The organism is Cognatiyoonia sp. IB215446, assembly GCF_033963825.1.
In the GTDB taxonomy this organism is placed as follows: domain Bacteria; phylum Pseudomonadota; class Alphaproteobacteria; order Rhodobacterales; family Rhodobacteraceae; genus Yoonia.
Genome location: NZ_JAXBMD010000001.1, coordinates 1,283,791 through 1,339,055, shown reverse-complemented (window position 1 = coordinate 1,339,055; position 55,265 = coordinate 1,283,791). Strand labels below are relative to the sequence as shown.

Genomic DNA, 55,265 nt, shown 5'->3' with positions numbered 1-55,265 from the left:
CATCCCATCCGCGGTTTCCCTGACCGTCACATCATAATGGTTGCGGGCAAAGGTGAGGTTAGCGTCAGGCAAAACCCGCGTGATCAAAAGCTTCTTCAATGCAAACGCCCTCCGATTGGCACGGTATCGTCCGGCCCCACCAGCACGACTTCGCCATTTTCGTCCGGCATGCCTAGTACGAGCACCTCGGACATGAACTTGCCGATCTGACGGGGTGGAAAATTGACAACAGCGAGAACCTGCCTGCCCACAAGGTTTTCTGGCGAGTAATGCGCAGTAATCTGGGCGGAGGTTTTTTTCTCACCAATCTCTCCGCCAAAATCGATCCAGAGCTTGATGGCCGGTTTACGCGCCTCCGGATAGGGTTCAGCCCGCAAGACCTTACCCACGCGCACGTCCACCTTCAGAAAATCGTCAAACGAAATCTCACTCATCCGCCAACTCCCGCGACCGGGCCGCTGCCGCATCCACCGCGCGGCGCAAAAGCGGACGGAACCCAGTCTCTTCATCCATGAGCACACCCAAGGCCGCCTCGGTTGTACCGCCGGGAGAAGTCACATTAACGCGCAATTGCGCGGGAGTCTCGTCCACATCTTCCGCCAACTCTCCGGCACCGCCAACCGTTGCGGTGGCCAATTGCATTGCGAGGGCGGGCGACAAGCCCTGCGCGACGCCCGCGTCGGCCATCGCCTCGATCAGATGAAAGACATATGCCGGTCCCGACCCAGAGAGCGCAGTGACCGCATCCATCTGATCTTCGCTGTCCAGTCGCACAGTTTGACCGATGGACCAGAGCAGCGCCTCTGCCATGTCCATATGATCGGCGCGCGTCTGACTGTTCCCAATCAGCGCTGTGATCCCCCGGCCAATGGCCGCGGGCGTGTTGGGCATAGCGCGGATTATCGGGGTCGCACCGCCTAAAACTCGCTCAAAGGTCTTGATCGGCGTCCCCGCCGCGACTGAGATCACGAGTGTCTCGCCATTGCCCAAGGCCCGAACATCCGGCAGTGCCGTTTCCATCATCTGCGGTTTCACCGCGATGATCGCAATGGCCGGATGATCGGGCAGCTCACCGCCGATATGCACCCCCTGCTCTTTTAGCCAATCGGAGGGGTAAGGGTCGATGACCCAAACGGCCTCTGGCGGCAGACCGTTACGCAGCCAGCCAGCCAGCATCGCCGATCCCATCTTGCCGCAGCCCAGAAGCACCAGACCGCGCTCTGCGACCTCATTCATATCCATTGCACGTCCCTCGCCCGATGTTTACGCAAAGGTTAAGCAATGGAAGTGACAGAGAAAAGCCTTTTGGCCGTCGCGGGTTAAGCGCGCCCGTAGGCACCGCCAATTGCGGCCTGTACCGCCTCCTCCGCAGTTCGGTCCGACCAAGTCACCAATTGGATCGCCGGATAGTATTGTTCGCATGCGGAAACGGCGGCATTGATCATCGTATCCACCTGATCAGGCCCCGCCATCTGGTCACCGGTCAGCATCAGCCCGTAACGATAGACCATCAGCTTCTGCTCACCCCACCACGTGAAGGACCCGGCCCAGCAGCGATCATTGATCGTGTTGAGCGCCTCGAACAAGGCGGGCATCCGCTCTTCCGGCGGCTCCATTTCATAGGTACAGATCAGGCGCAGGGTCTCGTCGTAAGGCGACCATGCGAGCGTGATAGAATAGGTGCGCCACTGACCCTCAACCGCCATGGCGATCTGGTCGTCATGGATGCGGTCAAATTCCCACGCATGATGTTCGGCGATATGCTCCACCAGGTCGATCGGGTGCAGATCGTCAGCCTCAAGGTAATGTTCGGACAATGCCATATGCTCGGCCTCACTCTTTTTGGCGCAAGGGTCATGGCAGTGCCCAAGCGCTAGGTGCCTGCTCTAGGGGAGGTGTTGTTCACATTATTCCCCTACAACATATCGTGAGGCCTGTTTAAGCACCTGTAAAGCGATTTCTTGGCTAAAGGCGCTACGCCACAGAAGATTCATGTGGACAATTGTAACGCGACAGTAATTTTTGCGGTGTTTGACAGTTAAAGTTGCAGCAAGCGAATTTTTCGATGAGAGGCGGTTTTTACTCAAATACGCGGCAAACTCCACTTCTTCAAAGCAACGTTAAAGGTGTGTTTGAGCAAAGGATGTAGCCAAGAGCAAGAATAGTGAGGCGTTTGCCCAGCGCCGCGACCTCTAGGGTAGGGTCACATCAATCACCCACGCCATGTCATCCCTGTCAACATGGAAGAATAGCTGGCTTGTGCCGTAGCCCTGCTCACGATTTAAAATCTCGCGGAGCTCGGAAATTGACCCGATGTTCTCTCCGGTTGCGGCGTAAGTTCGCAGAGTATCACCAACCTGAAAGTATGATTGGGTGTCCGGTTCAATCCGCGACACACTGACTAAGCTTTCCTGAGTCGATTCTGTAAAATAGACACCAGGTAATTGTGTTAGCTGCTCAGCAACAGCCAGATGGCAAAGCGCAGCGACGGACAATACCGACAACGCCAATACCTTCGCTAGCTTCATGTCAATTCCTTTCAGACGGCGACTGTAAAGGCTCTGTTCTTAGACCTTATCGGGTGGTCGGCTACCATTCGCCCAGTCAGGTACCATATCTTTCATCGCGTCAGACACAACTGCAGCCGAAACCGCGCGTCGAATCCTCGCACTCTACATGGCCGGTCTCGGCCTGACACCGGTCATTAGCACGCACATAATAGCACGGCGACTATTGCCGGGGCTTAGACGCAGGTTGGGACATTCGCGACCGATTACATGACCATTGCGCAGGGTGGTATTGGTCTTTTGATGGGCGACCGATGATGAAGATCGTGCGGCTACGATACCCATTCACAGGGTGGGGGGCGCGCAGGCGGGAAATGCACTAAAACCTGCGGCAGAACTGTGGCGAACCTATCCAAAAGGACAGGCCATGAAACCTAGAAGTTGCCGCATTCCAGCGTGATAAACCTACGCATTAACAGTGAATAGCCTCTAAGTTACGAGTGACGACCCCGGTAACAGGTAGAATTGTCATTGAGTGAACTGTTTGACGGCAGCGCGGGGATGATTAGACCCCGCTGCCGTTCACGGGTTGCTTAACTTGCTGTACAAAGCTCTGCGATCGGTAGTCAGCCTTCTTAGCAAAGCGCTTTGAATAGTCTTTCTGAGCAAAAACTGCGGTACTCTGCTGATCACACGGCGAATATCGGCCACATTTTGCGTGCGTGCAGTGGCACTTTCGGTAACTAGCTGGCAATTATGACTTTCGCCCATCTATTCTTGGCAAATATCATCTGATCCCAGAATTCTGCAGCGCTGCAAGAACTGCTGCCCCTGATGACAGTGCGAGAGTGCTGGCCTTTGCGCCAAGCTCCATGTTTAGGTGCCGTCGGGCAGCAAAAAGGCTTCGATCAGGGCCTGACCGTTGGCACCATTGGTCAGAATGACGATGCCGTCACCTGCATCGCGAAAGAAACCGGCAAAGGCGTTATATTCATCATTGTTGCCGCCATGGCCCACCATCAGGTCCTGTCCAAAGTCAATTGTCATCCAGCCAAGCGACCAGGACACGGCGGGACCGGCACCCACGATATCGGAAAGCAGATCAGGCGCCGGTGACTGTGGGCGGATCATCTCGGCGTAAAGGTCAGGCGGAAGACCCTTGCCCGCACAGATATGGGCGAGGAACGCGGTGTAATCATCGATTGTGGTCGCCAACGAACTGGCGACCATGGCCTTATCATACAGGTTTGTCATTCCCCGCCCGCTTTCGGGGTCTTGCGCGCTTTGGTAGCCGCGCGACGGCAAGACGCTGCCCGGCAAGGGGCGCTGCAAGGTGGAGTTGGGCATGATCTCACCAAGTCGCGCGACAAAGAGGTCCCGCACGCTTTGGCCCGCTTGCGCCTCCACATAGGCCTGCAAAAGCTGAAACGCCTCGCCCGAGTAGGTGAACCGCTCACCGGGCATCGCTTCAAACGGAATGGTCGCTGTCCTTTGGTGAAAATCGGTACCCTCGTCCACCCAATTGGGCAACCCGGTGCGGTGGGTCAGGATCATGCGTGGTGTAAGCGCAGAATAGGCGTCTTTTTCGTCGATACGAGGGTAGTTAAAGTCGGCCGCAATCGGCGTGTCGAGATCAATGATGCCGTCTGCGACCAATGTCATCACGAGATAGGCAAAGACCGGCTTCGTCAGCGATGCCGCCTCAAAGGCGGTCTGCCGCGTCACGTCAGCACCGGTGGCGAGGTCGGCCTTGCCAAGCGTGATCGTCTCTTCCGCCGTGCAATCCTGCAATGTGGCCATCGCCAATCCGGGAATGTCAAAATCAGCCATCAATTGCGTAATCTGATCTGCGTCCAAAGCTCCAGCATTGGTTTCCTGCGCTTGCAGTGATGTCACGCTGACCCAGGCAGCCGCGATGATCGTGATCAACTTTTTGATTTTCAGCATGCGGTCCGTGGCACTTGGTGGGTTCAGCAATTTCTGGTGGGCGCGACTTGCCAAATGATGACGAAATACAGACAAATGTAATGATGTGGCATCAGAACAAATGGCGTGGTCCACATCGCACTTTCACAGTCCTATCACAATGAGCATTTCATGAACACTGACCTTCTGAAGCAACTCTGCGAAATGCCCGGCGTTCCGGGCCATGAACACCGGGTCCGCGCACTAATCGAACAGGAGATCGACGGCCTGTTTGACGAGGTGACAACCGACCCGATGGGCTCTCTCCTGTGTCGTCGTGATGCCAAAAAGAAGGGCGCGCCAAGGGTGATGCTGCTTTGCCATATGGACGAGATCGGGTTTCTGGTCAGCCATATCAGCAAGGAGGGGTTCATCTACCTGCAACCGGCAGGTGGGTTCGACCCACGCAACCTGTTCTCGCGTCGGGTGCTGGTCTGCACCGATGACGGCGATTTCAAGGGTGTGATGAACCCCGGCGGCAAACCGGTTCACATCCAGGCACCCGAAGACCGCAAGAAGGTCCCGCAAATCGGCGATTTCTTCGTCGATCTCGGCATGGGCGAGAAGACGCATGATGTCGTCAAGATCGGCGACTTCGTTGTGATGGACGAACCGTTCCTTGAGATGGGGGACAAGTTCGTCTCAAAGGCGCTGGATAACCGGATCGCGTGCTGGCTGGGGATTGAGGCCATCCGCAAGCTCAAAAAGAAGGGCCGTGGCGCGGAAATCCATGTGGCCTTTACCTGTCAGGAAGAGGTGGGGCTGCGCGGCGCTCGCACGGCCTCTTACGCGATCAAGCCGGATATCGGGCTTGGGATTGATGTGACACTCTCCTGCGACACACCTGGCGTGCCGGACAAGGACGCGACAACCCATCAGGGCCAGGGCTTTGGCCTGCATGTCCGCGATGGGTCATTCATTGCGGATAAAGCGCTTGTGGCCGATATCGAGGCGCTCGCCATTAAGAAAAAGATCCCCTATCAGCGCACAATGCTCGCCTCTGGCGGGCAGGACGGTGCGGCTGCACAGCAGGCCGCAGCAGGTGCGCGCGCGGTGGGGATTACCGTTGGCACCCGCTACATTCACACGGTAACGGAAATGATCGCCAAGGATGATCTGCAGGCCGCTTTGGATATCCTGGTGGCCTATCTGTCAGAGTTTTGACCGAGCCCCGCATCAGCGTCACATTGGTCGAAGCGCTGATTGCGGACCAGTTCCCGCATTGGGCGCATTTGCCCGTTCAGCCCGTCAACCCGCAAGGCTGGGACAACCGCACTTTCCGATTGGGCGAGGAAATGGCTGCGCGGCTGCCGAGTGCGGCGCGCTACGCCGCGCAAGCCGCGAAAGAGCAACGCTGGCTGCCGCATCTGGCAGCGCACCTGCCCTTGCAGGTGCCAGAGCCTCTCGCGGCGGGCAAACCGTCTGAGAGCTACCCTTTTCAGTGGTCCATCATGCGCTGGCTGCCGGGAGAGACGGTCGCGCAGACCGAAGCGGCGCTCCAGCAAAGCATTGCCGCCGACCTTGCGGATTTCCTGAATGCGCTCCGGCGGGTCCCGACCACGGATGCGCCGGGTGCGGGACTGCACAATTTCTACAGAAGCGGCGATCTGCGCATCTATGATCAGGAGGCGCGGCATTGTCTGGCGCAATTGGGTGAGGCGGTGGACGGCGCAGGTATCCTGCGCCTCTGGGACCGGGCCTGCCAAAGCGCATGGACCGCGGCCCCGGTTTGGGTGCATGGCGATGTGGCTCCGGGTAATTTGCTTTTGCGCAACGGGCGGCTTGGCGCGGTCATCGATTTCGGATGCTGCGGCATCGGCGACCCAGCCTGCGATCTGACAATTGCGTGGACGCTTTTCGACACACCCGCGCGAAAGATCTTTCGCGATGGCATTGGCCTTGATGCACAGACCTGGGCGCGGGCGATGGGCTGGGCAATCTGGAAAGCCCTTCTGCAAATGTGTCAGGGACAAACCATCGGGCAAAATACACTGACGGCCGTGATGGCTGAGACGTAATTCAGCAACGCAGCAAGATGGCCGCAGCGGGACCAGTACAATGCAGCGGTTGCGCCATGACAGCACCGCATTGAGACCCGGCCTGCATCACAGAAGCTGCGTCCAGAAAGCGCCCCAGCCCCCGGCGCGTGATGGCGGTGCGCAAAACGCCGGCCAGCCAGGACCGGGCTGGGCGATCAGCGCAAAAGACAAGGCAGACATGCCCACCGGGCCGACAGACCCGCACAAACTCGGCAATTGCCATCCGCGCATCACCGATGGTTTCGATCCCCCATGCGCATGTCACCAGATCAAATGATGCGTCCGGAAAGGGCAAATCCTCAATGCGGCCCTGAACGCGATCCGCTTCCAGAGCCCTGCACTGCGTCAGCATGTCAGGTGATGCATCCAGCAGCGTGAGATGCGCGCGCCCCTCCACCCCCGCAAGAAGCCGCCTTGCAACAGTGCCGGTGCCGCAGGCCGCATCCAGAATACGCATGCCGGGTCGCAGCAGGGCCGCGGCTGCACCCTCAAACGCACATTGCGCCTCGCCACCGGCATGGCGTAGCCAGCGGGCATGCGAACGATCATACGTCTCTGACAATCGATCATAACGCTGAACTGTTGCGATTTGGCTGGCTTGCAATATAGTCATGCTACTTGACTATCAGGAGGTCAACATTTGGTCAAGAAGGTTGACGAACTTGCACCTGACCACATTGGCTGGCGGCTCTGGAACGCCTCAAAGCAGTGGGAGACACGCTTTGCCAAAGCCATGATCGATGCGGGATTTTCCTGGTACGGTGACGCGCGCGCAGGTGTCATCCCCTATATCTCGGCCAACGGCACGAGGCAGGTTGATATCGTGAACCGCATGCAGATCAGCAAACAGGCGGTCCACCAATTGCTGTCCGAGCTTGAAATGGATGGCGTCATCCAGCGCATTCCCGACCCTGATGACGGGCGCGGCCGTATCGTTCAATTCACCGAACTGGGCGTGACAGCGCGAAAAGCTGCGCTCAAGATCAAAGAAACGTTAGAGAACGACCTGCGCTCGGAGCTGGGTGAGGTGCAATTCGATGCACTCTATGCATCACTCGGGGCGTTCTTGCCAAAAGAAGATCGTTGAGACGCCTTGATCGGCTCAGCCGCGCGTCTGTGACATCATGCCGTAAGCGAGGCGAGAACCCCGCATTGTAGAAGATGCGCCTGCGCGGTTGTGCGAGGTGCTATTTGCCCTCAAGCGCCGCAATCCGCGCCTTCAGCGCCTCGTTCTCTTCGCGCGCCTTCTGCGCCATGGCACGGACGGCGTCGAACTCCTCGCGCGTCACAAAATCACGATCCGCGAGCCAGCGGTCGATCATGGATTTCATGGCCGTATTCGCCTCTTCACGCGCGCCCTGGGCCACGCCCATTGCGTTGGTCATCAACTGGCTGAGGTCGTCAAAGACTTTGTTTTTGGTCTGCATCACATTCTCCAATCGCTTGGTACTTATATGGTTGCTGAAAGCCGCCCACACAACCCGGCTCGTTGGTTGACATCGTCGCAGAGTGCGACAAGGAATGGCGCCATGTATGCCGCCATCTCCTTCCCCAATATTGCGCCCGAGATTTTCGCGTTTGAGCTCTTCGGCTTCACCATCGCTCTGCGCTGGTACGCGATGGGTTACATTGTGGGGATCGCACTGGGCTGGATGATCATCAAGGCAGCGCTCAAACGCCCGGCCCTGTGGCGCAATGGGCCGCCGATGCAGATCAGCCAGATGGAGGATCTGCTGACCTATGTCGTGATCGGCGTGATCGGTGGCGGGCGGTTGGGGTATGTCTTGTTTTACAAACCGGGTGAATTCCTCGCTAACCCCATCGACATTCTGAAGATCTGGGAAGGTGGGCTATCCTTTCACGGCGGCTTCATCGGCGTGGTGCTGGGCGTATACTTATTCAGCAGACGCAACAATGTCCCCCTCCCCGATCTGGCGGATATCATCGCAGTCTCGGCCACGCCTGCGATTCTGCTGGTGCGCACCGCGAATTTCATCAATGCAGAGCTTTGGGGGCGGCCCACGGACGTGCCTTGGGGCGTGATCTTTCCGGGTGCCGGGGCGCAATCCTGCGCCACGGCAACTGAACCTTGCGTCCGCCACCCGTCCCAGCTCTACGAGGCGGGATTGGAGGGGCTGTTATTGGGTGCCGTCTTGCTGATTTTGGCGTTCCGCTTCGGCGCATTGAAGAAGCCATGGCTGCTGACGGCGATCTTCTTCATGGGCTACGGCATCGCCCGCTTTCTGGTCGAGTTTGTCCGGCAACCCGATGCGCAATTCGTCAGCCCCGGCAATGAGCTTGGCCTCGCTTTTCATTACGGCGGCTATGGGCTGACCATGGGCCAATTACTGACTTTGCCGATGATCCTGATCGGGCTGACGGTGATCCTCATGGCGCGGCGGCGATGACCGCGCTTGGCGCGCTGATGAAAGCGCGGATTGCGCAGACAGGCCCAATCACCATCGCCGATTACATGGGCGAATGCCTGATGCACCCCAAGCATGGCTATTACGCGACCCGCGATCCTTTGGGCGCTGCCGGGGACTTCATCACTGCCCCGGAAATCAGCCAGATGTTCGGGGAATTGATCGGCCTGGCGCTGGCCCAATGCTGGCAGGATCAGGGCGCGCCAGAGCGGATTATTCTGGCCGAGCTTGGCCCCGGTCGCGGCACGCTGATGGCGGATGCCCTGCGCGCGACGCGTGCTGTGCCAGGCTTTCACGAAAGCCTCGCGGTCCATTTCCTCGAAACCTCGCCCGTCTTGCGCAAGGCTCAGGCGCAGGCGGTGCCGGACGCCGCTTGGCATGACCGGATCGATACATTGCCACCCGGTCCACTTTTCCTGATCGCCAATGAATTCTTTGACGCGCTGCCGATCCGCCAGTTCATCCGCGACGGCGATGCTTGGCGCGAACGGATGGTGGGACTTGACGGCGATGCGTTACAAATCGGGCTCTCCACCCCTGCCCCGCTCACAATACTGGAACACCGGCTTGCCGACACCGAAGACGGCGATCTGGTTGAGCTTTGCCCCACTCTGCCGAGCGTGATCTCCACACTTTCTGGTCGCATTGAAGCGGAGGGCGGTGCCGCAATCATCATCGATTACGGAGATTGGCAATCGCTGGGAGATACGTGGCAAGCTCTCAGCGGCCATGACAAGACGGACCCGCTTGCAGCCCCCGGTCAGGCTGACCTGACCGCCCATGTGGATTTTGCCGAAATCGCCCGCCACACTAGCGCAACAAAACACAGCAGGCTCACTACCCAGGGCGTATTTCTGGAGCGCTTGGGCATCACACCCCGCGCGCAGGCATTGGCTAGATCACTGACCGGCGACGCGCTCCAAACCCATATCCAGGCACATCGGCGCTTGACCCACCCTGCCGAAATGGGTGAGCTATTCAAAGTGATGTCGATCTATCCCGCAACGGCCATGCCGCCACCTGGACTGGAGCCATGACGCTTGAAGTAATCACCGACCCCCTGCTTGACGGTACAACACACGGGTTTTTCACCCGAAAAGGGGGCGCTTCATCAGGTGTTTTTGCGGGGCTGAATTGCGGCTATGGCAGCTCGGACCAGCATGATGTCGTCGGCATCAACAGGGCGCGCGTCGCAGCATCGCTCAATGTAACTACAGATCGTTTGATGGGTGTGCATCAAACCCATTCATCAGATGTTATCGTCGTGGAGAGCCCGGCGGATGGCGGCGCCGAGGCAGATGCATTGGTAACGCGAACGCCCGGGCTTGCCTTGTCTATCCTAACCGCCGATTGCCAACCTGTTTTGCTGGCTGATCCAAAATCAGGTGTCATTGGCGCCGCCCATGCTGGCTGGAAGGGCGCGCTTTTCGGCGTGCTTGAAGCGACGGTCGCGGCGATGGAGACCCTTGGCGCAACTCGTACTCAGATCAAAGCGGTGATCGGTCCCTCCATCAGCCAGCCCAATTACGAAGTGGGCCCCGAATTCAGGGATCGGTTCCTGGACGCCAATGCCGACCACGACAGGTTCTTCGTTGCCGGGCAAAGCGGCCGGTTCCAATTTGATCTCCCGGCGTTTGGATTGGTGCAATTGCGTGCAAGCGGCATCAATCAAATGGCCTGGACGCGGCATTGCACCTACGCCGATCCAGACAGATTCTATAGCTACCGCCGATCCGTCCATCAAAAAGAGGCGGATTACGGTCGACTGATCTCTGCCATTTGTCTCAAAAATGGGCGGTAATGCGGCAACAGCGGGACAAGCCCGCATGGTGTTCATATAGCGTTAACCGCCTGTTCATAAACCAAATACCCCAGAACCCAAAAAAGTATATATAAAATAATAATTTACACGATTTCCGCCGCTTTTTTCACTTTGCGGCAGGCTTTTCCACGAACGGTCAAAGTATCGCCCGGATGCCTCGGCATATTCTTGCCAACGGCGCTGAGAAACTGGTGCCGAAGAAGAAACGAGGTATCAGATGAAAAGTCGCTGGCAAAAATCACTCGAAGCTGCTGTGGCCGCATATGACACACCCATGCCATGGGAGCGAGGCGATATACGGCAGGCCATGATCGCACGCCGCGAGGCACGCGCTGAAGAAGCGCGCGAGACCCAGGCCGCCGACGCGCGCCGGGCCTGAGCGCCCATCAGTTTGTACGTATGGGCGGCAAGGACCCGCCAATGCGCTTGTTGAAGAGTAACGCCGTCGCTGTGACGGGATTATAGCCTGCATGTCAGTTGCTGTGTGATGAGCGCGGTAAATGGTGCGACAGGTAGCTACAGGCCAGATCATGACGGTGTTTCCCCCCAGCACAGCAATGCAGGCCCGCTCCAAAGCCGGGATGCAATCCAATAGCAACCGTTACCCCAATGCGGGCCAGACGGCCCCTCACCCACATATGCGCACACGCAAATACGAAATTGCATATCTTTCGCCGGATAATCAGATCATCGAGTTTTCGCGGCGCGCGCCGGCTATGCCGTCTTTTGAAGACTCGTTTGGCGCGCTGGGTCATGGGGCAATCCTGCAGACGAATAATGGGCCAATGGCCATCGAAGATGTGTTGCCCGGCGACGATATCCGCCTGTCCAATGGCCGCTATGAAAAACTGCTCTGGTCCGGGTCGATGACGATCAGTCCCGTTGATCACGAGACCAACCCCGACCATGGCAGCCTGACACGGATTACCGCGGATGCCTTAGGGCTGAACCGGCCCTCGCCCGATCTTGTATTAGGCCCCACCGCACGGCTGCTTCATCGTGCGCCAGCGGTAAGGACGCTGACCGGCAAGGCGGCCGCTTTCATTCCCGCGCGTGACTTCTTTGACGGGACGAACTTCATCGCGCTACGTCCGGCCACCCCTGTCAAGGTCTATCAGATCGGTTTCGCTCGGCAATGCAGCCTGACTGTGAACGGGATCGAAATCGAAAGCCTGCACCCCGGCACCGCCTTCGCTTTGGGCCTGCGCGGCGATATGCTCGCGCAATATCTCGCGCTTTTCCCGCACAAGCGCAATCTGGACGATTTCGGCGAGATGAAAAACCCCCGCCTGCGTTTGCGCGATCTGGAGCTCTTGGGATAACATCCCAAAGGCAAGTTCGGGGAAAGATCTTACACTAAGGGTTTGACCCGTCTAAGCAGCAGACGAACAGAGATAAACGGAGTTGGTGTCGTTTTCACCCAATCCTGCTGCGGTCTTTGAATGCGGCGGCAAACAAGGCAAGTTCACTTAGCCATTACCGTCGAGCGGAGGTCGCGGGCGATCACCGCCCCCCCTGAAATCGGTTGATACCGTCCCTTTGAAACAGCGGGGGAAAAACGGATATGTATCGGTCGCGAAGTAAACATAACGTCCGCCAACCATCGCCCCGTTGCATTCGTCCAGGTCACCCGATCCCGCGATGAATTCGTAGTCCTGCACATAGGTACCGTCATACGCGCCACCGGGACCTGAGGGGCGGTCGCCACTCTTCAGTTGCCATGACGATTTCACCGCGGTGCCTAAGTAGTGGATTTCGAAGCCATCTGCCGCATAGCCGAAAAGCGTCCCGTCAAGCCCGTCGGTCACTGCAGAAGGAATACCGTGATAGTGGTACATCCCGTCACCGTCTACGTGCGCGTTTTGCGCGTCCATGACGAGCCCACCGACGCCCTCTACATTCCAACCCGAAGAAGGATCGCGCGAATAACCGCGCTCAGACTGCGCGTCATAGTATTCCGCCGTGCCCGGTCGCAATGGAATGCCGTTCACCGTGATGCCCGAGATACGGACCCGGCGAGTGATGTTGTCAGTCAGTTCAGGCGTTGCATCCATGCAGAACCTATGGTCTTGCGCTTGCACGGTAGCCCCTTCCCGCCATGTGCCAGTTTCGTGGTCCGGCATACCATCGGATGCGATGCAGCGCTGCCCCCCCTCGACGGTGATCGTTCCATGCGCATGGACCGCCTGGGCGGTCAAAAGTGTCACGGCGAGCGTGGTGATACATGTCTTCATGATAAACTCCGAATGCTTGGATAATCATCTAACGGTTGTAGTGACGATTTCCGTCGGGCGTGGTCTCAGCCCGAAGCGGCGCCTTGCAATGATCATGCAAAGAGCGATTTTGAAACACACCTTTTGACCAAGGCCGTAACAGAACGTCAGATCACTGAAGCGGCACACCGTCGGCAAGAACTGATGGCGATGATGCTTGTGCATCTCGAAACCACTCGGCGTTTGTCAGGCAGCCGCAATCCGCACTGATCGCGCCCAGAACCGCCATGACAGCAGCGCTCCAGCAAAGGCCAGCCCGACTACAAGGCCCAGCCACAGGCCTACCCCGCCCAGGCCGAGCGTGAACGCCAGTATATAGCTCACCGGCATGCCGATAATCCAATAGCTGATTGTCGCCATGACCATCGGCACAGCCGTGTCCTGTACGCCGCGCAGAAGGCCCAGCGCCATCACCTGCAGCCCGTCGACCAGTTGAAAGAGGGCCGCAACGATGACGAAACTCGCCCCGATCCGCACAAGCGCATCCCGGTCCGGGTCAGTGGGGTCGACAAAGAGGCCAACAAGGACGTCGGGGAAAACAAGGAAAAGGGCAGATGTCACCACCGCATAAAGCGCTGACATCGTCATCGCAGTTGCGCCGCCCTTACGCAGTGACATCTCATCGCGCCGGCCCAGCGCACGCCCGGCCCGCACAGTCGCGGCCTGACTGAACCCGATATGGACCATGAAGGCCATGCTCGCCAATTGGATCGCGATGCCGTGCGCCGCCAGTTCCAGCGCCCCAATCCAGCCCATCATGACGGCCGAGGCGCTGAACAGCCCCCCTTCGGCGAGCGAGGTCAGTCCAATGGGCCAGCCCAGACGATAGACGCTGGCGAGGATATCGCGATCGCTGCGCCAGAAATTCCGAAAGAGCTCAAACTGCGGCAACTTCCACAGCGTGTACCCAATCAGGATCGCCACCGTCACAAGGTTGACCGTCAGCGACGCAATCGCCGCGCCCTCAATCCCCAGTTCGGGCGCCCCCCAATTGCCGAAGATCAGCGCGTAATTGACGAAGACATTCACAACAGCCGCGCCAATCGTGGCCCAAAGGATGATCGCCGCGTGCTCCAGGGCAGCTAGAAACGACTTCATCGTCATCACAATCAGCGCCGGGATCATCTGCCAGATGACAATCTGCAGATAAAGATGCGCAAGTGCGGCCACATCCGGGTCCTGCCCAATGGCGATCAGGATATCCTCGGCCCAGAAAAACGGCAGCGTGACGGCGGCCCCATAAAACAGCGACAGCCACAGCCCCATGCGCGTCACACGGCGCACCTGCCGCTCGTCCCCCTCTTCGGCCGCAGCAGCAACCATGGGCGTCACGGCTTGCGCAAAACCCGCGCCGACGATGAACACGATAAAGAACATCGTGCTCGCAATGGTTGAAGCCGCCAGGGCAGTGACATCATACCACCCCAGCATGATCGTATCGGTAATATGGATGGCAAACATCGCCAGATTGCTGAGGATCAGCGGCGTCCCAAGCTTCCAGATCGCCCTGGTGTGGTCCTGATATGTTTGGGCGACATATTCCATACGCCAAGCCTTAGGATGGAAGTGACGCAGGGTCCATAGACATCACACATCCCCCCGTGGCAGTTTGGCAAAAATGGGGGACTTGGCGGATGTCGGAATTTGGATCCTTGCAGAACGATGCGGTGACGTTTTTCAACACGCTCGCCGACAATAACAAGCGCGAGTGGTGGCAAGAGCACAAGGCGACCTACGAGACGCAACTGAAGGCGCCCGCCCTGGCGCTTCTCGACCAACTCACCGCACCCTTGAGCAAACTGGCCGACGCCCCCATCAAATCCAAACTCTTCCGCCCGCATCGCGATGTCCGCTTTTCCAAGGACAAGACGCCCTACAACACCCATCTGCACATGATGTGGCAGATCGACAGCGATGCGCCGCAAAACCCGGTCTTTTTCTTCGGGATCGGGCGGACTTATACGACGGTGGGCGTGGGCATGATGGGGTTTGACAAGCCGGTCCTGACGAATTGGCGCAAGATGGTCGATCTGGACACCGACCGCATTCTGGGGATTGTCGAAAGCGTCACCGATCAGGGTTTCACCTTGCGCGAGCCGGACCTCAAACGCGTGCCGTCACCCTACGATCCGGACCACAAGGCGGGGCATCTGTTGCGCATGAAAGGCCTGACCGCCAGTCGTGAACTGGATAAGATCACCGACCTGAAGGGCCAGATCATGGACACCTTCACCGCCGCCTGGCCGATCAACGCGCTGCTGATCTCGATTGCTGAAGCGTAGGTTCTTTGCGGCAACAGGCTCCAGCCACCCTTGGTAATGCACCATCAAAGCACCGGTCAGCGGCGCGCTCAGCCGCACATCGAAATTGAACCGCCCGTCTTTCGCAAATTCGCGCGCTTCACTGACAGGCAGCAGAAAGCGCGGCAGGGGGACGGGACCCAGACGCCCAGACAGGACGGGAAAGTGCAGCGCGCCCTCCGCCACATGCAGCCCCAGCCGAAAGGTGAAAGGACCAAACCGCTCGGTCATATAGGTGCCCTTGATGCGCAGGTGTGACTGAAAGGTCTGCTCGCCAAAGCGCCGCTCCCACGTCTCGCCCGCCCCATCCGGGGTCATCAGAACCGACACAGCGATATCGTCCGTCGCAACGGGAAACCGAAAGAGCGCGGCCAGAAACCGCGCCCAAAGCGACGGGCCGCGCGTCACCCGTGCTCGCCCGGTCAAGCGCAGCGGCGCGGGTACCAGATGGCCCGCCTGCACGACATCTGGCAGATCGGCAAAGGCCCGCCCCAGAAAGCGTGGGAAGAGCGGAGTAATCTCTTCATCGACCACCTCCGTCGTCACGGCGAGGTCGTTCATCGCAGCCTCCACGGCCTCACGCGTCACCTCTCCAACGGCGGGTCGTGCGCCCTGACCCACGGACTTTGGATCGCGCAGAATAGCTCGTGCGGCGACCGCCGGGATAAACGGCCCCTCGCCCGCTTGCGCGACAAGCCGCCAAGTTCTGCGCCGCCAAAGCGCGCCGTCTCGCGCCGTGACCGCGACGGACATACCGCCAACATCGGTCCCGAACGGCTTGAGGCATGCAGCGATCCACAAGAGGAGGCTGACAAACCACGGTACGATGCCAAAGCCCAGACGCCCACGCAGCCACGAAATCACAGCCAACGCATGATTCATGACGGGCAATTCCATCCCCGCCCGGAACTTGACCGTTTGCGCGTCAAATGCCTCACCGAACAATCGTGTATCCGGCACCTCCATCAGCCAACCCTTGCGGATCAGACCCTGGCCCAGATCGAAGGTCCGGGGTCCCGACCAGCTGCGGCGCTCGACCCTTTCACCGGCCACATGCGTCTCAAAAGGCATGCCGCATTGGTTCAAAATACTCTCCACCACGGCCCGCCCGCGCGGCGCGCGGTTGCCCGGCAGGATTGCGGTGTCGATCATCTCGATAGCATCGGCCTCGCCTGCCAAATCCGCGACGATGGCGGAGGAGAGCGCGGGCACGCTCGACGCACCCGACAGCACGAAGACACCCGCCCCCTTCGCCGCAGCATCAAGCTGCGAGATACCGGTGCAAAAGGCGGGATCATCCGCCAGATCGAGGTAATGCGCACCGTTCGCGATACAGCCTCGCGCCAACAGGTAAGGATCATTGCCATAGGCGTGAAACGGCCCCGCAGCATCAACCACGATGTCAGGCTTCGCGTCCCAGATCGGGCTGAGATCACCTGCACGATCACAGACGATCACCTCCAGATCACGCCCATCGACAAAGGCGTCCGCCTTTGCCTGCGACCGCCCCGCGACCACAACCTGATGCTCGTCGCGATCCAAGAGGTCCACCAGCCGTGATCCAAAAACGCCATACCCGCCGAGGACGACGACTTTCACGCCATCAACCTCGCCCGGAACGCCGGATCAGGCAGCGCGCACATATCGCCGCGCCCGAAAACGGCATATCGATTGCGCGCCACACGGGCATAAAGCCAATCGCGCAAAGGACGCGGCACGAGCCGCAGCACCGAACAGACGCGGCCCCAGCCACCCGCGCGCTCACCCAACCGGATCACCGCATCAAAGTCGCGCCAGACCGTGCCATCCGCGATGAAAAGCCACGAATCCGGGTCAATCGGATCAAGCCCGTGCGCGCGCATCAGTGCCGCACCCGTCGCGGACTGGATCGGCGCAATGCGAATATCACCCGTCCGGTCCAGACGGTGAATCATCCGCGCACCCCAACTGCACAGGGCGCAATCGGCATCCATGACGGCGACGGGGTGGTCAAACTGGGTCATCGGCTCTCCAACGGGCGTCACCCCAATGCTAGCGCCCGGCGTGCCTTGCACCAGCGTCACAACGTCACCTGCCTGTCGCTTCGAATTTCCCCATCAGATAAGCGCCGGACATGACCGGCGGATAGGCATCCGACCCGTCCAGCGGTACAATCTCGGCATCCCAATCGGGCTGATGGAAAAAGGCCAGCGACTGACGGGCGGGTTGCCCGGGCCGCGCGATCACCCGGTGCAAAGTGCTCACCCAACGATCCGCGGTCCAGCGCGCCATCAGATCGCCGATATTGATCACAAACGCATCTGCGGGGGCTGGCACGTCAACCCACGTCTCGCCCTGCATCACCTGTAATCCCGCACTGCCGGGCTGCGGCAAGAGGATGGTCAACGACCCGTAATCAGTATGCGCGCCGGCCCTTTGCTGACGCTCCAGCGGGGCATCAACCGTCGCAGGATAATGCAGCGCTCTGAGCGCCGAGATTGGACGCCCAATCAACGGATCAAAATGGCCTTCGGGCAATTGCAAAGCCGCCGCGAAGGCGCGCATAATCCGCTGCGCCAAATCCTCCATGACCGTGTAATACGCCTCCCAAGCCGGGCGAAATCCGGGCAGATCAGGCCATGGCGTGGGCCGATAGCAAAAGTCCAAAGCCGCCTGCGACGCCCCGGCTGGGACGGTCAACGGGCCGCCATTAAAACTCTCCTTCAGATCGGGTGGCGTCTCCACGCCTTTTGAGAGCGCGAGCGCCTCCGTATCCGGCCCAAGATAGCCGTAGGGATAGCCTTTATGAGGTGGCGCCACGGCCTGTTTCGCCGTCGCCTCTTGCGCAAAAAACGCCCGCGCCGCGGCCCAAACATCATCAATCAGGTCCTGTGGCACTCCATGCCCTTCCAACACCAGAAACCCCGTTTGTTGGCAAATGCTGTCCAGACGCGCTGCCGCGGTGGCCCGTTCCTCGCCCTTGGCGGCTTCAAATGCGGCGAGGTCGAAACGTGGAAAGGTCATGTCAGTCCCAAATGTCAATGTCGGGGTCGGCCAAGGCGAACCAGTCCGGCTTTCGGTCATCGTAGACCGATACAGTGGGTGGCGGCAGATCACCCGGCGCAAAGGCGCCCACGGGGATGGCGATACCCAGCACCGCGCTGTTTTCGTACCAGACGGTCACACCGCAATGTGGGCAGAAATGATAGGTGATCTCGCTGCCCTCATCCCCGATCCGAGTGTAAGATCGGCTATCCCCTGTCATTGTCACCGATTCTGCCGCGAAGCGCGCATTCCACGAAAAGGCACTGCCGGTGCGTGTACGGCAGGCGTGGCAATGGCATATGGCCACGCGGATTGGCTCCCCCGTGACTTCCGCCTTCAGCGCACCACAGGCGCAGGATGCAGTCCGGGTCATCCCAAAACCTCCCGCCATGAGTGTTTCGGCGCAAAACCCACCATCCGCTTGGCCTTGTCATTGGCGTACATCGTCTCGTCGGGGCGCATCTGACGCTGGACAGGCACCCCCTGATAGAAGCGGTCGATGACCTCATCCGACGTGATGCCTACCGACAAATCATCGTTGGCGACGTTGAACACCTGATAGCCGAGCCCGTCTGTCCGCAGACAGCAATCGACCATATGACCCAGGTCGCGGGCATCGATGTAGGCAAAGATGTTGCGGCGGCGCAGCGCGGGGTCATCCATGAACGCCGGAAACTGCTCTGCATATTCATGTGGCTCGATCACGTTGTTGATCCGCAGCCCATAGACATCTGCACCGGTTCTCGCCTGAAACGAGCGTGCCGTCGCCTCGTTACAGACCTTTGACATCGCATAGCTGTCATGGGGCACCGTCGGGTGATCCTCATCGAGAGGAACATAGGCGGGCTTCACCTCACCATCGGCAAAGCAGACACCGTAGGTCGTCTCTGAACTGGCAAAAATCACTTTGGGGATGCGCAGCTTCACAGCAGCCTCGATCACATTATAGGTGCTGAGCGTGTTCTGCCGAAAACACTCCCCATCCGTGCCGATCATCACGCGCGGCACGGCGGCGAAATGCACTACCGCGTCGTAACGCGGCATACCGGTGCCCTCGTCAAGCTCATGAAAATCGGTGAACTGTGACATCGCACCAATCACCTGGCCCGCATCACAAAGATCGATCAGCAATTCCGAACACTCCAGCCCGGACGGCACGCGATCCACGTTTATCACGCGATGCCCCTGCTCCAAAAGATGCCGGATCGCCCATCTGCCCGCCTTGCCGCTGCCACCCGTAAAGAAAACCCGCATCCTCGGCCCCCTCTTTTTGTGGAGCCTATCGCGAGGTTTTGGGCAACCGCAACCACACAGCGTTTGGCGATGACGGCCGCGCGCATTTCGACAACCATGGCGTCTATTCATTTGTCCGGCAGACCGTTAGGGTAGGACTCAAGCCAAGACCAAGGGGAGGGGCAGATGCGTATTATCGCCGCAGCAATGGGCGTTCTTGCTGCAACTTCAGGCTATGCCGAGAATCGCATCGACATAATTCGCCCCGACGCACCTGAACTCGCCGCTTTTGGAGAGCATAAAATCGGCGTGACCACGATGTCTTTCACCAATCCTGACCAGATTGATGTAGTGAACACGAATGAGACGGATGAGCCGCCGCTTTATGACAGGTCACTCACCGTTGAAGTCTGGTACCCTGCGGTTGAAAACACCGTTTCTGGCGGCACTTACACCGCAATCCTGCGCGATGGCGTAGCGACTGCAGAGCTGACAGGTCAGGCCGCCCGCAATGCAGCACCCGACACGTCCGAGACCTATCCGCTTGTCGTGATCTCGCATGGCTACCCGGGCAACCGTTTCCTTTTGTCGCCATTGGCCGAGAATCTGGCATCCAAAGGCTATGTGGTCGCCTCGATCGACCATCCCGACAGCACCTACGATGACCAATCCACCTTCGGCTCTACCCTTGTGAACCGGCCATGGGATCAGCGATTTATCGTCGACAGCCTCACGACACTGAACGGCGACCTTGGCGCGATCATTCAGGACGATAACGTTGCAATTATCGGGTACTCCATGGGGGGCTATGGCGCACTGATCTATGGTGGCGCAGGCGTCACGCTTATCAGCACCACCTATGAATGGGGTGCGCCACAGGGCCTGCTTGAGCGGAATATGATGGGTACGGAGACCCATGCAGGCCTTGCCGATGATCGCATCAAAGCCATCGTGGCATTTGGCCCGTGGGGCAACAATACCGGGTTCTGGGACGCAACGGGTTGGGCCGGGATCAACAAACCACTCATGCTGATCGCGGGCAGTATCGATGACGTGTCGCAATACGATGCAATTCGCGGCATCTTCGATGACAGCATGAATACAACACGACATCTGCTGACGTTTGAGAACGCAAATCACAATGCGGGCGCCCCGATGCCCGCCCCCGCCGAAAGCTATGCCTTTTCTGAGACACTTGGTTATGCACCGTTTGATCACTACGCCGATCCGGTCTGGGATAATGTCCGCATGAACAATATCAGCCAGCATTTCGTTACCGCCTATCTGGACCTGCATCTGAAACAGGACGAGGTGAAGGCGCGGTATTTTGACCTCACGCCAGTAGCCACAGATGGGCTTTGGTCGGTTGATGAAAACGGCGAGGAGACGCCGGAACATGGCTATTGGACGGGCTTCCCGAATAGGACGGCGGCTGGCCTGCGGTTTGAAACCAAGCTCGCGGGCGAATAACTGCTGTTTGCGCCACGGAGAAATCTGACTTTGCCGCCTACGCCGCGTTCACGGCAAGAGACAAGGATTTAGCAACCTCAGCGAACGCCATCGTACAGCCCAGAGTTCCAGTTGTTGCATGATGCACGAGCGTCGGTTTTCGACTTCACTAGGCCTGGGCGCGCGTGATCTCGCGGATCAGATCATTTGTCTCTGGTCGCGTCGTTTGGTGCCGATAACGAAGAGCGGAAACAGTGCGCGATATTTCCAGGCCGTCGATGGGTATCGACACGAGGCCCCTGTCTGCGGGAATTGCCGTGGTTGGCAAGATCACGGCACCCGACCCTTGCCGTGCAAGTTCAACTAACCACTCCACGCGATTTGACCGATAGGCTGCGTAGAGTTCGTGACCCTGATCAGCACAGGTCCCATGCAAAGCGTCCCGCATTTCGCAATTTGGTCGGTCAAGCAGGTCAGCTTCAGCAAGAGTTGAAAGAGAAATGGTATTGAGTGCAGACAATGGATGCGACTTGGACACCGCTACCTTGTAATCCTCTTCATAGAGCCGGTCTATGCGATAGAGGTCTTCACTGACCTTCTCTGCCGTGACGACGACGTCAAATTCACCATCTCGCAGTCCGGCAAGAAGCTCGGAAGACGACGCCACGATCAATTCGATCTCGACTTGCGGCAATCGCGCACGAATACGCTCCATCGCTGCCGAAATTCTGTTGTGTCCAATCGTCTCGCCAACGCCGACAGAAATTGGAACCCGCTCCAAACGCATATGACGGACCGCCTCCGCCTTGGCCTGCCGCGTCTCATCATGAACCTTCTGTAGCCTTGGCTGCATGAGTTTTCCAAGAGCCGTAAGCCTGCATCCCGCACGGTCCCTGATAAACAGCTCACCGCCAAGTTCGTCTTCAAGTTTCTTGATCGCAGTCGTCAAGGAAGGTTGGGAAACATTGGAGGCGCTGGCTGCATGCGTAAAGTTTCGGTGCTCGCAGACAGCGAGAAAATACCTGATCTGGTTCATTTCCATCGCCGCATTCTCCGCCACATCTCAATCCGGGGCACCAAAGCAACTTCCATAGCCGTTGTCTATCAAAGAATAGAAGTTCGGAATTGGAGTCGAAGGCATCCGGCATGGGACAAGAGTGCATCGAAACCAAACACGATGAACTTCAAAATCAGGAGACGACCATGAAAACGCAAATCCTCCAGACACTCGCCGCACTAGCTATGATCACAACCTCCGCAACTGCACAGGACAACCCCATGGAAAATCACACTGCCAGCTACATCGCGATGCCCGCCGCTGAAGGCCAGACCGAAGCATTCGCTGAATTTCTGGCCGGAGCGGCCCCGATTGTGAAGGAAACCGAGCCGGGCACTGTGCTTTGGTTTGCACTTGAGGCGGGCGATACACTCGCTATCTTTGACATCTTCGCAGATGAAGAAGCGCGCAACGCTCACTTCGCAGGCGCTGTGGCGGCGGCTTTGAACCAAAACGCGGACGCGCTGGTCGCCGGGGGATGGGACGACGGTGTTGTCGCGAATATCAGCAACTCCGATGTTCTGTCGGTGAAGGCGCCGGTCGATCTCTACACGGCGACGACCGCAACTTACATCAAGATCGAAGCTGCTCCGGGCAAAGGGCCTGAATTGGCAGCCTTGCTGACAGCAGCTGGCCCCATTGTTGCAGACACCGAACCCAAGACATTGTTCTGGGCGGCGCTGCAGATTGACCAGAACAACTTCGCCATCTTCGACATCTTTGCCGACAACGCGGGCCGCGAAGCACACTTTGCCGGACAAGTGGCCGGGCTACTGAATGAAAAGGCTTCGGAATTGGTTTCTGGCGGATGGGACGACGGTGTGGTGGCAAACATCCACAATTTCGACATCCTTGCTATCAAGTGATCTGAGCAGGAAGTGCCCGGTGCGACGCATCGGGTGCTTTGCTGTTTGAATTCACAATCACCCTAAAGCGGCCGAGCGTGGAACTGCAGCGAATTGGCGCTTAACCCGCATTTCAACCCTTTGCCCTTTTAAGCCGCTTGGGGGCGACTAGGATCACATCGAGCTAGGGCCTCAGTAGATACGCTTGCGATATCCGCACGATGGAACCCAGACAATCTCTCGTCATCTCGGCCATCTACAATGAACAAAGGTTCACTTTCGTTTCCGCGTGAATACCATCTTCTGATCCAATAGGTCCGTGCGTGCGCCCATCCATGCGTAGGCCAGAAGTGCGGGTTCATTTATTCCCACGGTGATCCGGTGCAGGTGCTCTGGCGGGTTAAAGATCATGGACCCCGGCACATAGACGCCCTGATGGTTCTCGGACACCGCACCTGACAGGCAGACATAGCTTTCAGTAATCCCCTGATGCGCATGAGCCGGGTAGGTGCAGCCTGGTGCGAAGAGGACGATCCCAAGAATGATCTCTTCGCTGACCACTGGGCCACCCGGCCCTGTAACTTCTGCATATGCGTAGCTGTCAACCAGTCCCTTTGGCACCTTCTCGTAGCCATATTGCCACGACAAATCCGGCATCACGGATTCCAGGGCGCGCACCATCGCACCCATTCGGTCACCGCGCCCTTCATCCAGCGCACGCTTGAGATGCGCCGTGACGGGCTTCGTCGCAGGTGGTTGCGTGCGGATCAGCGGATTGGCTTTCAAAACCCGGCTGATCGCCTCGCGCACGGCGCGTTGATGCGTCCGAATCCGGCTACTGCCGCCGGAGGGCAGATAGCGATAAAGCTCATAATATTCCTGCAACAGATACCGCCAATCCGGCAGATCGCGCAGGTGGGGCTCAGCGGGATCGACAAGGTTCTGCATCACGCACCATCAACAGGTCTCAGCCCCTGTTGGCACAAGCTCGCCGGGCCGCCAAGGGCACACTGCATCATCGCTCGAAATTCGGGCAGGTTTTGTCTCAGCCCACCATTGCGGCGGCTTCCCCCGCCTCGCCTGCTCTGGCATAGTAGCTGCCAAATCAAAAGAAATGAGCAGCAGCCATGGCCGATGACCTCCTTTCCGGGGCCGCCCCCGATGACTACAACGCCGACAGTATCGAAGTGCTGGAGGGGCTGGAGCCTGTCCGCAAACGCCCCGGCATGTATATCGGCGGCACCGACGAACGGGCGCTGCACCACCTCGTGGCCGAGGTGCTGGACAACTCCATGGACGAGGCCGTCGCAGGCCATGCCAACCGGATTGAGGTGGACCTGCACGCCGACTATTCCATCACGATCAAGGATAACGGGCGCGGTATCCCCATCGACCCGCACCCCAAATTCCCCGACAAGAGCGCTTTGGAGGTCATCCTCTGCACGCTGCACGCAGGCGGCAAATTCAGCGGCAAGGCCTACCAGACCTCCGGCGGTCTGCACGGTGTCGGCGCGTCGGTGGTCAACGCGCTCAGCGACTCCATGGTCGTCCAGGTCGCACGGAACAAGGAGCTTTACGAACAACGCTTCTCCCGTGGCGTACCCCTAGGCAAAGCCGCCAAAATCGGCAGCGCCCCCAACCGCCGCGGCACCACTGTCACCTTCCACCCCGACGCCGACATCTTCGGCCACCACAAATTCAAACCCGCCCGGCTCTTCAAATCCATCCGGTCCAAAGCCTATCTCTTCTCCGGTGTCGAAATCCGCTGGAAATCCGAGATCGACGACGGCGAAACCCCGCTAGAGGCAACCTTCCACTTCCCCGGCGGCCTCTCCGACTACCTCAAGGAAACGCTCGGATCAGCGACCACCTACGCCGACAAACCCTTCTCCGGCACCGTCGACTTCCAGGAAAAATTCGGCGAACCGGGCAAGGTCGAATGGGCGATCAACTGGACGCCCGTGCGCGACGGTTTCATTCAATCCTACTGCAACACCGTGCCGACGCCCGAGGGCGGGACGCATGTGACCGGCTTCTGGTCCGCGATCCTCAAGGGCATCAAGGCGTATGGAGAACTCGCTGGCAACAAAAAAGCCGGCCAGATCACCCGCGATGACCTGATTTCCGGCGGCTGCGCGCTCGTCTCCTGCTTCATCCGCGACCCCGCCTTTGTGGGCCAGACCAAAGACCGGCTCTCGACCGAGGCGGCGGCCAAAATGACCGAAGGCGCCGTGCGCGACCATTTCGACAACTGGCTTGCGGCAGACACGAAATCCGCAGGCGCGATCCTCGATTTCCTTGTGCTCCGGGCCGAGGAACGGCTGCGCCGCAAGCAAGAAAAGGAAACCGCCCGCAAGAGCGCCACCAAGAAACTGCGCCTGCCCGGCAAGCTAACCGATTGCACGTCCAAGGACCGGGCAGGCACGGAGCTTTTCATCGTCGAGGGCGACAGCGCTGGCGGCTCCGGCAAAGGCGCCCGCGACCGGACGTTCCAAGCGCTCCTGCCCCTGCGCGGCAAGATCCTCAACGTGCTCGGCGCGGCCTCCTCAAAGCTCTCCTCCAACGCCGAAATCAATGACCTTTGCGAAGCGCTCGGCGTCGGCATGGGCACCCGCTTTAACGTCGATGACCTGCGCTATGACAAGATCATCATCATGACCGACGCGGATGTGGACGGCGCCCATATCGCCTCACTCCTGATGACCTTCTTCTTCACGCAAATGCGCCCCCTGATCGACCACGGCCACCTCTACCTTGCCTGCCCGCCGCTCTACCGGTTAACGCAAGGCGCGCGGCGCGTCTACGTCGCCGACGACGCCGAAAAAGAGGCCGTTCTGGCCAAGGGCCTCGGCGGCAAAGGCAAAATCGACGTCCAACGCTTCAAGGGCTTGGGCGAAATGGACGCCAAGGACCTCAAAGAGACCACAATGGACCCCGCAACCCGCAAACTGATCCGTGTGACCGTGCATGATGATGAGCCGGGAGACACAGCCGACCTGGTCGAGCGCCTGATGGGCAAAAAGCCCGAATTGCGGTTCCAGTACATTCAGGAAAACGCGCGGTTTGTGGAGGAGTTGGATGTATAGAGCGCTATGAAAAAGATTGCCCTTTTAGGCGGTGTGGCGACGCTAGTCTACATCGGCGTGTTGACGTTGATAGTTGCAAACAACTGGCAAAGTTTTTCGAACCTCCAACCAAATGCCTGGGGCGATCTTTTTAGCAGGTTCTGTGGGGCCATTGGCCTTGGTTTGGGTGGTACTGAGCTTCTTTCTGCAAGGAAACGAACTGCGGAACAGCATTAAATCGTTAGACATGCAAACAGAGGAACTGAAGCAATCAGTACGCGCGCAGTCTGACTTGGCCAAAAGCTCTAGTGAGCAGATAGAATTCCAAGCACGAACAAGAGATGCAGACCTTTGGTTGGAAATTCGGAAAGCCGAATTGGATGTAAGAAACAATCTGCTAATGATTGACCGCCTATTGCCAGTAGTTAAGAGATCAAGAATGGGCGCGCTTGCCGCGCGCGGCATGGCAAATAGCGGAGCAAGAGAGCAGTTTGAAAGCGATCTATTGAAGATCAAAGAAGGCGTAAATCAAATTGATGCCCCGCTGAATAGCAAATTCCCAGTGTCGTTGTCTGAGATCAGCATAGAATCGGTCCACCATGCAGCCCTGATTTACGATTTGAACGCTAATTCGTCTTTTCTTGTTGGTCAGCTGAACGAGTACCTAGAAGAAGACAAAGTTGAGGCTGACCGGCGATATCAAGAGGCGCACCAAAAGCGCCCACACAACTCTTAGGAAAGCGTGTGCCGCTAATCAACAATTCGCAATATCTCTGAAGACATCATCACGTTCAAACTTGCTCATGTAGTATTCCAGAAGGGCAGCGCCCGGACCTCGGGGTGGGCGCACCGACGGATCCGTTTCGTGGGACATCGCCATAACTGCTGACGACAGTGCTATTCGAACCGCCGCAAAAGCGCCCTCCCCGTGGGGGAGGTCCGGGCGCTACCCGACAAGCCGGGCGGGACATCTGCAGCGGAGCGCCTCTTACTTAGGGTGGGTGAAACCCACGCGTCCTAATCCCGTATCCGCAGTCACGGACTTGATACGGGACCTAATGCAAAGGGGGAGGTCCCGGATCAAGTCCAGGGTTGCGTAACCACAAAAACCCAAACCCGACCATACAAGCTGTACGTACAGGTTCTGTACAGCTTCTGTACGCATTGCATACACCCCTTTCCGCCCTACCTTCCCGCCATGCGCCACTTCATACTCGCCCTCGCTTTCGCCGCACCCGTCTCCGCCCAGGAAATCGAAACCGACCTCGAACTCGTCTTGTTGGCCGATGCTTCGGGCTCCATCGACGCCGATGAACTCCTGTTCCAGCGCCAATCCTACGCCACCGCGATCACCGATCCGGCAGTCGTTTCGGCGATCCAAAACACGCTCTACGGCTCCATCGCCGTCACTTACGTCGAATGGGCCGCTACGCAAGCCACGGTCGTCGATTGGACGATCATCGCCGATATGGAAAGCGCGCGCAGCTTCGCCGAAGCGCTGATCGGCCCGCCCCGTCAAGCCTCGGGCCGCAACGCCATCGGGGCCGCGCTCATTTACGGAATGGAGCAGATAGAAGCGAACGATATCAATGGCTTCCGCCGTGTGATCGACTTTTCCGGCGACACGATGGCGAACTCATTCGGCCCACCCATCACCGTCGCTCGCGATCAGGTCGTGGCCGCTGGCATCACCATCAACGCCCTGCCCATCCTGCGGAATACCCAGTGGCAGACCGGCGATCTGCCTGCAGCCTATGAGGCGAATATCATCGGCGGACCGAACTCTTTTGTGATGCCCGCCCGCTCTGGCCCGGAATTCACCGATGCCGTGCGGCGCAAGCTGATCCTTGAGATCGCAGGCACGACGCCGCAGACAGAATACGCTTCACTCCTGCTGGATACTCTGCAGGTAAGCGAGTAGGTCCACAATCGGCTGCGAGGTCATGATCGGCTGCCCCGTCTCGGCCTTGGTCGCCACATCCGTGCCTTCAAAGAAATCCCCGTAGACGGGCATCATACTGCCGTGGCTGACAAGAGGATCACGCCCGTCGATCCGCATCACCACGCGGACCACCGGAAAGACACCGTCATTTCGAGCGCTCAGCGCGGTCAGGTTTGTCGGCGGGACGACCAAAGATGGCGACATCGGCCCGTTGCCCATGGCCGAAATGCCATGGCAGGTCGCACAATAAAAATCATAGATGGCCTTGCCCTGGCCTGCATCCTGCGCCGCCACCGGGCCTGCACAAGCCAGCATCATGATCAGGGGAAATGCGCGCATGGAAGCCTCCATCATCTGTGATGAGCACAGACTACCGGCACGGCGTGGCCCCCGCGTTGATGCAAATCAATCAGCGCAAGGCTAGGTTGCCGATGGCCGCGCGGATCATGCTGTCAGTATCGTCGCTGTCGCCGGAAACAGCCAGCCCCACCAGCGCACCGGGCTGCCCACCAAAGGCGCGGGCATAATCTGCTGCAAGATCAACGCTTTCGCTATGGGAGCCAGTCCCGGCCTGGCGCAGCGCAATTGTCACGCCCTGCCCCGCCGGACCATAGGGCGATTGGATCACCTGGCCCCGGGAGTGGTTCCCACCCCAAGCATATTGCATGATGCGCACCTGATCATTGCCCAACAGGCTGCGGATATTGGCCCCTTCCAATCCCGGCGCCACATCCTCCGGGACAAACACGAAATAGAGCGAAATATTCCGGTCATCCCCACCCTTCTGCGATAGATTGGTGGGCGGCACGGACTTTTCCACCGTCCAGCTCCAGGACGCACCGCGCTTACTCCAATCGGCCCGGTTTACACGGGTCCAGGCAATCGAAACCGACCCGTTTGACGTCATCGAGAGGTTCTGACCAAACGTGTAATCGTTCGAACTGAAAAGCGACAGGCGCTGTTCCTGCCAGCCATTGGCAAAGCTGATTGGCCCCGCCGAAGCAGGCAAGGCGAGTGTGATAGCCATGGCGGCCGTCAACAGTTTACGCATATTCGGGTCCTTTCACTGACAGGACCAGTTATCTATGGCAAAAAAGGCACGCGTACATGCACGACGTGGTGATGTCACGCCATTGTCAGCTTCGTTACTGTCCCAACCTCGTTGAGGATCAGCAGCCGAAGATGGGTTCGCTGACAAGACCCAGCGAGCCACCAAGATGCAAAAATACCTAGACTGCCGGCGCCATCATGCTGTCGAAGGAATTGACCCTTGTTGCACGCCGCCCCGCACCAATATCAACTGAGCCTCCGCATCCGACAGCGAGCACAACTTCGTTTGCGCCAGGCGATGCGTCTTTATACTTCTGGTAGATCGATAGCTTACCCGCGCAGTCGGAACCCAGAGTATACTTGTATTTGGAGCCGAGCCCCAGAAGCTTCATCGCCTTGGTTGGTTTATCCGGGCCCTCTGACCCGCGATAGAGCCAAAAACTAATACAGACCACGGTGGGATTTACGCCTCTCAACGTGATGTTGGCCAATTCGCGTGAGTAAAGCGTTGAGAAGTCCCCGTTACTGTAATGGACGAGTGTGTCTCCGGGTGAGAGTTGGATGAGCTTGCCCGAGACGATTTCCGGTCTTCCGTTATCGTCCCCATTTGGCACGGCTGGATTAGCAGAGCATTGCGAGCACTTGCAGTAAGTTGTCATGGTTTATCCTTTTCGCACTCCACACAAGCACGGTAGCTAAAATGCAAGCCTTGTAAAACACGCCTGCTGAATTTCCACGCTTTTCTGTTTACTTTCTTGATCGAGCGGCGCGTCGCGAGCGTGACAAAAAAATGACCATTATGCGCCCTTCCTTGCATGTTACAGAAGGTGTCGGAGACTTGCCGCCAACTTCAGATGTCGGTGCACGAAGACCTCAATCACCTTGGCCCAGCTTTCCTAGACCCTGGTCGCCGAAGAGTACTCGCCTTTGCAGCGATTGCATCGGAGGCACACGGGCTTTCGGCACCTTACTCCGAATTGGTTCAGCGCTCTTGTTCTTCCTCCTACCTCTGAACACTTTCGAGGTATTCGGTCAACACTAACAACTTCTGTGGGACAGGCGTGCCGAGGCCGTCATTCTCCACGATGATCGTCTCACCCAGATCGCCGGCACCGAATTCCGGCATTGCGCTGCTGAAATGCGGGTCGCGGTTCAGGCCATCAATGATGCTCATCACCTGATCGCGCGGGAAAGTGCCGCCATTGCGGGCGCTGATTGTCGTCAGATCGGGTGCCGCGACCCCAAGCGCGCGGGCCGTTGGGCCGTTGCCTGTCGCGTCATTTGCATGGCAACTGGCGCAATTCTCCAAATAAGCCGTCCGCCCGTCGACGGGTTCTTCGACACAGGCCGCCAAACCAAGGGCCGCAAAAATGATGAGATACCGCATGCTCTACCTCCATTGTTTTGGGTCACGTTAACAAAGGTGGTGGCGCGCGACCATGATCTAAGTCAGGTTCCTCATGAGATAAAGCGAAGGATTGCCTGATGTTGCATCACGCCCTGATTATGCTGGCCGCCGGGATCGGGATACCGGTTTTGGCCGCGCTCAATGCGGCTCTGGGCCGGACGATTGGATCACCTGCGGCAGCGGCCACGATCCTGTTCATCGTGGCATTTGCTGTGGCGCTGATTGCCGCGCTACTCAGCAACGCGCAGGGCTTTGCCAAGCTCGCAACAGCGCCGCGGCATCTGTTCCTGGCGGGCGTTCTGATCGCGTTCTACGTGCTCTCAATCACGTGGATTGCGCCCACGATGGGCGTTGGTAATGCGGTGTTCTTCGTGTTGCTGGGGCAGTTGATCTCGGCTGCGGCGATTGATCATTTCGGGCTTTTTGGCGCGCAGGTCTCTTCTTTGACATGGACGCGTGCTGCAGGCATCGCACTCATGGCGGCTGGGGTCTTTGTCACGCAAAAGGCCTAGACGGGAACAAGGACGCCGCCCTTCAACCGTACCTGCCGGTCCATCCTCGCGGCCAGATCAAGGTTATGGGTCGCGATGAGCGCAGCCATCCCGGTATCTCGGACCAGCGACATCAATGCGTCGAAAACACGATCAGAGGTTTCGGGATCAAGATTGCCCGTCGGCTCATCAGCCAACAGCAAGGAGGGTTTGTTTGCAAGCGCCCGGCAGAACGCAACGCGCTGCTGCTCGCCCCCCGACAACGCGGCTGGTCGGTGATCTGCCCGTTCTGCCACGCCGACCCTGTCGAGCAAGGTCATCGCGCGGTCCTTGGCGGCCTTGTCATCGACGCCATTGGCGAGTTGCGGCAGCACGATATTCTCCAACGCCGTAAACTCTGGCAGAAGGTGGTGGAACTGATAGATGAAACCGACAGACGCGCGTCGGACAGCCGTGCGCTTACGGTCTGACAGGGTGGTCATATCGGTGCCGTTGATCGCTACTTCGCCGCTACCCGGCATGTCGAGGAGCCCTGCGATATGCAAAAGCGTGGACTTCCCGGCACCCGACGGGGCGACGAGCGCTGTCACCTCGCCAGGTGCCACATCCAGCGAAGCGCCCTGCAGCACCTGCACTTCGTTTGGTTTGCCTGCATTGTAGCTTTTGGTGAGGTCCGTCAGGCGCAGGGTCAGATCACTCATAACGCAGCGCCTCAACCGGGTTCATACGCGCAGCACGACGCGCAGGGAAGATCGTGATGATCCAGGATAGGCCCAGCGACAGTGACACTGCCTTGAGCACATCGGACAGATGCAGTTCCGCCGGGACGTTATAGATGCCCCTGATTGATGGGTCCCACACACCGCCACCCGCGACATAGTTCACGAGGCTGAAAATCTGGTCGATATAGATCGCGAAAAGGCACCCCAATATCACGCCCAACAACGTCCCCAGCGTCCCGATCCCCGCCCCGCAAATAAAAAACACCCGCAAGATCGACCCTTCAGTCAGGCCCATCGTGCGCAGGATACCCACGTCGCGCCCCTTGTTTTTCACCAGCATGATCAACCCGCTGATGATGTTCATCGAGGCGACCAGCACAAGGATCGACAGGATGATGAACATCACGTTGTCCTCAATGGTCAGCGCCCGCAGGAACCGCCCCACCCGGTCCTGCCAGCTATAGGCCCACATACCGACCCCGGCGGCATTGGCGATGGGTTGTTTCAGCTCTTCCGACAGGTTCAGATCATCCAGCCGTATCTCCAACTCATCGGCAACGCCATCGCGGTTGAAGATCAGTTGCGCGGTCTCGAACGGCAGATAGGCGCGCACCTCATCAATCTGAAACCGCCCTGTGGAGAAGATATAGACGACCTCGTAGGCGTTCCGCCTTAGCGCCTGACCAAAGGGGCTTTGCGCGCCAGACCGAACCGTGATCTCGATCCGGTCGCCGATGGTCAGCCCGAGATTGTTCGCAAGCGCTGAGCCCAGCGCGATCCCATTGGGCAGATCATCGATATTGCCAATGGTCCTTTCGCTTTGCACGATAGCGTCGGAGGCTTTGAGGTCCTCAAGCCGTATGCCGTAGATGTCCGCCAGCCCGATCCGATCTCCAGCGGCGGCCATCGCCTGCCCACGGATCAGCGGAGAGACGGATTGCACACCTTCGATCGCGCGGATGCGGTCGGCCATCTCTTCGTAATCGGTAATCACCTCGCGGGGGCGCACGACCGAGACATGTGCATTAGCGCCAGCAATCGTGTCAATGAACTCTGCGCGAAAACCCGAACGCACCGCCAAAGTCGCAATCAGCGCAAAGACCGCTAAGGTCACGCCGATCAGGCTGATCCAGGTCATCACGCTCACGCCACCTTCGGCACGCTTGGCGCGAATATAGCGCCAGGCGATCATCCATTCGAACCGCGAAAACGGCGCTGTATGTCTGACCTCGGCCATACGATCTCCTGTCAGGAATTTCGCGCAACCTGTGCTGATCGGGCGGCGGGGTCAAGCATTTCGCTGCAAGGGGCAAACATCGTCCAACCGCGCCTGCAGCATGTCCCGCAGACGCAGCAGGTCAGCCGCCTTTGCCTCAACCTCTGATATCTTGCCGCGCAGCAATTCAGCGACCGCGTCCGCGTCCATCGCCGTGTCCGACAGCGTCTTTGTGATCTGGGCAATCTCGCCAAGCGTAAAGCCAAGCGCCTGCGCCACCCTGATCAGGTGCAGCGTTTGAACAGCCACTGGCGAAAAGTCGCGGTAGCCATTTATCTGCCTGTCCGCATGTATCAGGCCCCGCTTCTCGTAAAAGCGGATTGTATCCGTGCTCACACCCAGTTCAGCCGCGACATCGCCGATCTTCATGTTTTCGCCTTGACCTTGGACTATACTCCAACCCTTATAGCAGGCCGCATCTGAGAAAAACACAAGGAGACATCAGATGCTGTCCTCACAAACATATCGCCGCATTTACCGGGCATCTGCCTGGTACGACATCATCGTCACTTGGCCCTTCGCAACCCCGATCACGTTCGCGATGGTGTGGATAATATTCGGCCACGTACATGCATTTCCGGGTCTATCGCCTATGCCACCGGTGAACGCCATGATGGTGCTGTTTGCGAACTTTTTTGGCACGGTTGTGCTGATCTGGTCCGTACTGCGTCTAAGGCTGAATAACCCGGTTTTGGGTCGTTACGACGCCGTTGGACGCATGCTGTTTTCACTTTGGATGATCAATGCCCTGATGCACGGTGCCACGCCGCTTTTGTATGTTTTTCTCATTGCCGAGATTGGTTGGGGAATTGCGCAGGCTTTACCTGTGAAATCACCATTGGTCGCCGACGAAAACGAGCACGCTATTGGCTGACGTCTCATGCTGTGCCAGCACCTTGCGACCCGATCAAAGTACTAATACGCCCATCACCTTTGCGCGCCCGCAAGGCGCGGGCGCTTGGGGCTTTCGGCCACAAGCCGAGGCCCCATAACGGGCGGGTCCTTCTTGACAACAGGGTCCTGCCGCTTTTGCCGATTTGCAACTTTGCGGGATCGCCGAAACGGGGCCGAGAGCCCTGCGATGAGTAAGGCGAAGAGCGCCCAGCCACCCACGAAACCTGTACCCGCAGCGACTGCCCCGGCCGGGGTCACAGGCAATGCAGGGCTGTAGTCGTCCCAAACCTGCTGCATTGTTGGGCCATCAACCATACGATGCGGCAAAACCAACCGCTCCACAGGCGAAGCGGCACGCAGAACAATTAGGTTCTCACCCAGCCGCGCATGGCGCGCGAACATTGCGCGCATATCCGCCTGACGACGATCCAGAAAATCTGAGCCTGTGAGGGCCTGCAACGCCTCTTCGCGTCCCATTCCTTCAGCCAATGCACTATCGTCAAAGCGTTTGGCCTCAATTGTGAGCGCATCCACCTGCCCCGCCAGACGCTGGATGTATTGCTGGGAAAACTCCGGATACTGCGACAGGCCCACAGCACCCACAAGCCCGCCGACTAGACAAATCACCCTGATCATCGCAGGGCGCGCCGCATTGGATTCGATGTCATCTGCTGCCTCATGACATTTGTTTTGTCTCAGGTTAGCAGAATTTTTGCTTACGGGAATGCGGCAATCGATAGGTGCGCGTCACACCGCGTAGGATCGCAGCCAATCGATCACATTGTCCGCATCCTTGTCCGGCGGGAAAACCGGATAGAACACCTTCTTGATCACGCCGTCCACGGCGATCATCGTCAGGCGTTTGTGCAGATATTGCCCGGCAACCTCCATCCCCGGCAGGTTGAGCCTATTGCCCAGTTGGCGATCAGCGTCAGAAAGGAGCGGGAATGGCAGGTGCAGCCTCTCCGCCGCCTCGCGCTGATAATCGCTGCGTTGGGTAGAGACGCCGAAAAGATGCCTCACGCCATGGGCGCTCAATTCCGCATGATGATCGCGAAAGGCACAGGATTGCGGCGTGCAGCCGCGTGCGCCGGGGATATCGTCCCACCCGTCCGGCAGGCCCTGATCGGGGCGACCGGTCATCGGGTAAACATAGATCACCGCGATCCCATGCAGTTGCGACAGCGTGACCGAGGGGCCAGTCGTGGCCATCAGTGTGACGTCTGGCAGGGCCTTCCCCTCCAGATGATCGGCCTTGCCGTCATCCGAAGGTGAAGGGATCAGCGACCAGTCAACCTCTGTCAGGCTCATAGCTTCCCCTCGTAGATTTTCGCGATCTTCGCCACGGCCTCTTCCGGCGGCAATTCCTCGCTTTCGCCGGTGCGGCGGCTCGTCACTTCGACAACCCCGTTCTTCAGCCCGCGCGGCCCGACGGTGATCCGCCAAGGCAGCCCGATCATATCCATCGTGCCGAACTTGGCGCCCGCTCGTTCGTCGCGATCATCGTATAGCGGCTCCAACCCAAGGGCGGTAAGCGCGCTGTAAAGCGACTCACACGCGCCATCAGCCGCCTCGTCACCCTGTTTGAGGTTCACGATCCCGCAGTGGAAAGGCGTCACACCTTGCGGCCAGATGATACCCTTGTCATCATGGCTGGCTTCAATGATCGCACCCAACAGGCGCGACACGCCAATGCCATGCGATCCCATATGAAGCGGTATCTTTTGACCGGTTTCATCCTGCACAACAGCGCCCAGCTTTTCCGAATACTCGGTCCCGAAATAGAATATCTGGCCGACCTCAATCCCCCTGGCCGACCGGCGACGGCTTTCGGGAACCTCGTTGAAGAGGGTCTCATCATGGGTTTCGTCGGTGCGCGCATAGCGTGAGGTGAATTCATCCATCACCGCTTGACAGGCAGAGTAGTCATCCACGTCGACATCGCGATCACCAAAGGTGAGGTCCGTGATCTCACTGTCATAGAAAACCTCGGATTCGCCGGTTTCTGCCAGAACAAGAAACTCGTGGGTGTAGTCGCCGCCGATGGGCCCTGAATCCGCACGCATCGGTATTGCCTGCAGCCCCATGCGCTCATAGGTCCGCAGATAGCTGACAAGATGGCGGTTATAGGCATGCAGTGCCGCCTCTTTGCTCAGATCGAAGTTGTAGCCGTCTTTCATCAGAAATTCGCGGCCACGCATGACGCCGAAGCGCGGGCGCACCTCGTCGCGGAATTTCCACTGGATGTGATACAGGGTCAACGGCAATTCGCGGTAGCTGTTCACATAGGCGGCAACGATTTCGGTAATCATTTCCTCATTCGTCGGACCATACAGCATCTCGCGCCCGTGCCGGTCCTGAAAGCGCAGCATTTCGGGGCCGTAGGAGTTGTGACGGCCCGATTGCTTCCATAGATCGCCAGACTGGATCGTGGGCATCAGCATGGGCAAGTGACCAACGCGCTGTTGCTCTTCGTGCACGATGTTTTCGATCTTGCGCAGCACCTTGAAGCCCAGCGGCAACCAGGAATAAATCCCGGCGCTGGCCTGTTTGATCATACCCGCCTGCAGCATGTAGCGGTGGCTGACGATCTGCGCCTCGCGCGGCGTTTCTTTCAGGACTGGCAAAAAGTAGCGGCTCAGGCGCATGGATGACCCCGTTGGTGGTTATTTCGTGCAGGTGTAGGGCCGCGCCCCCGTACTGGCAAGCGGCAGGTGCGCCACTGCCGGCAACTTCCCCGAGAATAATCCGGCAAGCCCATGCGTAACCTGATCAGACGCCGCCCTGATCCTGAGCTGTACGTGACGGGCACCAAAGCCACATGCGCCTCGACCAAGCCGAGGCGCGCCATATCTACCGGTTCAAGGAGACCTCACATGCCCCGCCTGATCGCCGCCCTGTTCATTATCTGCCTGCCCCTGATGTCCATCGCCGATCCGATCCCCTATCGGCTGCAGGCGGACCGGTCAGAGGTTGGATTTGTCTTCAACCTGTCAGGCGCCAATAACCGTGGCTCCATGCCGGTCCGCGCCGCCGACATCGTGATTGATTTTGACCGGTTCACAAATTCATCCGCCGATGTCACCGTTGATGTGACCCGCGCCCGCACCGGGTTGATCTTTGCCACTGAAGCGTTGAAAGCGGGCAGTGTGCTGAATGCCAGCGCCTATCCCACAATCCGGTTTCAATCCACCGCGATCCGCCCGAATGATCCGCGTAACCTGTCGGCTGGTGGCAAGATCGACGGCAATCTGACGATCCGTGGGGTGACCCGGCCCGTGACGCTGGATGCAGCACTCTTCCGCCAGCAGGGCACAACAGCAGGCGATCTGAGCCAGCTCAGCTTTCGCATCAGCGGCGTTGTGAACCGGTCCGATTTCGGCGCAACGGGGTATGGTGACATCGTCGCCGATCAGATCCAGCTTGATATCGCAGCCCGCGTGGTGGCCGCGCGCTAAGCAGCCCCCTTGCGCCCGTCCATTTCATGCCGCATCTAACAGGCAGGCAGCAATGGACCCCGCATGGCACTTCCCGTTGGTCAACAAGTGAAATACTGGAGCATAGCAGCGGCGGTGTTCCTGGTCGTTCTATGGTTTCTGGGCGATGTGATCCTGCCCTTCGTGCTGGGTAGCGCGATTGCCTATTTCCTTGACCCGGTGGCCGACCGGCTGGAAAGGGCTGGTTGCAGCCGGATCGTCTCCGTGGTGATCATCGCAGCCGCGACCACGCTGGTCTTTATCCTGCTGATCCTGCTTGTGATCCCAACGCTGATCCAGCAGACCGCATCGCTGATCAACACCGCGCCTGAGCTTTTTGAGCGCTTGCAGGCCTGGCTGACAGCGCGGTTCCCTTCGTTGATGGATGCCAACAGCACCGTGCGCCAACAGCTTTTGGCGATTGGTGAGACGATCCAGTCAAAGGGCGGGGAGTTGGTGAATGGGTTGCTGAGTTCCGCATTGGGGCTTATCAATATCGTTGTTTTGCTGATCATCGTGCCAGTCGTTGCGTTTTACATGCTGCTTGATTGGGACAACATGACCGCGAAGGTCGACACGATGCTGCCGCGCGACCATGTGGAGACGATCCGCAGGCTGGCGCGTGAAATTGACCACACGCTTGCCTCTTTCATCCGGGGGCAAGGGACGGTCTGTCTGATCCTTGGCACCTACTACGCCGTTGGCCTGATGGTTGCGGGGCTGAACTTTGGGCTGATCGTTGGCTTCATTGCCGGTCTGATCACGTTCATACCTTATGTCGGCGCTTTGGTTGGCGGTGTGCTGGCCGTTGGCCTTGCGCTGTTTCAGTTCTGGGGATCGATCGAGGTCTTCGATGGCGAGACAGTTAGCTACGCCACCAATTGGCTGCGGATCGGGATCATCGCAGGCATCTTCTTTCTGGGTCAGTTTCTGGAGGGCAACATCCTGACCCCGAAACTGGTCGGCGACTCGGTTGGTTTGCACCCGGTGTGGCTGCTTTTTGCCTTATCTGTTTTTGGCAGCCTTTTCGGCTTTGTGGGTATGCTGGTTGCGGTTCCGATTGCCGCCGTGATCGGTGTGGTGACACGCTACGCGCTTGAACAATACAGAAGCAGCCTTCTTTATCGCGGCATGTCGCAGGACGACTGACATGGCCGATCAACTCTCTTTTGACTGGCCAACAGGTGTTGCGCTGGGGGCTGATGATTTCTTTGTCTCGGATGCCAATGCGCAGGCCTATGCGATGGTGCAAGCCCCAAAGGCCTGGCCCGACGGCAAGCTGGTGATCGTTGGACCCAAAGGCTGTGGCAAGAGCCATCTGGCGGGGATCTTTGCCGAAGCAAATCATGCGCTTGTGCAGGATGCGGCGACCCTGCCTGCCGACTTTCAGACCGACAGACAAGCAGTGGTCATCGAAGATATGGAGACCCTGCCAAAGGCATCGGAAGAGGCGATGTTTCACCTGCACAACCACCTACGCAATAATGGTTGCACACTCTTGTTGACTGCACAAATCCCACCGGCACGCTGGCCTATCGCGCTGCCCGATCTGGCAAGCCGTATGCAAGCGACGAATGTGGTCAATATCGAGAACCCCGATGACGCGCTGCTCGCGGCACTTCTGATGAAGCTCTTCGCAGATCGGCAGATCGTGCCCAAACCGTCGCTGATCACATATCTGACCGCGCGGATTGAGCGGTCTTTCGCGGCGGCAGCCGATATCGTTGCGCGCCTTGACGACGCTGCCCTCACCCAAGGGCACAAGATCAATCGCACCCTGGCCCGGCACCTGCTGGACAACCCCGAATAGGCCCGCGATAATTGTCATCAAACCGCAACAGATGCGGGACATAAGGCCCCATGACCAAAGCAAATTTCCTCGAAGGCGACTACCCGCCGCCCACCACGCTGGACATCGATCTGGCGTCGCCCGCCCGTTTCGTGAACCGGGAGTTGAGTTGGTTGCAATTCAATTGGCGTGTGCTGGAAGAGGCTGAGAACCCGAATGTGCCGTTGCTCGAACGGCTGCGGTTTCTGTCGATTTCGGCAACGAACCTTGATGAATTCTACACGGTCCGCGTCGCGGGTCTGCGCGAATTGGCCAATGAGGGCAACACGACACCGGGCCTAGACGGGCGCAGCCCGGCTGAGCAACTGGTTGTCATTGATCAGGATGCACGCGCGCTTATGACCCGGCAGCAGGCCGTGTTCGAACTTTTGCAAGGCGAGATGGTCAAGGAAGACATCCATATCCTGCATCGCGGCGATCTGAGCAAAGCGGATATCGCATATCTCGAAGACGTCTTTATCGAGCAGGTCTTTCCGGTTCTCTCGCCACTGGCCATTGATCCGGCCCATCCATTCCCATTCCTGCCGAATGAGGGCTTTGCGCTGGCCCTGCAACTTGAGCGCCCCAGCGACAAACGTCAGCTTCGATCACTGCTGCCAGTCCCCGCACAGATTGATCGCTTTGTGGCGCTCCCTGCCGAAAAGGGCCACCGCTTCTTGCCGCTTGAAGAGCTGTTGCTACTCCATATCGGGCGGCTTTTCCCCGGCTATGAGGTGAAGGGACACTGCGCGTTCAAGGTTCTGCGCGACAGTGATCTGGAGGTCGAAGAAGAAGCCGAAGACCTTGTGCGTGAGTTTGAAACGGCGCTGAAACGCAGGCGGCGTGGTGAGGTGGTTCGACTCAAGCTCTCTGCGGGTGCGCCTAGCGCTCTGAAATCGATCATCATGGACGAGTTACACGTGACCGGGGAAACCGTGATTGAGGTTGAGGGCATGATCGGGATCGCCGATCTTGGCGAGCTTGTGCTCGACAGCAGGCCCGATCTGTTGTGGCCGCCGTTTGCTCCGCGCGTCCCTGAGCGGGTGCAGGATCATGATGGCGACATGTTTGCCGCTATCCGGCAAAAGGACATGCTCCTGCATCACCCTTACGAGACCTTTGATATGGTCGTGCGCTTCCTGCAGCAGGCCGCGCGGGATCCGAATGTGGTTGCGATAAAGCAGACGCTCTACCGGACCTCGAAACGCTCCCCGATTGTGGAAGCGTTGTGCGAGGCGGCCGAAGACGGCAAGTCGGTCACCGCGCTTGTTGAATTGAAAGCGCGCTTTGACGAGGCCGCCAATATTCGACAATCCCGCCGTCTGGAACGGGCGGGCGCGCATGTGGTCTACGGCTTTCTCAACTACAAGACTCACGCAAAAATCAGCACCGTGGTGCGCCGTGAAGGGGACAAGCTCGTCACCTATACCCATTTCGGGACCGGGAATTATCACCCCATCACGGCCCGCATTTACACGGATCTGAGCCTTTTCACCTGCGATGCAAAACTGGGCCGCGACGCGACCAAGGTTTTCAACTACCTCTCCGGCTATGCCCAACCCGAAGGACTTGAAAATCTTTCGATCTCGCCCCTGACGCTGAAATCAACGCTGATCGAACGGATCGCGGCAGAGGCTGAGAATGCGCGGGCGGGCAAGCCCGCAATGATCTGGGCCAAGATGAATTCGCTAATCGAGTCAGATGTGATCGACGCGCTTTATGCGGCAAGCTCTGCTGGCGTAAAGATCAGCCTGGTCGTGCGCGGCATCTGCGGCCTGCGTCCGGGAGTGAAGGGCCTCTCCGAAAACATCCGCGTGAAATCAGTTGTGGGGCGGTTTCTTGAACATTCCCGCATCGTCTGTTTCGGCAATGGCAGCGCTCTGCCCTCAAAAAAGGCCAAGGTCTATATCAGCTCGGCCGACTGGATGGGGCGTAACCTGAACCGGCGCGTCGAAACGCTGGTCGAGATCAAGAATGCCACGGTCAAGGCGCAGATTGTCAGCCAGGTCATGGCCGCCAATATGGCAGATGTCGCCCAAAGCTGGGTGATGGCCGCCGATGGCAGCTTTGCGCGTGCCACCATCGCGGAAGGCGAATTCCCGTTTAACTGTCACCGGTTCTTTATGGAAAACCCCTCCTTGTCCGGGCGCGGATCGGCGGGTGCATCGGACGTGCCACGCTTGACCCACACCCATGATTGAATGATATCCTTGGGCGGGGACGACTGCCGGGGATACTCATGACGCAGATGCGTGATCTGGACACCATCGACTGGGGCCCCTTTGGTCGTCCGCTGTTTCAAGATGCTGCCGCCCTGCGGCTCAAGCGGGTTGGCGTGATCGATGTCGGTTCCAACTCCGTCCGATTGGTTGTCTTTGATGGTGCCGCACGCTCGCCCGCTTACTTCTACAACGAAAAGATCATGTGTGCGCTTGGCGCCGGTCTGTCCGAAACTGGGCATTTGAACCCGGAGGGACGCAAACGGGCGCTCGCCGCGATCCGGCGTTTTGCTGCGCTGGCCGAGGGGATGGACATCACGCCGCTTACGGCTGTGGCAACGGCTGCCGTGCGTGAAGCGAGCGACGGGCAGGACTTTCGTGCCGAAGTCAGGCGCGAGACTGGTATCGATCTTTGGATCATCGACGGTCAGGAAGAGGCACGGCTTTCAGCACAAGGGGTGCTGCTGGGGTGGCCGGGCAGCTATGGGCTTGTCTGTGACATTGGCGGCTCTTCGTTAGAGCTTGCCGATCTGGCAGAAGGCCGGGTCGGTCGCCGCGTCACCTCTGCCCTTGGTCCCTTGAAGCTGCGTGAGATCAAGGGCGGGCGCAAGGCGATGAAGGCCTATGTGCGCGAAACAATAGAAGGGCTGCATGCGGATATGGGCCATGAGACGGGCAAGCGTCTATTTCTTGTGGGCGGCTCATGGCGGGCCATTGCACGGGTCGATATGGAACGGCGCGAATACCCACTGACAGTCTTGCACGAATACCGCATGTCGTCGCGCCAGATCTCCAAGACGGCCGAATACATCCGGCAATCCGACCTGCAGGAATTGCGTAGTCGCTGCAACATCTCGGACAGCCGCATGTCGCTGGTCCCCTACGCGACCATCGTGCTGAAAGAGCTGATGCGGGTCTTCAAGCCCAAGGATGTCACCGTGTCATCATATGGCATACGTGAAGGCATGCTCTACGAACAGATGCCGCGCGCCTTGCGCGAACGTGACCCGCTGATCGAAGCTTGCCGTTTCGCCGAAGCTAAGGATGCACGACTGCCCGGCTTTGGCCGCGTGCTATACGACTTTGTCAAACCACTCTTCCCGCGCGCCAATTGGCAGCGCAAGCGCATTATCAAGGCGGCCTGCCTGTTGCACGATGTCAGTTGGCGCGCCCATCCCGATTACCGGGCCGAGGTCACATTCGACAACGCCACGCGCGCTAATCTGGGCGGGTTGAAACACTATGAACGGGTACTTCTCGGTCTGGCGCTGATGAACCGTTACACGAGCAAGACGGCCAAGTCCCGCTTTCAGCCGCTATTTGAGCTGCTGAACCCGGATCAAGTCCGCGAGGCAGAAATTCTGGGCAAGGCCATGCGGCTTGGTGCGATGCTCTGGGTCTCGGCGGACGAAGTGCCAGGCGAACTGAAATGGAGCCCGAAGTCACAGGAACTGCGTCTGACATTGACCGAGAATGCCCGCCCGCTCTTCGGTGAAGTGGCTGAGGCGCGATTTGCAGCACTCGCGAACGTTCTTGAAAGCAAGCCTCTCGTCCGATTTCGCAAGTAAACAAAGCGATTCGATCAAGATGACGCGTTGGCATTAAAACGAGCCGCGCACGGTTGACCAAAACCTATCAAGCGCAACACCACCCGAGAACGAAGCTCATTTTTGTTGCAGGCGCCTGCCCAACGCCGAAAAAATATGCACCGGAACGTCCAAATCGGACGTTGAGTAAGGCGACATATTTTTGCCATAATTTCGCCGCATATCCACCACAGTCGCGCGGATTGCTGCGATTGTTAATGTTATATTCATAAACCCAATTTCGTGAACACAAAATCTTAGTGTGACACATGAGTAGGAGAGTGGTTCATGCTCGATGCTGACGCCGTGCAGACGGACGTAATTACGTTCGACGTATCAACAGCCGCCATCAAAGGCGCGCGCGATTATCAACAGGATAGCCTGATTTCCAGCTTTCCGCTTGGGCAAACGGCTGGTTTCGCCGTTGTCGCCGATGGGCTGGGTGGGCATGTCGGGGGGCATATCGCCAGCGCCCTAATCACGGCTGAAATTTTCAGCCACTTGAAGATGAAGGAAAACCAGCTTGACGAAGGGACGCTGAATATCCCGCTGACCCTGCGCGATGCGACCGATGCCGCCAATGCGCGACTGGCAAAACAGGTGGGCGAGGATGACAGCCTGCACGGCATGGGCTCAACCCTGCTGGTCCCTGTAATCCGTGGCGACAAGCTCTACTGGATTTCTGTGGGCGACTCGCCCTTGCTTTTGTTCCGTGGCGGGGCCTTGCGGCAGTTAAACAAAGACCATTCTATGGCGCCGCAGATTGACAAAATGGCCAAGGCCGGTGCCCTGACCGCAGAAGAGGCGAAGGACCATCCCGACCGCAACACGCTGACATCCGTGATCAATGGTGACGAGATCGACAAGATCGACTGCCCCACCAAACCCATCGCGCTAGAGCCCGATGACATCATCATCGCGTCCAGCGACGGGTTGCAATATCTGTCCAACAGCATGATCGCCAACACGCTCATGCAAGTCAAAGATGGGCGCAGCGTCGATATCGCTAATGCGTTCCTGGACGCGATTGCCGATCTTGATGATCCGCATCAGGACAATGCGGCTTTCGTTGTCATCAAGCTCAGCGTTGGCTCAAACGAAGTTGAAACCGCTGATGCCGAAGAAATGCCCGTCCTTGCCGTGGCGGATGAGTATGTGCCCGAAGAGATCGCGGAAGAAGAGCCACCCGCGCAGCCCGACCTCAAAGCCGCGCCCACGACCGGAGCACCACGTGCGATCCGGGCCGTTGCCCGCGCTGCAGCGGCGGCAGCGCAGTCCGAACGCCTCCGCGCAACGCAGACCCAACAGGCGGAACAGCCTGAAGCATCCGCCACATCCGATCAACCTGATGAGCGTAAGGCATACTGGTACCGCGGGCAGAAATACTACAAGGACTAGGCAACCTCTCTAAAGCTCAATCTCACCCGTATCGCTTTCCGGAACCCAGATCGGGGCGTCCGGTTTGCGACGGATGATGATATCGCCATTGGGCAAGAACTCGGGCGCCTGGTAATTGTTGAAATCGTCCACCTGGTTCAACAGGTCACTCAAGGCGGGGCCCATCGTCACGACAAATTCGCCCAACTCCGGCGCCATGTCTTCGAGCGAGTCCCGCAAACCCGTGATCGCCGGTTCAACTTCGGACATCAGGCCGCGCATGAGCATCCGCGCGCCCTCTTCCATCAGGTTAAAGCCATCCGTGATCTCTGTGTCGTTGTCCTGGGCCATTGCTGGCGCGACGCTGAGACCTAGGGCAAGTGTCAGTGCAACAATCTGTCTCATGGCCTGAGATATACGGCACGGCCACAAGTGTTTCAAATCACAGTTTGATGTCGAGAATGACAGGGAAATGGTCTGAGGCGTGCAACAGTGCCGTCCGGAGCGCAGCGTTTTCATAGCAATCCGGGTGATCAAACGGATGCCAGATTTGCCAGCGCGGCGATTTCGCCCGCAATCCCGGTGAGATCATGATGTAGTCGAGCAGCGCCTGCAGATAGGGTTGGCCCTTGCGCCGAAACCGCGCCGTCGTGGGCATGGCGCCAACACGCCGGGACAGAGCCATGCGCGCATGCGGGTCGAACAGCTTGTCCTCGGCCCCCTCGCCCAAGACGATTTCAACACCGGACCGGCCAAAAAGCTTTTCGTACTCATCAAGCCCCGGACCGTCATTGAAATCACCCAGCACGATCAGATCGTCACCCGCCGCCAGATGCGCGGCCACCCGTTTGCGCAGCCAGATGCATTGGGCGAGTTGCTTGCGCCGGTTGGCGATGGAGATGCGCATCGCATCAGCGGCATTCTCGGCACCATGAGGCGCTTTTGACTTTGCATGCACGCCGATCAGCCGCAGCGGCCCATGGGCGGTTTCGACGGCAACTTCCAAAGGCGGCTTTGACCAGCGGATTACATCAGGTGCGGCGTCTACATTCAGATCCCGCTGATCGGTCTTGTCAAAACGCGGGCTATCAGGGGTTTCTTGTGGATCATGGCGCACCTGCATGACCTTCGGATCATACAGCAGCGCGATTTCCTGCTGGGTATCATTGGCAAAGCCGATCAAAGCATCGGTGGTACGCAGCCCAAAATGGTCGGCAAAATGCGTCAGCGCCTTGATCGTGTTGCGTTTCGTGCTGGTATCGGGTGCCTCTATGATCATCACCGCGTCGGCATCCATCGCCTCAAAGACCATACCAAGCGCGGCGGTCTGCGTGGCTTTGGTGACATCCCAGCGTGATGACCAAGTCTGATCGTTGATTAACTTCCCATCGTCGTCAAAAAGCGTGTTGAACCATTCGACATTGTAAGTGGCGATCCTCACGCAGCGGACCTTTGGATGTCTTCCCATGCGCGGTTGATGGCGACCATGCGCCGTTCGGCCAGTTTGATCGCCTCTTCAGGGATGCCGCGCGCCATCATCTGATCGGGATGGGTTTCGCGCACAAGTTTTCGCCAGGCCGCGCGCGCCTCATCCATGGAGGCATCGGGATCCAGGCCCAGGACATCATAGGGATCCCGCTCGGCCTCCGACACAAATTGCGCGCGGATCGACCGGAAGCGGCGTTCGTCGAACCCGAAGATCTCGGCCACTTCACGCAGAAACGCATCTTCGTTCGTGTGATAGACACCATCGGCCATCGCGATGTGGAAAAGCCCCTCCATCAGGTCACAAAGCGGCGCGTCATCATCCGCATACATCGCCTTGATGCGCCGAGCGTATATGTCAAACCCTGCGACATCCTGCCGGGCGAGATTAAAGACGCGAGCGGCATTGGCCTCTTCCTCGGGCGGGATCAGAAAGACCTCACGGAAGGCCACAACTTCGTCCTTGGTCACGCGCCCATCGGCCTTGGCCATTTTTGCGCCCAGCGCGATGACGGCAATGGCAAAGGCCACGGTTTTGTCTGGTGCTGCACGCAATTTGTCGAAGACAGCGGACAGGCCCTCGCCCTTGGCAAGGGCCGAAATCGCCTCGACCATGCGTGACCAGATAGACATGTGACCTTCCCTAGAGGCGCTTTTGCATCAGGACCAGATCGATCCAGCGCCCAAACTTGAACCCGACTTCGGGCAGCGTTGCAACTGTCTGAAAGCCGCAGGCCGCGTGAAAGCCGATGGCAGCGGGGCTTTCGGCACTGCAGCCGGCAATCATGTTGCGCAGCCCTTGTGCCTTTGCCAGATCGCACAGCGCAGTCAATAGCGCCCTGCCCGCACCCCTGCCCCGCGCATCCCGGTGCAGCATGATCGTGTGTTCTACCGTGTGCTTATATCCTTCGCCCGCGCGGAACGGAAAAAAACGCGCAAAGCCAAGCGTTTGCCCCTCCTCGTCCCAGACCAACGCATCCTTGGCAATCAAGGCGATCACTTCGCTTGCGGTCTTTTCGGTCGGATTGAATGTAATCGTCGTGTCCCGGATCACGGCGTTCCAGATCTCCGTGATCGCGGCGGCATCCGCAGGCGTCGCTGGACGGATCATGACAACGTGCGCGGACCAGCAGGCGTCTCGAAGGTCGCGGAGAAACCGGCCGGGCCGTTGACAAATTTCACACGCGGGTCTGGCAGATCGATCATCGCTCCGACCCTGTCGGCCTCTGGGCTGCTAACCGTAAAATTGGTCAGGCGGCACCCACTCTCTGGCAGGCGCTTTGCGGGATGCACGCCTTCTTTCCACTGGATCAGCGTCGGATATGCGCCACCAAAGGGCAAGCTGCCATCCTCCGGCACGGTCAACTCCCAAGCCAAATCGCCGCGCGTCAACGCAACCGGAGGCCCGGCAATAGGGTCAAAGTGGTCCGTCTGACAAATCCAGTTCGCCAGTCGCGGCGGGCCGGTAAACGTGTCCAGCCCAAACCAGCGCGGCCCCTCGAAAGGGGCGGCTTCGGGATCGGGTGCGATGACTTCCAGATAGATATCACCTAGGCCCAGGAGCGTATTATGCGTGCCATATCGGACATGCTGCCCGCCGGGTTGCATTTTGACGCCAAGCTGGGCCTCCACCCAAGCAGTGCCCTCCGCGAGGTTGGTGCACGCAACCGCCAGATGATCGAGGACCAACGACACCTAGCGGCGCGCCTCGCGGATCAGATGTAGGATATCCTGCGCGGCTTTGGGGATGTTCGTGCCGGGTCCGAAGATCGCCTTGACCCCCGCATCGTAGAGAAATTGATAATCCTGCTGTGGAATCACGCCGCCGCAGATGACAATGATGTCCTCGGCATCCGCGTCTTTCAGGGCCTGTACAAGTTTCGGCGCGAGCGTCTTATGCCCCGCCGCCTGGCTGCTGATCCCGATCACATGCACGTCGTTGTCGATAGCGTCCTGTGCAGCCTCCGCCGGTGTCTGAAAGAGCGGCCCCACATCCACGTCAAAGCCGATATCGGCAAAGGCCGTCGCGATCACCTTGGCACCCCGATCATGCCCGTCCTGCCCCATCTTGACGACCAGCATGCGGGGGCGGCGCCCCTCTTCCTCTGCAAAAGCCTCGACGCTCGCCTGAATTTCGGCAAAGCCTTCGTCGCCCTCATAGGCGGCCCCATAGACACCCGCCAGGGTCTTGACCTCGGCGCGGTGCCGGCCAAACGCTTTTTCCATCGCCATGCTGATCTCTCCTACGGTTGCGCGGGCACGGGCGGCTTCGACGGCGGCCTCGAGCAGGTTGCCGCCTTCGGTGGCGCGGCGGGTCAGTTCATCCAGCGCTGCATCGCACGCGCCTTGATCACGCGCGGCCTTGGTCGCCTCGATCCGCGCGATCTGTGCTGCACGGACAGCGGCGTTGTCGATATCAAGGATATCAATCGGGTCCTCATTGTCCTTGCGGTACTTGTTGACCCCAACGATGACCTCCGTCCCCCGGTCAATATCGGCCTGCCTGCGCGCGGCGGTCTCTTCGATCCGCAATTTGGGCATGCCAGAGGCGACGGCCTTGGTCATGCCGCCCATCTCTTCGACCTCTTCGATCAACGCCCAGGCCTTTTCGGCGAGTTCGTTGGTGAGGCTTTCGACGTAGTACGATCCGGCGAGCGGATCGACGACATTCGTCACGCCGGTTTCTTCCTGCAGGATCAATTGCGTATTGCGCGCAATGCGGGCGCTGAACTCTGTGGGTAGGGCAATGGCCTCATCCAGCGCATTAGTATGCAGCGACTGGGTGCCACCCAGAACCGCGCTCATCGCCTCATAGGCGGTGCGGACCACGTTGTTATACGGGTCCTGCTCCTGCAGCGACACGCCAGAAGTCTGGCAGTGGGTCCGCAACATCGACGATTTCGGGTTCTTGGGCTCAAACTCAGCCATGATCCGCGACCACAAGAGGCGCGCGGCGCGCAGTTTCGCGGCCTCCATAAAGAAGTTCATACCAATCGCAAAAAAGAAACTGAGCCGCCCGGCAAACTGATCCACATCCATCCCCCGCGCAATGGCTGTGCGGACATATTCGCGCCCATCGGCAAGCGTATAGGCAAGCTCCTGCACCAGGTTCGCGCCGGCCTCCTGCATGTGATAGCCGCTGATCGAGATCGAATTGAACTTCGGCATCTCGTTGGTCGTATATTCGATGATATCCGCAATGATCCGCATCGAGGGTTCAGGCGGATAAACGTAAGTGTTCCGTACCATGAACTCTTTCAGGATGTCGTTCTGGATTGTGCCCGACAGCACGTTGCGCGGATGCCCCTGCTCTTCCCCCGCGACGATGAAATTGGCGAGGATCGGGATGACCGCGCCGTTCATCGTCATCGACACGCTGACCTTGTCGAGCGGGATGCCATCGAAGAGGATCTTCATATCCTCAACGCTATCAATAGCCACACCCGCCTTACCGACATCCCCGTCAACGCGGGGGTGATCACTGTCATAGCCGCGATGGGTCGCCAGATCGAACGCAACCGAAACCCCCTGCTGGCCGGCATCCAGCGCTTTACGATAGAACGCGTTCGATTCCTCTGCCGTCGAAAACCCTGCATATTGGCGGATGGTCCAGGGACGGCCTGCATACATCGTGGCCTTCACACCGCGCGTAAACGGCGCCTCGCCCGGCACACCACCCAGATGCGGCAGGTCCGCGATATCCTGTGCGGTATAAAGCGGTTTGACTGTGATGCCTTCCAGCGTGTCCCAGTCCAAAGCCTCAAGGGGCTTGCCGCGCAGCTCGCGCGTCGCGATCTCGGCCCATGTGTTTTGATCGGTCATGTGATCCTCCGGCGAGTAAGTGCGTGCGCGCTCACAAATTTCTTTGTGATGTTTTGCGCTTGGGGCTTAGCTTTTGCCAAAGCCGCCTCTATATCTTCGGGTATGAAATTGTTGACATCACTTCGCTGGGCCGCCACGGCCAGCCTCCTGGCTGCCGCGCCCCTCTTTGCCCAGGCCACAACCGTGCTGGAACGCTGGGAAGAAGACCGCACCCAAGTCTTCACCTCTGACGAGGTCACAATGGCTGAGTTGCAATGGCTCGCGCGGCCTCTGGTGGTTTTTGCCGATACGCCGAATGACCCTCGGTTCCAGCAGCAGATGGACCGGCTGGCCACGGGTCTGGAGGATCTGGCGGAGCGTGACGTGATCATCATCACCGATACGGACCCGGCAGCGGAAAGCGAATGGCGCATGGAGTTGCGCCCGCGCGGATACATGATGGCGCTCGTGGGCAAAGATGGGCGCGTGGCGCTACGCAAGCCCGCCCCTTGGAGCGTGCGCGAGCTGTCCCGCTCCATCGACAAGATGCCACTCCGCCAGCAGGAAATCGCTGATCGGCGGGCACTGGGCCAGTAAACCGACAACCTTACCAAAGTTGCCACCATCTTTTTCGCTTAGCTTTTTCTACAACTTGTCGAAACGCGCGATCATCCTCCCAAACGTCATAACGAAAACCTGTGAGATCACCGAACGCGTCCGGTAGTATGTCAAACTCGTTTCCGCTGCCATGCTTTGGATGAGCTTTGACAAAGGATTTCAGCGTATCAGGCATTTCATCATCTACATGGATAGGTTTGTCCTTATCGGCGATGTAGTGCGCGGACCATTGTTCTGCGCCATCACGATATTCGGACAGTCCGCAAACCATAGCCGTTTCGCTGACGTCCAGTTTTAAGAAGGGTACGACCAGAGATACGTCGATCAGCTTTTTCCGCGCGAAGTCCGTTGCTTGGCTCATATTCTGCCAAAGTATAAAGCGGTCCCCGGCTATCCCGCCGCTCAATGGCATCTCGTTCGCATCATCTTCAACATCTTTAATAGATAAGCCCATAAGCAAGAGGAAAGCGACCAGATCGCTCCGCGCCGCGGCAAACAGCGAGATGTTAAAACCCACCTATTCAAACTCCATGATCACGTCATCCACGGCGAGGCTGTCGCCCGCGCCCGCATTGATCTTCTTGACCACGCCTTTCTTTTCGGCGCGCAGAATGTTTTCCATCTTCATCGCCTCGATGGTGCACAGCGCCTGACCTTCCTGCACCTCATCGCCGGGTGTGACATCGACCTTCACGATCAGACCGGGCATCGGGCAGAGCAGGAATTTCGACGTATCGGGTGGTAGCTTCTCGGGCATGAGGGCCGCGAGTTCAGCCTGACGCGGGCTGCGCACATGCACCTTCAGATCGGCCCCGCGATAGCGGACGCGAAACCCGCCCGAGATCTTGCCGACTTTCAGCACCAGAGGCGCGCCGTCCACCATCAGCGTGGCGAGCGGATCGCCGGGGGTCCAGTCACTCTCGACCCGCAAGGTCCGGTCTCCCACGGTCACATCCGCCCCGGCTTTGTCGGCGCTGATCGTCACATCATGCGATTGCCCTTGCAAGCGCACGTTCCAATCATCGCCGACCGTGCGTTCGTGATTGTCCATCGTGCCGGAAATCCGGGCACGCCGCACCTCGCCCAGACGATGCATCGCGGCGGTCGCAGCCACGATGCGAATGCAGGTCTCGTCCGGCAAGGTCACGCCTTCGAACCCATCCGGGTACTCTTCCTCAATGAAGGCGGTGGTCATGTTGCCGGACGTGAATTTCGGGTGGTCATATACGGCGGCAAGGAAAGGCAGGTTGTGCCCGATCCCCTCTAGTTCAAACCCGTCCAGCGCCAGCCGCATCTCTTCAATCGCCGCAGCGCGGTCTGGCGCCCAGGTGCAAAGCTTGGCGATCATCGGGTCGTAATACATGCTGATCTCGCCGCCTTCATAGACGCCCGTATCGTTGCGGACCGCGCGTGTTTCGTGTGCCTCTTCCGCCGGTGGACGGTAGCGGACCAGTCGCCCGATGGAGGGCAAGAAGTTGCGATAGGGGTCCTCGGCGTAGAGGCGGCTTTCCATCGCCCATCCGTTGATTTTCAGGTCGGATTGCTGAAACGGCAGCTTTTCCCCTGCGGCAACCCGGATCATCTGTTCGACAAGATCGACGCCGGTGATCAATTCGGTCACCGGGTGTTCCACCTGCAAGCGCGTGTTCATTTCCAGAAAATAGAAGTTCCGGTCGCCATCAACGATGAACTCTACCGTACCCGCGCTGGTATAACCCACCGCCTGCGCCAGCGCGACGGATTGCTCGCCCATCGCCTTGCGTGTCGCCTCATCAAGGAATGGCGACGGCGCCTCCTCAATCACCTTCTGGTTCCGGCGCTGGATGGAGCATTCGCGTTCATGCAGGTAGACCGCGTTGCCGTGACCGTCGCAGAGAACTTGAATCTCAATATGGCGAGGCTGGGTGACGAACTTCTCAATGAAGATTCGGTCATCACCAAAGGAACTCGCTGCCTCGTTCTTGGAGCTTTGGAACCCCTCACGCGCCTCGTCGTCATTCCAAGCGATGCGCATGCCCTTACCACCGCCGCCCGCGCTGGCCTTGATCATGACCGGATACCCGATCTCGTTTGAGATTTTCACGGCCTCTTTGGCATCCTCAATCAAGCCCATATAGCCCGGCACGGTCGAGACCTCAGCATCCTGCGCGATCTTTTTTGAGGTGATCTTGTCCCCCATCGCCTCAATCGCACCTTTGGGCGGTCCGATAAACGAGACGCCTGCCGCGTCCAAAGCTTCGGCGAATTTCGGGTTTTCGGAGAGGAAGCCATAGCCCGGATGCACCGCCTCTGCACCGGTCTGTTTGATCGCATCCATCACTTTGTCGATGACGATGTAGGATTGGTTGGCAGGGGGCGGGCCGATATGCACAGCCTCATCAGCCATCTGGACATGGAGCGCGTTGCGGTCAGCGTCCGAATAGATCGCCACCGTCTGGATGCCCATCTTGCGTGCCGTCTTGATCACACGGCAGGCGATCTCGCCCCGGTTGGCGATGAGTATTTTCTTGAACATTAGTCTCCGTCCCCAAAACACAGAACCGCCGCCGGGGCGTCACCCCGACGACGGTTCCAAAGTTGCACGCGCGTCGTGTTTGCGCGTCCGTTATTCAGCTTAGCGGCAAATGCCCGCGTCGTCGCAAAGTACGCCTGCGGCAGCCCCTGCCAAGATCGTGCCTGTGCGGTCAGTGCCCAGAACTTCAGAAGCGACAAGGCCTGCGCCTGCGCCTGCCACGCCACGCTCCACGTCGTTGTCCAAACAACCGGCAAGTCCGAATACAGCAACTGCTGCGATGATGATTGATTTCTTTTGCATAGTTCTCTGCCTAACTCTTGTTTCCGTGTGGCCCCGGAATTGGCGCCTACTGGAAGAAACTCAATAGCTGAAGCAGCATGATATCCAATATCAACAGCTATATCTTTTGTTGATCGGCAAGAAAACGCAACCGACCTGCCTTGGGACAAGGCAGGCCGATCTAGGGAAGGGTAACGTTGTAGACAATCGGCAATCACGCGCTTGCTGGAACGCGTAGCTGCACCTTTGATGTTGCGGCATAAATCGACCGCTGCATAGCAGCATAATCTGCTCCCCCAGAAATAGGCGGATTCCCGCTTAGATTGTATTGCATGTTCGTCACTATCGTGATGTTTCATCAGCGTCACATCCCTTCGATCTCGGGAAAGCTGACGCGAGCGACGTTCACGTCGATTTGGAGCAGGGCATCATAGCTTTTGGGGTCAAACGGGTCTTCGGCGGGAATCACCTCGCGCCCAAACAGCCAACTGAGGCGGCCGGCATCCAGATTGCCACGTTCAAAGGGTTGATCACCGAATTGGTCCCAAAGCGCTTGCATAAACGCAGCATCTGCTCGCTTGTCCGGCGGGCGCCGATCCGCATAGCGCACGCGTTCGGTCAGGGCCGTTGCAACACCGTCCTTGTTGGCGCGTCGGATTGTGAACTGAAAGTCTGTGCCGGGAAGGCGACCGGGGAAGCCGCGATGCTTTTGCATGTTAAGCGCGCCCCCTCGTCAGGGCCGCACTGCGGGCGGGCGTTACAGCCCACCCGCAACCAAGATGACTAGTTAATTGCGCGGTAGAGATCCACCGCCTGAATGCGGGCCGTGTCCGAAGTGACCTGTAGCGGCGCACGGTCCTGACTGCCGGATATTGCCACCAGCGCCAAAAGCGCTGCGAATGCAAAGGCGAGAATTCCTTGTACCATTTTTGTTGCCTGCCTCTGTTGCTGCAAGGCGCGGTCTGGTTCTTGCCAGTCCGACCCCACGAGGGCGCGATCCGATCATCGCATGAGGAAAGCTTAGCCAAAAATCGTTTAGATTCATATATCTCCGAGGCGAAGTGCGATTGGTGTGACGCAGGGGCACCATGGGCAAAAGGCCGCCGAAGGCTGTAACCCACATTTTGTGTTTTTGGATCGACCACACCGACATCTTGAGCGTGCGTCAGCTGCGAGCGAAGCAACACATTTCTGCGTGATAGTGCAGTTTTCTGCCAAAAACGGGCGCCGCACTGCAATTTATGTAAAAAGCCAGTGATCACAGCGGAATGTTGTCGTGTTTTTTCCACGGGATTTGCGAACGCTTGGTCCGCAAGGAGGCAAAGGCACGGCAGACCCGCTTGCGGGTCGAATGGGGCATGATCACCTCATCAATGAAGCCTTTTTCGGCAGCGACGAAGGGATTTGCGAACCGTTCTTCATAATCCTGGGTGTGCTGCGCTGTCTTCTCCGCGTCGTTCAGGTCCGCACGGTGAATGATCTCGGTCGCCCCCTTGGCGCCCATCACCGCAATCTCGGCTGTGGGCCAGGCATAGTTGAAATCGGCCTGCAAATGCTTGGACGACATTACCACATAGGCGCCGCCATAGGCTTTGCGCGTGATCACCGTGACCTTCGGCACGGTCGCCTCACCATAGGCGTAAAGCAGCTTTGCACCATGCTTGATCACGCCGCCATATTCCTGGGATGTACCGGGAAGAAAGCCGGGTACGTCAATGAAAGTCAGGATCGGGATCTCAAACGCATCGCAGAACCGCACAAACCGCGCCGCTTTGCGCGCACTGTCGATATCGATGCAGCCCGCCAGCACCATCGGCTGGTTTGCGACTACGCCAACGGTCGACCCTCCCAGCCGGACAAAGCCGGTCAGGATGTTCTTGGCGAACTCTTCCTGGATTTCGTAAAAGTCGCCCTCATCCGCGACTTTCAGGATCAGCTCTTTCATGTCATAGGGCGTGTTCGGATTGTCAGGGATCAACGTATCCAGACTGTCCTCAACCCGGTCCACATCGTCAAAGAAAGGCCGGACGGGCGGCTTTTCGCGATTGTTGAGCGGCAGGAAATCGACGAGGCGACGAACTTCGGCCAGCGCCTCCACATCGTTTTCAAAGGCGCCATCGGCGACGGAGGATTTCTTGGTGTGGGTCGAGGCACCGCCTAACTCTTCGGCCGATACCATTTCATTTGTGACCGTCTTGACCACGTCGGGACCGGTCACGAACATGTAAGAGCTGTCTTTGACCATGAAGATAAAGTCGGTCATCGCGGGCGAATAGACGGCACCCCCTGCGCA

General features: G+C 58.6%; 61 protein-coding genes and 1 pseudogene (2 of these 62 only partly in view). 23 read left to right on the top strand and 39 right to left on the bottom strand.

Annotation, left to right across the window (positions count from 1 at the left end; all coding sequences use genetic code 11):
- From SLH49_RS06705 to SLH49_RS06680, 6 genes are all read right to left on the bottom strand, one after another.
- A protein-coding gene (locus tag SLH49_RS06705; protein WP_320268358.1) for a D-glycerate dehydrogenase crosses the window boundary here: on the bottom strand, positions 1–99 show its start. The gene continues 852 nt to the left of window position 1, outside the view; only the first 99 of its 951 coding nucleotides appear in the window; its start codon is at positions 97–99; the stop codon falls past the left edge of the window.
- On the bottom strand, positions 96–434 hold the full coding sequence (locus SLH49_RS06700; protein ID WP_320268357.1) for a tRNA-binding protein: 339 nt from the start codon (positions 432–434) through the stop codon (positions 96–98). The genes SLH49_RS06705 and SLH49_RS06700 overlap by 4 nt, the downstream gene beginning before the upstream one ends.
- Positions 427–1,242 carry a pyrroline-5-carboxylate reductase gene (gene proC / locus SLH49_RS06695; protein WP_320268356.1) on the bottom strand — a complete coding sequence of 272 codons (816 nt, stop codon included), beginning with the start codon at positions 1,240–1,242 and terminating at the stop codon, positions 427–429. The genes SLH49_RS06700 and proC overlap by 8 nt, the downstream gene beginning before the upstream one ends.
- Before the next feature lie 77 nt (positions 1,243–1,319).
- Entirely contained in the window at positions 1,320–1,823 is a 504-nt protein-coding gene (locus tag SLH49_RS06690; RefSeq protein ID WP_320268355.1) for a YbjN domain-containing protein, read from the bottom strand.
- Positions 1,824–2,192: 369 nt separating this feature from the next.
- Positions 2,193–2,528, bottom strand: a complete 336-nt coding sequence (locus SLH49_RS06685) for a hypothetical protein (RefSeq protein WP_320268354.1) — start codon at positions 2,526–2,528, stop codon at positions 2,193–2,195.
- Positions 2,529–3,383: 855 nt separating this feature from the next.
- On the bottom strand, positions 3,384–4,454 hold the full coding sequence (locus tag SLH49_RS06680) for a serine hydrolase domain-containing protein (protein WP_320268353.1): 1,071 nt from the start codon (positions 4,452–4,454) through the stop codon (positions 3,384–3,386).
- 150 nt (positions 4,455–4,604) lie between these two features.
- On the opposite strand from SLH49_RS06680, the gene SLH49_RS06675 reads away from it, so the two are divergent.
- A complete protein-coding gene (locus SLH49_RS06675; protein ID WP_320268352.1) occupies positions 4,605–5,636 on the top strand; it encodes a M42 family metallopeptidase in 1,032 nt (343 codons plus the stop codon).
- Positions 5,633–6,490, top strand: coding sequence for an aminoglycoside phosphotransferase family protein (locus SLH49_RS06670; RefSeq protein ID WP_320268351.1), 858 nt, complete (start codon positions 5,633–5,635; stop codon positions 6,488–6,490). The genes SLH49_RS06675 and SLH49_RS06670 overlap by 4 nt, the downstream gene beginning before the upstream one ends.
- 1 nt (position 6,491) lies before the next feature.
- On the opposite strand, the gene SLH49_RS06665 is transcribed toward SLH49_RS06670, so the two are convergent.
- Positions 6,492–7,124, bottom strand: a complete 633-nt coding sequence (locus tag SLH49_RS06665) for a class I SAM-dependent methyltransferase (protein WP_320268350.1) — start codon at positions 7,122–7,124, stop codon at positions 6,492–6,494.
- Between the two features lie 27 nt (positions 7,125–7,151).
- Between SLH49_RS06665 and SLH49_RS06660 the strand changes: the two genes are divergently transcribed.
- Entirely contained in the window at positions 7,152–7,598 is a 447-nt protein-coding gene (locus SLH49_RS06660) for a MarR family winged helix-turn-helix transcriptional regulator (protein WP_320268349.1), read from the top strand.
- Between the two features lie 100 nt (positions 7,599–7,698).
- Here SLH49_RS06660 and SLH49_RS06655 read toward each other — a convergent pair whose 3' ends face one another.
- Positions 7,699–7,938 carry an accessory factor UbiK family protein gene (locus SLH49_RS06655; RefSeq protein WP_320268348.1) on the bottom strand — a complete coding sequence of 80 codons (240 nt, stop codon included), beginning with the start codon at positions 7,936–7,938 and terminating at the stop codon, positions 7,699–7,701.
- 102 nt (positions 7,939–8,040) lie between these two features.
- On the opposite strand from SLH49_RS06655, the gene lgt reads away from it, so the two are divergent.
- The 5 genes from lgt (at position 8,041) to SLH49_RS06630 (ending at position 12,081) form a co-directional block, all read left to right on the top strand.
- Positions 8,041–8,919, top strand: coding sequence for a prolipoprotein diacylglyceryl transferase (gene lgt / locus SLH49_RS06650; protein ID WP_320268347.1), 879 nt, complete (start codon positions 8,041–8,043; stop codon positions 8,917–8,919).
- On the top strand, positions 8,916–9,974 hold the full coding sequence (locus SLH49_RS06645) for a class I SAM-dependent methyltransferase (RefSeq protein WP_320268346.1): 1,059 nt from the start codon (positions 8,916–8,918) through the stop codon (positions 9,972–9,974). The genes lgt and SLH49_RS06645 overlap by 4 nt, the downstream gene beginning before the upstream one ends.
- Positions 9,971–10,738, top strand: a complete 768-nt coding sequence (gene pgeF / locus SLH49_RS06640) for a peptidoglycan editing factor PgeF (RefSeq protein WP_320268345.1) — start codon at positions 9,971–9,973, stop codon at positions 10,736–10,738. Before SLH49_RS06645 ends, pgeF begins: the two co-directional genes overlap by 4 nt.
- 238 nt (positions 10,739–10,976) lie before the next feature.
- Entirely contained in the window at positions 10,977–11,138 is a 162-nt protein-coding gene (locus tag SLH49_RS06635) for a hypothetical protein (protein ID WP_320240393.1), read from the top strand.
- Between the two features lie 151 nt (positions 11,139–11,289).
- A complete protein-coding gene (locus SLH49_RS06630; RefSeq protein ID WP_320268344.1) occupies positions 11,290–12,081 on the top strand; it encodes a Hint domain-containing protein in 792 nt (263 codons plus the stop codon).
- Between the two features lie 147 nt (positions 12,082–12,228).
- Here SLH49_RS06630 and SLH49_RS06625 read toward each other — a convergent pair whose 3' ends face one another.
- Together SLH49_RS06625 and SLH49_RS06620 are read right to left on the bottom strand one after the other, a co-directional pair.
- Positions 12,229–12,993, bottom strand: coding sequence for a YHYH protein (locus tag SLH49_RS06625; protein WP_320268343.1), 765 nt, complete (start codon positions 12,991–12,993; stop codon positions 12,229–12,231).
- A gap of 225 nt (positions 12,994–13,218) precedes the next feature.
- Positions 13,219–14,577, bottom strand: a complete 1,359-nt coding sequence (locus SLH49_RS06620; protein WP_320268342.1) for an MATE family efflux transporter — start codon at positions 14,575–14,577, stop codon at positions 13,219–13,221.
- Between the two features lie 89 nt (positions 14,578–14,666).
- Between SLH49_RS06620 and SLH49_RS06615 the strand changes: the two are divergent.
- A pseudogene (locus SLH49_RS06615) lies at positions 14,667–15,233 on the top strand (TIGR02453 family protein); the annotation flags it as partial.
- Here SLH49_RS06615 and SLH49_RS06610 read toward each other — a convergent pair.
- The 5 genes from SLH49_RS06610 to SLH49_RS06590 form a co-directional block, all read right to left on the bottom strand.
- Positions 15,150–16,931 (bottom strand): DUF4166 domain-containing protein, encoded by a 1,782-nt coding sequence (locus tag SLH49_RS06610; RefSeq protein ID WP_320268341.1) that lies wholly within the window; start codon positions 16,929–16,931, stop codon positions 15,150–15,152. The pseudogene SLH49_RS06615 and the gene SLH49_RS06610 overlap by 84 nt on opposite strands.
- On the bottom strand, positions 16,928–17,335 hold the full coding sequence (locus tag SLH49_RS06605) for a thiol-disulfide oxidoreductase DCC family protein (protein ID WP_320268340.1): 408 nt from the start codon (positions 17,333–17,335) through the stop codon (positions 16,928–16,930). The genes SLH49_RS06610 and SLH49_RS06605 overlap by 4 nt, the downstream gene beginning before the upstream one ends.
- A gap of 64 nt (positions 17,336–17,399) precedes the next feature.
- Positions 17,400–18,335 (bottom strand): isopenicillin N synthase family dioxygenase, encoded by a 936-nt coding sequence (locus SLH49_RS06600; protein ID WP_320268339.1) that lies wholly within the window; start codon positions 18,333–18,335, stop codon positions 17,400–17,402.
- Position 18,336: 1 nt separating this feature from the next.
- A complete protein-coding gene (locus SLH49_RS06595) occupies positions 18,337–18,729 on the bottom strand; it encodes a GFA family protein (RefSeq protein WP_320268338.1) in 393 nt (130 codons plus the stop codon).
- On the bottom strand, positions 18,726–19,610 hold the full coding sequence (locus SLH49_RS06590) for an NAD(P)-dependent oxidoreductase (protein WP_320268337.1): 885 nt from the start codon (positions 19,608–19,610) through the stop codon (positions 18,726–18,728). Before SLH49_RS06590 ends, SLH49_RS06595 begins: the two co-directional genes overlap by 4 nt.
- 165 nt (positions 19,611–19,775) lie before the next feature.
- Here SLH49_RS06590 and SLH49_RS06585 point away from each other — a divergent pair, with 165 nt between their 5' ends.
- The gene (locus SLH49_RS06585) at positions 19,776–21,059 is read left to right on the top strand and encodes an alpha/beta hydrolase family protein (RefSeq protein ID WP_320268336.1); all 1,284 of its coding nucleotides are present in this window, start codon (positions 19,776–19,778) and stop codon (positions 21,057–21,059) included.
- Positions 21,060–21,207: 148 nt separating this feature from the next.
- Here SLH49_RS06585 and SLH49_RS06580 read toward each other — a convergent pair whose 3' ends face one another.
- Entirely contained in the window at positions 21,208–22,098 is an 891-nt protein-coding gene (locus SLH49_RS06580) for a LysR family transcriptional regulator (RefSeq protein ID WP_320268335.1), read from the bottom strand.
- A gap of 143 nt (positions 22,099–22,241) precedes the next feature.
- Here SLH49_RS06580 and SLH49_RS06575 point away from each other — a divergent pair, with 143 nt between their 5' ends.
- Positions 22,242–22,961 carry a hypothetical protein gene (locus SLH49_RS06575; protein ID WP_320268334.1) on the top strand — a complete coding sequence of 240 codons (720 nt, stop codon included), beginning with the start codon at positions 22,242–22,244 and terminating at the stop codon, positions 22,959–22,961.
- 252 nt (positions 22,962–23,213) lie between these two features.
- Here SLH49_RS06575 and SLH49_RS06570 read toward each other — a convergent pair whose 3' ends face one another.
- A complete protein-coding gene (locus SLH49_RS06570; protein WP_320268333.1) occupies positions 23,214–23,888 on the bottom strand; it encodes a dimethylsulfonioproprionate lyase family protein in 675 nt (224 codons plus the stop codon).
- Positions 23,889–24,067: 179 nt separating this feature from the next.
- On the opposite strand from SLH49_RS06570, the gene parE reads away from it, so the two are divergent.
- The 3 genes from parE (at position 24,068) to SLH49_RS06555 (ending at position 27,926) form a co-directional block, all read left to right on the top strand.
- Positions 24,068–26,026, top strand: coding sequence for a DNA topoisomerase IV subunit B (gene parE / locus SLH49_RS06565; protein WP_320268332.1), 1,959 nt, complete (start codon positions 24,068–24,070; stop codon positions 26,024–26,026).
- A 73-nt stretch (positions 26,027–26,099) separates the two neighbouring features.
- Complete coding sequence (locus SLH49_RS06560) at positions 26,100–26,741, top strand: hypothetical protein (protein WP_320268331.1); 642 nt, start codon at positions 26,100–26,102, stop codon at positions 26,739–26,741.
- A gap of 462 nt (positions 26,742–27,203) precedes the next feature.
- A complete protein-coding gene (locus SLH49_RS06555) occupies positions 27,204–27,926 on the top strand; it encodes a DUF1194 domain-containing protein (protein WP_320268330.1) in 723 nt (240 codons plus the stop codon).
- Here SLH49_RS06555 and SLH49_RS06550 read toward each other — a convergent pair.
- The 4 genes from SLH49_RS06550 to SLH49_RS06535 form a co-directional block, all read right to left on the bottom strand.
- Complete coding sequence (locus SLH49_RS06550) at positions 27,891–28,286, bottom strand: cytochrome c (RefSeq protein WP_320268329.1); 396 nt, start codon at positions 28,284–28,286, stop codon at positions 27,891–27,893. The two genes, SLH49_RS06555 and SLH49_RS06550, sit on opposite strands and share 36 nt — an antisense overlap.
- A gap of 70 nt (positions 28,287–28,356) precedes the next feature.
- Entirely contained in the window at positions 28,357–28,998 is a 642-nt protein-coding gene (locus tag SLH49_RS06545; protein WP_320268328.1) for a DUF3047 domain-containing protein, read from the bottom strand.
- Positions 28,999–29,176: 178 nt separating this feature from the next.
- Positions 29,177–29,656 (bottom strand): hypothetical protein, encoded by a 480-nt coding sequence (locus SLH49_RS06540; protein ID WP_320268327.1) that lies wholly within the window; start codon positions 29,654–29,656, stop codon positions 29,177–29,179.
- A 344-nt stretch (positions 29,657–30,000) separates the two neighbouring features.
- On the bottom strand, positions 30,001–30,384 hold the full coding sequence (locus SLH49_RS06535) for a c-type cytochrome (RefSeq protein WP_320268326.1): 384 nt from the start codon (positions 30,382–30,384) through the stop codon (positions 30,001–30,003).
- A gap of 98 nt (positions 30,385–30,482) precedes the next feature.
- On the opposite strand from SLH49_RS06535, the gene SLH49_RS06530 reads away from it, so the two are divergent.
- Positions 30,483–30,917: a DMT family transporter gene (locus tag SLH49_RS06530; protein ID WP_320268325.1), complete on the top strand. Its 435-nt coding sequence runs from the start codon at positions 30,483–30,485 to the stop codon at positions 30,915–30,917.
- Here the strand turns inward: SLH49_RS06530 and SLH49_RS06525 are convergent.
- The 3 genes from SLH49_RS06525 to SLH49_RS06515 are packed head-to-tail and all read right to left on the bottom strand — an operon-like array spanning position 30,914 to position 33,263.
- Complete coding sequence (locus SLH49_RS06525; RefSeq protein ID WP_320268324.1) at positions 30,914–31,597, bottom strand: ABC transporter ATP-binding protein; 684 nt, start codon at positions 31,595–31,597, stop codon at positions 30,914–30,916. The two genes, SLH49_RS06530 and SLH49_RS06525, sit on opposite strands and share 4 nt — an antisense overlap.
- Positions 31,590–32,855 (bottom strand): ABC transporter permease, encoded by a 1,266-nt coding sequence (locus tag SLH49_RS06520; RefSeq protein ID WP_320268323.1) that lies wholly within the window; start codon positions 32,853–32,855, stop codon positions 31,590–31,592. Before SLH49_RS06520 ends, SLH49_RS06525 begins: the two co-directional genes overlap by 8 nt.
- A 51-nt stretch (positions 32,856–32,906) precedes the next feature.
- Complete coding sequence (locus SLH49_RS06515; RefSeq protein ID WP_320268322.1) at positions 32,907–33,263, bottom strand: MerR family transcriptional regulator; 357 nt, start codon at positions 33,261–33,263, stop codon at positions 32,907–32,909.
- Between the two features lie 76 nt (positions 33,264–33,339).
- Here SLH49_RS06515 and SLH49_RS06510 point away from each other — a divergent pair, with 76 nt between their 5' ends.
- Entirely contained in the window at positions 33,340–33,768 is a 429-nt protein-coding gene (locus SLH49_RS06510) for a hypothetical protein (RefSeq protein WP_320268321.1), read from the top strand.
- Between the two features lie 53 nt (positions 33,769–33,821).
- Here the strand turns inward: SLH49_RS06510 and SLH49_RS06505 are convergent, their stop codons facing one another.
- The 3 genes from SLH49_RS06505 to proS all read right to left on the bottom strand — a co-directional run bounded on the left by SLH49_RS06505 (position 33,822) and on the right by proS (position 36,436).
- Positions 33,822–34,424, bottom strand: a complete 603-nt coding sequence (locus SLH49_RS06505) for a DUF2937 family protein (RefSeq protein WP_320268320.1) — start codon at positions 34,422–34,424, stop codon at positions 33,822–33,824.
- Positions 34,425–34,535: 111 nt separating this feature from the next.
- Positions 34,536–35,099 (bottom strand): peroxiredoxin, encoded by a 564-nt coding sequence (locus SLH49_RS06500; protein ID WP_320268319.1) that lies wholly within the window; start codon positions 35,097–35,099, stop codon positions 34,536–34,538.
- Positions 35,096–36,436 (bottom strand): proline--tRNA ligase, encoded by a 1,341-nt coding sequence (gene proS / locus SLH49_RS06495; protein ID WP_320268318.1) that lies wholly within the window; start codon positions 36,434–36,436, stop codon positions 35,096–35,098. The genes SLH49_RS06500 and proS overlap by 4 nt, the downstream gene beginning before the upstream one ends.
- Positions 36,437–36,664: 228 nt before the next feature.
- Between proS and SLH49_RS06490 the strand changes: the two genes are divergently transcribed.
- From SLH49_RS06490 to SLH49_RS06465, 6 genes are all read left to right on the top strand, one after another.
- Positions 36,665–37,246, top strand: a complete 582-nt coding sequence (locus tag SLH49_RS06490) for a YceI family protein (protein WP_320268317.1) — start codon at positions 36,665–36,667, stop codon at positions 37,244–37,246.
- A 63-nt stretch (positions 37,247–37,309) separates the two neighbouring features.
- Positions 37,310–38,413: an AI-2E family transporter gene (locus SLH49_RS06485; RefSeq protein WP_320268316.1), complete on the top strand. Its 1,104-nt coding sequence runs from the start codon at positions 37,310–37,312 to the stop codon at positions 38,411–38,413.
- 1 nt (position 38,414) lies between these two features.
- Entirely contained in the window at positions 38,415–39,074 is a 660-nt protein-coding gene (locus SLH49_RS06480) for a DnaA ATPase domain-containing protein (protein WP_320268315.1), read from the top strand.
- Positions 39,075–39,124: 50 nt separating this feature from the next.
- Positions 39,125–41,293, top strand: a complete 2,169-nt coding sequence (locus SLH49_RS06475; RefSeq protein WP_320268314.1) for an RNA degradosome polyphosphate kinase — start codon at positions 39,125–39,127, stop codon at positions 41,291–41,293.
- 38 nt (positions 41,294–41,331) lie between these two features.
- On the top strand, positions 41,332–42,879 hold the full coding sequence (locus SLH49_RS06470; protein WP_320268313.1) for a Ppx/GppA family phosphatase: 1,548 nt from the start codon (positions 41,332–41,334) through the stop codon (positions 42,877–42,879).
- Between the two features lie 306 nt (positions 42,880–43,185).
- Positions 43,186–44,295 carry a PP2C family protein-serine/threonine phosphatase gene (locus SLH49_RS06465; protein ID WP_320268312.1) on the top strand — a complete coding sequence of 370 codons (1,110 nt, stop codon included), beginning with the start codon at positions 43,186–43,188 and terminating at the stop codon, positions 44,293–44,295.
- 9 nt (positions 44,296–44,304) lie between these two features.
- Here SLH49_RS06465 and SLH49_RS06460 read toward each other — a convergent pair whose 3' ends face one another.
- Genes SLH49_RS06460 through scpA form a run of 6 tightly spaced genes read right to left on the bottom strand, consistent with a single transcriptional unit; the run spans position 44,305 to position 49,581 of the window.
- Entirely contained in the window at positions 44,305–44,679 is a 375-nt protein-coding gene (locus SLH49_RS06460; protein ID WP_320268311.1) for an AAA+ family ATPase, read from the bottom strand.
- Positions 44,680–44,716: 37 nt separating this feature from the next.
- The gene (locus SLH49_RS06455; RefSeq protein ID WP_320268310.1) at positions 44,717–45,715 is read right to left on the bottom strand and encodes an endonuclease/exonuclease/phosphatase family protein; all 999 of its coding nucleotides are present in this window, start codon (positions 45,713–45,715) and stop codon (positions 44,717–44,719) included.
- Positions 45,712–46,392 carry a molecular chaperone DjiA gene (locus SLH49_RS06450; RefSeq protein WP_320240442.1) on the bottom strand — a complete coding sequence of 227 codons (681 nt, stop codon included), beginning with the start codon at positions 46,390–46,392 and terminating at the stop codon, positions 45,712–45,714. Before SLH49_RS06450 ends, SLH49_RS06455 begins: the two co-directional genes overlap by 4 nt.
- 10 nt (positions 46,393–46,402) lie before the next feature.
- Positions 46,403–46,870: an N-acetyltransferase family protein gene (locus tag SLH49_RS06445; protein ID WP_320268309.1), complete on the bottom strand. Its 468-nt coding sequence runs from the start codon at positions 46,868–46,870 to the stop codon at positions 46,403–46,405.
- Entirely contained in the window at positions 46,867–47,454 is a 588-nt protein-coding gene (locus SLH49_RS06440) for a VOC family protein (RefSeq protein ID WP_320268308.1), read from the bottom strand. The genes SLH49_RS06445 and SLH49_RS06440 overlap by 4 nt, the downstream gene beginning before the upstream one ends.
- Entirely contained in the window at positions 47,455–49,581 is a 2,127-nt protein-coding gene (gene scpA / locus SLH49_RS06435; protein WP_320268307.1) for a methylmalonyl-CoA mutase, read from the bottom strand.
- A 102-nt stretch (positions 49,582–49,683) separates the two neighbouring features.
- On the opposite strand from scpA, the gene SLH49_RS06430 reads away from it, so the two are divergent.
- Positions 49,684–50,157, top strand: a complete 474-nt coding sequence (locus SLH49_RS06430) for a DUF4174 domain-containing protein (RefSeq protein ID WP_320268306.1) — start codon at positions 49,684–49,686, stop codon at positions 50,155–50,157.
- Between the two features lie 10 nt (positions 50,158–50,167).
- On the opposite strand, the gene SLH49_RS06425 is transcribed toward SLH49_RS06430, so the two are convergent.
- From SLH49_RS06425 to SLH49_RS06400, 6 genes are all read right to left on the bottom strand, one after another.
- Positions 50,168–50,695 carry a hypothetical protein gene (locus SLH49_RS06425; RefSeq protein WP_320268305.1) on the bottom strand — a complete coding sequence of 176 codons (528 nt, stop codon included), beginning with the start codon at positions 50,693–50,695 and terminating at the stop codon, positions 50,168–50,170.
- The gene (locus SLH49_RS06420; RefSeq protein ID WP_320268304.1) at positions 50,696–52,693 is read right to left on the bottom strand and encodes an acetyl/propionyl/methylcrotonyl-CoA carboxylase subunit alpha; all 1,998 of its coding nucleotides are present in this window, start codon (positions 52,691–52,693) and stop codon (positions 50,696–50,698) included.
- Positions 52,694–52,792: 99 nt separating this feature from the next.
- The gene (locus SLH49_RS06415) at positions 52,793–52,993 is read right to left on the bottom strand and encodes a hypothetical protein (protein WP_320268303.1); all 201 of its coding nucleotides are present in this window, start codon (positions 52,991–52,993) and stop codon (positions 52,793–52,795) included.
- Positions 52,994–53,336: 343 nt separating this feature from the next.
- Complete coding sequence (locus SLH49_RS06410) at positions 53,337–53,687, bottom strand: hypothetical protein (protein ID WP_320268302.1); 351 nt, start codon at positions 53,685–53,687, stop codon at positions 53,337–53,339.
- Between the two features lie 68 nt (positions 53,688–53,755).
- Positions 53,756–53,899 (bottom strand): hypothetical protein, encoded by a 144-nt coding sequence (locus SLH49_RS06405; protein ID WP_320240455.1) that lies wholly within the window; start codon positions 53,897–53,899, stop codon positions 53,756–53,758.
- 331 nt (positions 53,900–54,230) lie between these two features.
- A protein-coding gene (locus SLH49_RS06400; protein WP_320268301.1) for an acyl-CoA carboxylase subunit beta crosses the window boundary here: on the bottom strand, positions 54,231–55,265 show its 3' portion. 495 nt of this gene lie beyond the right edge of the window; only the last 1,035 of its 1,530 coding nucleotides appear in the window; its start codon lies beyond the right edge, outside the window — the gene reads right to left on this strand; it ends in the stop codon at positions 54,231–54,233.

Excerpts from the sequence above, each read along its gene's own strand:
- SLH49_RS06665 (WP_320268350.1), bottom strand. The coding sequence starts at position 7,124 with ATGACTATATTGCAAGCCAGCCAAATCGCAACAGTTCAGCGTTATGAT.
- SLH49_RS06590 (WP_320268337.1), bottom strand. The coding sequence starts at position 19,610 with ATGCGGGTTTTCTTTACGGGTGGCAGCGGCAAGGCGGGCAGATGGGCG.
- SLH49_RS06540 (WP_320268327.1), bottom strand. The coding sequence starts at position 29,656 with ATGACAACTTACTGCAAGTGCTCGCAATGCTCTGCTAATCCAGCCGTG.
- SLH49_RS06600 (WP_320268339.1), bottom strand. The coding sequence starts at position 18,335 with ATGACCTTTCCACGTTTCGACCTCGCCGCATTTGAAGCCGCCAAGGGC.
- SLH49_RS06690 (WP_320268355.1), bottom strand. The coding sequence starts at position 1,823 with ATGGCATTGTCCGAACATTACCTTGAGGCTGACGATCTGCACCCGATC.
- SLH49_RS06545 (WP_320268328.1), bottom strand. The coding sequence starts at position 28,998 with ATGCGTAAACTGTTGACGGCCGCCATGGCTATCACACTCGCCTTGCCT.
- SLH49_RS06630 (WP_320268344.1), top strand. The coding sequence starts at position 11,290 with ATGACGGTGTTTCCCCCCAGCACAGCAATGCAGGCCCGCTCCAAAGCC.
- parE (WP_320268332.1), top strand. The coding sequence starts at position 24,068 with ATGGCCGATGACCTCCTTTCCGGGGCCGCCCCCGATGACTACAACGCC.
- SLH49_RS06405 (WP_320240455.1), bottom strand. The coding sequence starts at position 53,899 with ATGGTACAAGGAATTCTCGCCTTTGCATTCGCAGCGCTTTTGGCGCTG.
- SLH49_RS06510 (WP_320268321.1), top strand. The coding sequence starts at position 33,340 with ATGCTGTCCTCACAAACATATCGCCGCATTTACCGGGCATCTGCCTGG.
- SLH49_RS06505 (WP_320268320.1), bottom strand. The coding sequence starts at position 34,424 with ATGATCAGGGTGATTTGTCTAGTCGGCGGGCTTGTGGGTGCTGTGGGC.
- SLH49_RS06500 (WP_320268319.1), bottom strand. The coding sequence starts at position 35,099 with ATGAGCCTGACAGAGGTTGACTGGTCGCTGATCCCTTCACCTTCGGAT.
- scpA (WP_320268307.1), bottom strand. The coding sequence starts at position 49,581 with ATGACCGATCAAAACACATGGGCCGAGATCGCGACGCGCGAGCTGCGC.
- SLH49_RS06625 (WP_320268343.1), bottom strand. The coding sequence starts at position 12,993 with ATGAAGACATGTATCACCACGCTCGCCGTGACACTTTTGACCGCCCAG.
- SLH49_RS06460 (WP_320268311.1), bottom strand. The coding sequence starts at position 44,679 with ATGAGACAGATTGTTGCACTGACACTTGCCCTAGGTCTCAGCGTCGCG.
- SLH49_RS06485 (WP_320268316.1), top strand. The coding sequence starts at position 37,310 with ATGGCACTTCCCGTTGGTCAACAAGTGAAATACTGGAGCATAGCAGCG.
- SLH49_RS06525 (WP_320268324.1), bottom strand. The coding sequence starts at position 31,597 with ATGAGTGATCTGACCCTGCGCCTGACGGACCTCACCAAAAGCTACAAT.
- SLH49_RS06410 (WP_320268302.1), bottom strand. The coding sequence starts at position 53,687 with ATGCAAAAGCATCGCGGCTTCCCCGGTCGCCTTCCCGGCACAGACTTT.
- SLH49_RS06575 (WP_320268334.1), top strand. The coding sequence starts at position 22,242 with ATGAAAACGCAAATCCTCCAGACACTCGCCGCACTAGCTATGATCACA.
- SLH49_RS06680 (WP_320268353.1), bottom strand. The coding sequence starts at position 4,454 with ATGCTGAAAATCAAAAAGTTGATCACGATCATCGCGGCTGCCTGGGTC.
- SLH49_RS06515 (WP_320268322.1), bottom strand. The coding sequence starts at position 33,263 with ATGAAGATCGGCGATGTCGCGGCTGAACTGGGTGTGAGCACGGATACA.
- SLH49_RS06635 (WP_320240393.1), top strand. The coding sequence starts at position 10,977 with ATGAAAAGTCGCTGGCAAAAATCACTCGAAGCTGCTGTGGCCGCATAT.
- SLH49_RS06620 (WP_320268342.1), bottom strand. The coding sequence starts at position 14,577 with ATGGAATATGTCGCCCAAACATATCAGGACCACACCAGGGCGATCTGG.
- SLH49_RS06550 (WP_320268329.1), bottom strand. The coding sequence starts at position 28,286 with ATGCGCGCATTTCCCCTGATCATGATGCTGGCTTGTGCAGGCCCGGTG.
- SLH49_RS06475 (WP_320268314.1), top strand. The coding sequence starts at position 39,125 with ATGACCAAAGCAAATTTCCTCGAAGGCGACTACCCGCCGCCCACCACG.
- SLH49_RS06700 (WP_320268357.1), bottom strand. The coding sequence starts at position 434 with ATGAGTGAGATTTCGTTTGACGATTTTCTGAAGGTGGACGTGCGCGTG.
- SLH49_RS06465 (WP_320268312.1), top strand. The coding sequence starts at position 43,186 with ATGCTCGATGCTGACGCCGTGCAGACGGACGTAATTACGTTCGACGTA.
- SLH49_RS06555 (WP_320268330.1), top strand. The coding sequence starts at position 27,204 with ATGCGCCACTTCATACTCGCCCTCGCTTTCGCCGCACCCGTCTCCGCC.
- proS (WP_320268318.1), bottom strand. The coding sequence starts at position 36,436 with ATGCGCCTGAGCCGCTACTTTTTGCCAGTCCTGAAAGAAACGCCGCGC.
- SLH49_RS06415 (WP_320268303.1), bottom strand. The coding sequence starts at position 52,993 with ATGCAAAAGAAATCAATCATCATCGCAGCAGTTGCTGTATTCGGACTT.
- SLH49_RS06535 (WP_320268326.1), bottom strand. The coding sequence starts at position 30,384 with ATGCGGTATCTCATCATTTTTGCGGCCCTTGGTTTGGCGGCCTGTGTC.
- SLH49_RS06675 (WP_320268352.1), top strand. The coding sequence starts at position 4,605 with ATGAACACTGACCTTCTGAAGCAACTCTGCGAAATGCCCGGCGTTCCG.
- SLH49_RS06450 (WP_320240442.1), bottom strand. The coding sequence starts at position 46,392 with ATGTCTATCTGGTCACGCATGGTCGAGGCGATTTCGGCCCTTGCCAAG.
- SLH49_RS06430 (WP_320268306.1), top strand. The coding sequence starts at position 49,684 with ATGAAATTGTTGACATCACTTCGCTGGGCCGCCACGGCCAGCCTCCTG.
- pgeF (WP_320268345.1), top strand. The coding sequence starts at position 9,971 with ATGACGCTTGAAGTAATCACCGACCCCCTGCTTGACGGTACAACACAC.
- lgt (WP_320268347.1), top strand. The coding sequence starts at position 8,041 with ATGTATGCCGCCATCTCCTTCCCCAATATTGCGCCCGAGATTTTCGCG.
- SLH49_RS06595 (WP_320268338.1), bottom strand. The coding sequence starts at position 18,729 with ATGACCCGGACTGCATCCTGCGCCTGTGGTGCGCTGAAGGCGGAAGTC.
- SLH49_RS06585 (WP_320268336.1), top strand. The coding sequence starts at position 19,776 with ATGCGTATTATCGCCGCAGCAATGGGCGTTCTTGCTGCAACTTCAGGC.
- SLH49_RS06570 (WP_320268333.1), bottom strand. The coding sequence starts at position 23,888 with ATGCAGAACCTTGTCGATCCCGCTGAGCCCCACCTGCGCGATCTGCCG.
- SLH49_RS06490 (WP_320268317.1), top strand. The coding sequence starts at position 36,665 with ATGCCCCGCCTGATCGCCGCCCTGTTCATTATCTGCCTGCCCCTGATG.
- SLH49_RS06685 (WP_320268354.1), bottom strand. The coding sequence starts at position 2,528 with ATGAAGCTAGCGAAGGTATTGGCGTTGTCGGTATTGTCCGTCGCTGCG.
- proC (WP_320268356.1), bottom strand. The coding sequence starts at position 1,242 with ATGGATATGAATGAGGTCGCAGAGCGCGGTCTGGTGCTTCTGGGCTGC.
- SLH49_RS06520 (WP_320268323.1), bottom strand. The coding sequence starts at position 32,855 with ATGGCCGAGGTCAGACATACAGCGCCGTTTTCGCGGTTCGAATGGATG.
- SLH49_RS06655 (WP_320268348.1), bottom strand. The coding sequence starts at position 7,938 with ATGCAGACCAAAAACAAAGTCTTTGACGACCTCAGCCAGTTGATGACC.
- SLH49_RS06470 (WP_320268313.1), top strand. The coding sequence starts at position 41,332 with ATGACGCAGATGCGTGATCTGGACACCATCGACTGGGGCCCCTTTGGT.
- SLH49_RS06605 (WP_320268340.1), bottom strand. The coding sequence starts at position 17,335 with ATGACCCAGTTTGACCACCCCGTCGCCGTCATGGATGCCGATTGCGCC.
- SLH49_RS06480 (WP_320268315.1), top strand. The coding sequence starts at position 38,415 with ATGGCCGATCAACTCTCTTTTGACTGGCCAACAGGTGTTGCGCTGGGG.
- SLH49_RS06445 (WP_320268309.1), bottom strand. The coding sequence starts at position 46,870 with ATGATCCGTCCAGCGACGCCTGCGGATGCCGCCGCGATCACGGAGATC.
- SLH49_RS06420 (WP_320268304.1), bottom strand. The coding sequence starts at position 52,693 with ATGTTCAAGAAAATACTCATCGCCAACCGGGGCGAGATCGCCTGCCGT.
- SLH49_RS06645 (WP_320268346.1), top strand. The coding sequence starts at position 8,916 with ATGACCGCGCTTGGCGCGCTGATGAAAGCGCGGATTGCGCAGACAGGC.
- SLH49_RS06530 (WP_320268325.1), top strand. The coding sequence starts at position 30,483 with ATGTTGCATCACGCCCTGATTATGCTGGCCGCCGGGATCGGGATACCG.